This is a genomic window from Cytobacillus solani (genome assembly GCF_006704205.1).
Lineage (GTDB): Bacteria > Bacillota > Bacilli > Bacillales > Cytobacillaceae > Cytobacillus > Cytobacillus solani.
Window position 1 is genome coordinate 4,901,385 of the sequence record NZ_CP041305.1, and the last position, 57,671, is coordinate 4,959,055.

The 57,671-nt window shown below is 37.5% G+C and carries 58 protein-coding genes (2 of these 58 cut by a window edge); all 58 read right to left on the minus strand.

Annotated features, from left to right (window positions below; genetic code table 11):
- On the minus strand, positions 1–169 hold the beginning of the coding sequence (nusA, locus tag FI644_RS24625; protein WP_142108936.1) for a transcription termination factor NusA. The gene continues 959 nt to the left of window position 1, outside the view; the window shows 169 of its 1,128 coding nt (coding positions 1–169); it begins with the start codon at positions 167–169; its stop codon lies off the left edge, out of view.
- A gap of 71 nt (positions 170–240) precedes the next feature.
- Positions 241–714: a ribosome maturation factor RimP gene (gene rimP, locus FI644_RS24630; RefSeq protein ID WP_172797704.1), complete on the minus strand. Its 474-nt coding sequence runs from the start codon at positions 712–714 to the stop codon at positions 241–243.
- Positions 715–947: 233 nt separating this feature from the next.
- The gene (locus tag FI644_RS24635; protein WP_142108937.1) at positions 948–5,270 is read right to left on the minus strand and encodes a PolC-type DNA polymerase III; all 4,323 of its coding nucleotides are present in this window, start codon (positions 5,268–5,270) and stop codon (positions 948–950) included.
- Positions 5,271–5,432: 162 nt separating this feature from the next.
- Positions 5,433–7,136: a proline--tRNA ligase gene (locus FI644_RS24640; RefSeq protein WP_053475698.1), complete on the minus strand. Its 1,704-nt coding sequence runs from the start codon at positions 7,134–7,136 to the stop codon at positions 5,433–5,435.
- Between the two features lie 78 nt (positions 7,137–7,214).
- A complete protein-coding gene (rseP, locus tag FI644_RS24645; protein ID WP_053475697.1) occupies positions 7,215–8,477 on the minus strand; it encodes an RIP metalloprotease RseP in 1,263 nt (420 codons plus the stop codon).
- Positions 8,478–8,588: 111 nt separating this feature from the next.
- Complete coding sequence (locus FI644_RS24650) at positions 8,589–9,731, minus strand: 1-deoxy-D-xylulose-5-phosphate reductoisomerase (RefSeq protein WP_056684186.1); 1,143 nt, start codon at positions 9,729–9,731, stop codon at positions 8,589–8,591.
- A 183-nt stretch (positions 9,732–9,914) separates the two neighbouring features.
- The gene (locus tag FI644_RS24655) at positions 9,915–10,703 is read right to left on the minus strand and encodes a phosphatidate cytidylyltransferase (protein ID WP_142108938.1); all 789 of its coding nucleotides are present in this window, start codon (positions 10,701–10,703) and stop codon (positions 9,915–9,917) included.
- Between the two features lie 19 nt (positions 10,704–10,722).
- The gene (uppS, locus tag FI644_RS24660; RefSeq protein WP_053475694.1) at positions 10,723–11,499 is read right to left on the minus strand and encodes an undecaprenyl pyrophosphate synthase; all 777 of its coding nucleotides are present in this window, start codon (positions 11,497–11,499) and stop codon (positions 10,723–10,725) included.
- A 407-nt stretch (positions 11,500–11,906) separates the two neighbouring features.
- Positions 11,907–12,464, minus strand: coding sequence for a ribosome recycling factor (frr, locus tag FI644_RS24665; RefSeq protein ID WP_053475693.1), 558 nt, complete (start codon positions 12,462–12,464; stop codon positions 11,907–11,909).
- Positions 12,464–13,189 (minus strand): UMP kinase, encoded by a 726-nt coding sequence (gene pyrH / locus FI644_RS24670; protein WP_053475692.1) that lies wholly within the window; start codon positions 13,187–13,189, stop codon positions 12,464–12,466. The genes frr and pyrH overlap by 1 nt, the downstream gene beginning before the upstream one ends.
- A 158-nt stretch (positions 13,190–13,347) precedes the next feature.
- Positions 13,348–14,229: a translation elongation factor Ts gene (tsf, locus tag FI644_RS24675; protein ID WP_053475691.1), complete on the minus strand. Its 882-nt coding sequence runs from the start codon at positions 14,227–14,229 to the stop codon at positions 13,348–13,350.
- A 135-nt stretch (positions 14,230–14,364) separates the two neighbouring features.
- The gene (gene rpsB / locus FI644_RS24680) at positions 14,365–15,066 is read right to left on the minus strand and encodes a 30S ribosomal protein S2 (protein WP_053475690.1); all 702 of its coding nucleotides are present in this window, start codon (positions 15,064–15,066) and stop codon (positions 14,365–14,367) included.
- Positions 15,067–15,216: 150 nt separating this feature from the next.
- Positions 15,217–15,870: a hypothetical protein gene (locus FI644_RS24685; protein WP_053475689.1), complete on the minus strand. Its 654-nt coding sequence runs from the start codon at positions 15,868–15,870 to the stop codon at positions 15,217–15,219.
- Between the two features lie 9 nt (positions 15,871–15,879).
- Positions 15,880–16,197: a hypothetical protein gene (locus FI644_RS24690; protein WP_053475688.1), complete on the minus strand. Its 318-nt coding sequence runs from the start codon at positions 16,195–16,197 to the stop codon at positions 15,880–15,882.
- A 15-nt stretch (positions 16,198–16,212) separates the two neighbouring features.
- Positions 16,213–17,598 (minus strand): flagellar assembly protein A, encoded by a 1,386-nt coding sequence (locus tag FI644_RS24695; RefSeq protein ID WP_053475687.1) that lies wholly within the window; start codon positions 17,596–17,598, stop codon positions 16,213–16,215.
- A gap of 26 nt (positions 17,599–17,624) precedes the next feature.
- Positions 17,625–18,386 carry a FliA/WhiG family RNA polymerase sigma factor gene (locus tag FI644_RS24700; protein ID WP_053475686.1) on the minus strand — a complete coding sequence of 254 codons (762 nt, stop codon included), beginning with the start codon at positions 18,384–18,386 and terminating at the stop codon, positions 17,625–17,627.
- Between the two features lie 154 nt (positions 18,387–18,540).
- Entirely contained in the window at positions 18,541–19,038 is a 498-nt protein-coding gene (locus FI644_RS24705; RefSeq protein WP_053475685.1) for a chemotaxis protein CheD, read from the minus strand.
- On the minus strand, positions 19,031–19,672 hold the full coding sequence (locus tag FI644_RS24710; protein WP_053475684.1) for a chemotaxis protein CheC: 642 nt from the start codon (positions 19,670–19,672) through the stop codon (positions 19,031–19,033). Before FI644_RS24710 ends, FI644_RS24705 begins: the two co-directional genes overlap by 8 nt.
- 4 nt (positions 19,673–19,676) lie before the next feature.
- Positions 19,677–20,144 carry a chemotaxis protein CheW gene (locus FI644_RS24715; protein ID WP_053475683.1) on the minus strand — a complete coding sequence of 156 codons (468 nt, stop codon included), beginning with the start codon at positions 20,142–20,144 and terminating at the stop codon, positions 19,677–19,679.
- A gap of 88 nt (positions 20,145–20,232) precedes the next feature.
- Positions 20,233–22,284: a chemotaxis protein CheA gene (locus FI644_RS24720; protein WP_053475682.1), complete on the minus strand. Its 2,052-nt coding sequence runs from the start codon at positions 22,282–22,284 to the stop codon at positions 20,233–20,235.
- Positions 22,285–22,305: 21 nt separating this feature from the next.
- The gene (locus tag FI644_RS24725; protein WP_053475681.1) at positions 22,306–23,403 is read right to left on the minus strand and encodes a protein-glutamate methylesterase/protein-glutamine glutaminase; all 1,098 of its coding nucleotides are present in this window, start codon (positions 23,401–23,403) and stop codon (positions 22,306–22,308) included.
- 10 nt (positions 23,404–23,413) lie between these two features.
- Positions 23,414–24,283 (minus strand): MinD/ParA family protein, encoded by an 870-nt coding sequence (locus FI644_RS24730; protein WP_053475680.1) that lies wholly within the window; start codon positions 24,281–24,283, stop codon positions 23,414–23,416.
- A 1-nt stretch (position 24,284) separates the two neighbouring features.
- Positions 24,285–25,448 carry a flagellar biosynthesis GTPase FlhF gene (flhF, locus tag FI644_RS24735; RefSeq protein WP_142108939.1) on the minus strand — a complete coding sequence of 388 codons (1,164 nt, stop codon included), beginning with the start codon at positions 25,446–25,448 and terminating at the stop codon, positions 24,285–24,287.
- The gene (flhA, locus tag FI644_RS24740; protein WP_053475678.1) at positions 25,445–27,481 is read right to left on the minus strand and encodes a flagellar biosynthesis protein FlhA; all 2,037 of its coding nucleotides are present in this window, start codon (positions 27,479–27,481) and stop codon (positions 25,445–25,447) included. Before flhA ends, flhF begins: the two co-directional genes overlap by 4 nt.
- Before the next feature lie 59 nt (positions 27,482–27,540).
- Positions 27,541–28,626, minus strand: a complete 1,086-nt coding sequence (flhB, locus tag FI644_RS24745) for a flagellar biosynthesis protein FlhB (protein ID WP_053475677.1) — start codon at positions 28,624–28,626, stop codon at positions 27,541–27,543.
- Complete coding sequence (gene fliR / locus FI644_RS24750) at positions 28,623–29,405, minus strand: flagellar biosynthetic protein FliR (protein ID WP_053477506.1); 783 nt, start codon at positions 29,403–29,405, stop codon at positions 28,623–28,625. Before fliR ends, flhB begins: the two co-directional genes overlap by 4 nt.
- Before the next feature lie 4 nt (positions 29,406–29,409).
- Entirely contained in the window at positions 29,410–29,679 is a 270-nt protein-coding gene (gene fliQ, locus FI644_RS24755; RefSeq protein ID WP_053475676.1) for a flagellar biosynthesis protein FliQ, read from the minus strand.
- A gap of 17 nt (positions 29,680–29,696) precedes the next feature.
- A complete protein-coding gene (fliP, locus tag FI644_RS24760) occupies positions 29,697–30,362 on the minus strand; it encodes a flagellar type III secretion system pore protein FliP (protein WP_053475675.1) in 666 nt (221 codons plus the stop codon).
- Positions 30,359–31,021 carry a flagellar biosynthetic protein FliO gene (locus FI644_RS24765; protein ID WP_231690051.1) on the minus strand — a complete coding sequence of 221 codons (663 nt, stop codon included), beginning with the start codon at positions 31,019–31,021 and terminating at the stop codon, positions 30,359–30,361. The genes fliP and FI644_RS24765 overlap by 4 nt, the downstream gene beginning before the upstream one ends.
- Before the next feature lie 28 nt (positions 31,022–31,049).
- Complete coding sequence (locus FI644_RS24770) at positions 31,050–31,412, minus strand: response regulator (protein WP_053475674.1); 363 nt, start codon at positions 31,410–31,412, stop codon at positions 31,050–31,052.
- A gap of 19 nt (positions 31,413–31,431) precedes the next feature.
- Positions 31,432–32,730 carry a flagellar motor switch phosphatase FliY gene (gene fliY / locus FI644_RS24775; protein ID WP_142108940.1) on the minus strand — a complete coding sequence of 433 codons (1,299 nt, stop codon included), beginning with the start codon at positions 32,728–32,730 and terminating at the stop codon, positions 31,432–31,434.
- Positions 32,717–33,718, minus strand: a complete 1,002-nt coding sequence (gene fliM / locus FI644_RS24780) for a flagellar motor switch protein FliM (RefSeq protein WP_053475672.1) — start codon at positions 33,716–33,718, stop codon at positions 32,717–32,719. Before fliM ends, fliY begins: the two co-directional genes overlap by 14 nt.
- A 129-nt stretch (positions 33,719–33,847) precedes the next feature.
- On the minus strand, positions 33,848–34,279 hold the full coding sequence (gene fliL / locus FI644_RS24785; protein WP_053475671.1) for a flagellar basal body-associated protein FliL: 432 nt from the start codon (positions 34,277–34,279) through the stop codon (positions 33,848–33,850).
- Entirely contained in the window at positions 34,269–34,490 is a 222-nt protein-coding gene (locus FI644_RS24790) for a flagellar FlbD family protein (protein ID WP_053477504.1), read from the minus strand. The genes fliL and FI644_RS24790 overlap by 11 nt, the downstream gene beginning before the upstream one ends.
- Positions 34,491–34,543: 53 nt before the next feature.
- The gene (locus FI644_RS24795; protein ID WP_053475670.1) at positions 34,544–35,746 is read right to left on the minus strand and encodes a flagellar hook protein FlgE; all 1,203 of its coding nucleotides are present in this window, start codon (positions 35,744–35,746) and stop codon (positions 34,544–34,546) included.
- A gap of 81 nt (positions 35,747–35,827) precedes the next feature.
- Entirely contained in the window at positions 35,828–36,217 is a 390-nt protein-coding gene (locus FI644_RS24800; RefSeq protein WP_053475669.1) for a TIGR02530 family flagellar biosynthesis protein, read from the minus strand.
- 18 nt (positions 36,218–36,235) lie between these two features.
- Complete coding sequence (gene flgD / locus FI644_RS24805) at positions 36,236–36,871, minus strand: flagellar hook assembly protein FlgD (protein ID WP_053475668.1); 636 nt, start codon at positions 36,869–36,871, stop codon at positions 36,236–36,238.
- Between the two features lie 12 nt (positions 36,872–36,883).
- A complete protein-coding gene (locus tag FI644_RS24810) occupies positions 36,884–38,170 on the minus strand; it encodes a flagellar hook-length control protein FliK (RefSeq protein ID WP_053475667.1) in 1,287 nt (428 codons plus the stop codon).
- Between the two features lie 30 nt (positions 38,171–38,200).
- Positions 38,201–38,803: a MotE family protein gene (locus FI644_RS24815; protein WP_053475666.1), complete on the minus strand. Its 603-nt coding sequence runs from the start codon at positions 38,801–38,803 to the stop codon at positions 38,201–38,203.
- A gap of 8 nt (positions 38,804–38,811) precedes the next feature.
- A complete protein-coding gene (fliJ, locus tag FI644_RS24820) occupies positions 38,812–39,255 on the minus strand; it encodes a flagellar export protein FliJ (RefSeq protein WP_053475665.1) in 444 nt (147 codons plus the stop codon).
- Between the two features lie 5 nt (positions 39,256–39,260).
- Positions 39,261–40,577 carry a flagellar protein export ATPase FliI gene (gene fliI, locus FI644_RS24825; protein ID WP_053475664.1) on the minus strand — a complete coding sequence of 439 codons (1,317 nt, stop codon included), beginning with the start codon at positions 40,575–40,577 and terminating at the stop codon, positions 39,261–39,263.
- 3 nt (positions 40,578–40,580) lie between these two features.
- Complete coding sequence (fliH, locus tag FI644_RS24830) at positions 40,581–41,357, minus strand: flagellar assembly protein FliH (protein WP_053475663.1); 777 nt, start codon at positions 41,355–41,357, stop codon at positions 40,581–40,583.
- Positions 41,341–42,357, minus strand: a complete 1,017-nt coding sequence (gene fliG, locus FI644_RS24835) for a flagellar motor switch protein FliG (protein WP_053475662.1) — start codon at positions 42,355–42,357, stop codon at positions 41,341–41,343. The genes fliH and fliG overlap by 17 nt, the downstream gene beginning before the upstream one ends.
- Before the next feature lie 12 nt (positions 42,358–42,369).
- The gene (gene fliF / locus FI644_RS24840) at positions 42,370–43,956 is read right to left on the minus strand and encodes a flagellar basal-body MS-ring/collar protein FliF (protein WP_053475661.1); all 1,587 of its coding nucleotides are present in this window, start codon (positions 43,954–43,956) and stop codon (positions 42,370–42,372) included.
- 147 nt (positions 43,957–44,103) lie between these two features.
- Complete coding sequence (gene fliE / locus FI644_RS24845; protein WP_082446535.1) at positions 44,104–44,415, minus strand: flagellar hook-basal body complex protein FliE; 312 nt, start codon at positions 44,413–44,415, stop codon at positions 44,104–44,106.
- Between the two features lie 13 nt (positions 44,416–44,428).
- Complete coding sequence (gene flgC / locus FI644_RS24850) at positions 44,429–44,887, minus strand: flagellar basal body rod protein FlgC (RefSeq protein ID WP_053475660.1); 459 nt, start codon at positions 44,885–44,887, stop codon at positions 44,429–44,431.
- A 2-nt stretch (positions 44,888–44,889) separates the two neighbouring features.
- Positions 44,890–45,285: a flagellar basal body rod protein FlgB gene (gene flgB / locus FI644_RS24855; RefSeq protein ID WP_142108941.1), complete on the minus strand. Its 396-nt coding sequence runs from the start codon at positions 45,283–45,285 to the stop codon at positions 44,890–44,892.
- A gap of 425 nt (positions 45,286–45,710) precedes the next feature.
- Positions 45,711–46,490, minus strand: a complete 780-nt coding sequence (codY, locus tag FI644_RS24860; RefSeq protein ID WP_053475658.1) for a GTP-sensing pleiotropic transcriptional regulator CodY — start codon at positions 46,488–46,490, stop codon at positions 45,711–45,713.
- Positions 46,491–46,571: 81 nt separating this feature from the next.
- Positions 46,572–47,978, minus strand: coding sequence for an ATP-dependent protease ATPase subunit HslU (hslU, locus tag FI644_RS24865; RefSeq protein ID WP_053475657.1), 1,407 nt, complete (start codon positions 47,976–47,978; stop codon positions 46,572–46,574).
- Positions 47,979–47,997: 19 nt separating this feature from the next.
- On the minus strand, positions 47,998–48,540 hold the full coding sequence (gene hslV / locus FI644_RS24870; RefSeq protein ID WP_053475656.1) for an ATP-dependent protease subunit HslV: 543 nt from the start codon (positions 48,538–48,540) through the stop codon (positions 47,998–48,000).
- A 75-nt stretch (positions 48,541–48,615) separates the two neighbouring features.
- Complete coding sequence (gene xerC / locus FI644_RS24875; RefSeq protein ID WP_053475655.1) at positions 48,616–49,521, minus strand: tyrosine recombinase XerC; 906 nt, start codon at positions 49,519–49,521, stop codon at positions 48,616–48,618.
- A gap of 54 nt (positions 49,522–49,575) precedes the next feature.
- Positions 49,576–50,886: an FADH(2)-oxidizing methylenetetrahydrofolate--tRNA-(uracil(54)-C(5))-methyltransferase TrmFO gene (gene trmFO, locus FI644_RS24880; RefSeq protein ID WP_053475654.1), complete on the minus strand. Its 1,311-nt coding sequence runs from the start codon at positions 50,884–50,886 to the stop codon at positions 49,576–49,578.
- 178 nt (positions 50,887–51,064) lie between these two features.
- Positions 51,065–53,140: a type I DNA topoisomerase gene (gene topA, locus FI644_RS24885; protein ID WP_053475653.1), complete on the minus strand. Its 2,076-nt coding sequence runs from the start codon at positions 53,138–53,140 to the stop codon at positions 51,065–51,067.
- A gap of 350 nt (positions 53,141–53,490) precedes the next feature.
- On the minus strand, positions 53,491–54,354 hold the full coding sequence (gene dprA, locus FI644_RS24890; RefSeq protein ID WP_053475652.1) for a DNA-processing protein DprA: 864 nt from the start codon (positions 54,352–54,354) through the stop codon (positions 53,491–53,493).
- Between the two features lie 111 nt (positions 54,355–54,465).
- Entirely contained in the window at positions 54,466–55,368 is a 903-nt protein-coding gene (sucD, locus tag FI644_RS24895; protein WP_053475651.1) for a succinate--CoA ligase subunit alpha, read from the minus strand.
- A gap of 28 nt (positions 55,369–55,396) precedes the next feature.
- Positions 55,397–56,557, minus strand: coding sequence for an ADP-forming succinate--CoA ligase subunit beta (gene sucC, locus FI644_RS24900; RefSeq protein ID WP_053475650.1), 1,161 nt, complete (start codon positions 56,555–56,557; stop codon positions 55,397–55,399).
- Positions 56,558–56,813: 256 nt separating this feature from the next.
- Positions 56,814–57,098 (minus strand): EscU/YscU/HrcU family type III secretion system export apparatus switch protein, encoded by a 285-nt coding sequence (locus FI644_RS24905; RefSeq protein WP_053475649.1) that lies wholly within the window; start codon positions 57,096–57,098, stop codon positions 56,814–56,816.
- Positions 57,095–57,671 carry the 3' end of a TP0910 N-terminal domain-containing protein gene (locus FI644_RS24910; protein ID WP_056684161.1) on the minus strand. 1,343 nt of this gene lie beyond the right edge of the window, so the window shows 577 of its 1,920 coding nt (coding positions 1,344–1,920); the start codon falls outside the window, past its right edge; its stop codon occupies positions 57,095–57,097. Before FI644_RS24910 ends, FI644_RS24905 begins: the two co-directional genes overlap by 4 nt.

The following is a 57,671-nucleotide window of genomic DNA, read 5'->3' on the forward strand; positions in this document are numbered from 1 at the left end:
TCATCATACCACTGCCAAGATTTAAATCTATTCGAACGTTCTGAGCTTGATTAAAATTTCTTCTGTATGCAGAAACAAGTGCTGCCTCAATTGCCTCAATAATCACTTCTCGTGAAATCCCTTTTTCTTTCTCAAGCAAGGTCAGAGCATCCAACAATTCACTGCTCATGAAACATTTATCCCCCTTATTAGAAAAGCGTAAGCGCTAGACATTATTTTTCTTCCAGATTTAATAGCTGATTATGAAAAAACCACTGCTAAACGAGCATTGGCTACTTTTTCATATGGAATATCCACAGTTTTTTTTCTCGTTTTAATTTTGATTTCTACCGATACGGTTTGACCATCAAACTGTGTAAGAATTCCTTCAAATGTTTTTTCCCCATCGATGGGCTCATACGTCTTAATAAAAACATTTTTGCCAATTGCTTTTGTAAAATCCTTTTCGTTTTTAAGAGGGCGTTCAGCTCCCGGTGATGAAACCTCTAAGAAATAGTTGTAAGGAATGGGGTCAACTTCATCAAGCTTGGCACTTAATTGTTCACTGACGAGTCCGCATTCTTCAATGTCGACACCTGTTTCCTTATCGATAAATATCCGAAGAAACCAATCTCTTCCTTCTTTTACGTATTCAATATCAACTAATTCTAAATTGAGTTCATCTAAAATAGGAGTGACTAATTCTTCAACCGTTTCAGTCACTTTGCTCATAATATCCCTCCTTTATCAACAATCTTAACCTCGCGTTGTTTTCTTATTAGTAGAGATTCAAACGGTCTAGACCAAAAAAAAGCGTACACAACACGAAAGAGTGGGTTGCCCCACTCTTCTTTTACGAGAGTTATAAATAGTATTTCCATTAAAACTATACCATAACCAATTTTTTTATGCAAATGGAATTGCTGTCATTTCAAGGTTTTCAAACGATTTCTTGTGCTTCTTTTTAATTAAAATAAGGAAAGCTGGTTTTGTTCTGGCAATGATTCTAAGCATCCATGGTTATCCAGATACTCAATGATTGTTTTTGACAACTTTCCACGTTGCTGAAGGTCCTCCTTCGAAAGGAATTCGCCTTCTTCCCTTGCTTTCACTATGTTGATTGCCGCATTTGTGCCAAGTCCAGGAATCGCATTAAATGGTGGGATTAGCGACCCGTCATCAATAATAAATTCATTTGCACTCGATCGATAGAGATCTACCTTCTTAAATTTAAATCCACGCTCACTCATTTCAAGCGCAAGCTCCATCACGGTTAGTAGGTTCTTTTCCTTATTAGAAGCATCCAGCCCTTTTGCATTAATATCGTCAATTAATGAGCGAATGGCTTGAGATCCTTTTGCCATTGCATCGACATCAAAATCCTCTGCACGAACAGTAAAATATGCAGCATAATATAGAAGCGGGTGATGAACCTTAAAATAAGCAATCCGAACGGCCATTAACACATATGCAGCGGCATGCGCCTTAGGGAACATATATTTGATTTTTTTACATGAATCAATATACCATTCCGGCACTTCATTCTTTCTCATTTCTTCTTCCATCTCATCACTTAAACCTTTACCTTTACGGACAGATTCCATAATTTTAAATGCAAAGGCAGGCTCCAATCCTTGATAGATTAAATACACCATTATATCATCACGGCAGCCAATTACTTCACTCAAAGTACATATTCTATTATGAATGAGCTCCTGTGCATTCCCTAGCCAAACATCCGTACCGTGTGAGAGACCAGAGATTTGCACAAGCTCTGAAAAAGTAGTAGGCTTCGTATCCTCTAACATTTGCCGTACGAATCTCGTGCCAAATTCCGGAATGCCAAGCGTTCCTGTTTTACACATGATTTGCTCTTCTGTTACACCTAAGGACTCAGTCCCACTAAATATTTTCATTACTTCTGGATCATCCGTAGGGATTGTTTTCGGATCTATTCCACTTAAATCTTGAAGCATCCGGATCACTGTTGGATCATCATGCCCGAGTATATCAAGCTTTAGCAGATTGTCATGAATGGAATGGAAATCGAAATGTGTGGTCTTCCATTCTGAATTTTTATCATCAGCAGGGAATTGTATCGGCGAGAAATCAAAAATATCCATGTAATCAGGAACAACAATGATTCCCCCAGGGTGCTGCCCCGTCGTCCTTTTGACACCTGTACAGCCAGACGCGAGTCTGTCAATTTCTGCTCCCCTTAATTGAAGATTGTTATCTTGCTGATACGCTTTTACATAGCCAAATGCCGTTTTATCGGCAACAGTTCCTATCGTTCCTGCACGATAAACGTAATCTTCACCGAAAAGTTGCTTCGTGTAATTATGTGCACGCGGCTGATATTCACCCGAGAAGTTCAAGTCGATATCAGGTACTTTATCCCCTTTAAACCCAAGGAAAGTTTCAAATGGAATGTCATGCCCATCCTTCTTATAAGTCGCACCACATTCTGGACAATCCTTATCAGGGAGATCATAACCAGATCCGACTGAACCATCATTGAAGAATTCCGAATGCTTACACTCAGGGCAGACATAGTGTGGTGGGAGCGGATTCACCTCTGTTATTTCTGTCATTGTTGCAACAAGTGATGAACCGACAGATCCACGTGAACCAACCAGATAGCCATCATCTAATGATTTTTTTACTAACTTATGTGAGATCAAATAGATAACGGCAAATCCATGCCCAATGATACTTTTTAATTCCTTTTCCAAACGAGCTTCGACAATTTCAGGCAAATTTTCTCCATAAATGCTTCTAGCCATGTTATAGCTCATATTGCGCATTTCATCATCTGCGCCTTCAATTTTTGGCGTATATAAATCATCTTTAATCGGTTTAATCTCATCGATCATATCTGCAATTTTATTTGTATTCTCAACAACTATTTCACGTGCTTTCTCCGCTCCTAAAAATTTGAAAGCATCGAGCATTTCATTTGTTGTTCGAAAATGGACATCCGGGAGCTTATGGCGATTTAATGGATTCGCTCCACCCTGTGAATTAATAAGAATTTTTCTGTAAATTTTGTCATTAGGATTTAGGTAATGGACATTCCCTGTCGCCACAACAGGGAGACCTAACTTTTCACCAAGCTGGACAACTTTTCCAATAATATCCTCCAACGCTTTTTCATTTCGAACTAATTCAAGTTCCAACAAATGTGCGTATACTTCCTTCGGATGAACCTCAATATAATCATAGAATTGTGCCGTCTCTTCCACCTCTTCAGGTGACTTCTGCATCATTCCCTCAAACACTTCACCCTTATCGCACCCAGATCCTACTAAAAGACCTTCACGGTATTTTTGAAGCTGGGACCTCGGAATTCTTGGTACACGATAGAAGTAATTAAGGTGAGAAATAGATACAAGCTTAAATAGATTTTTCAAGCCTGCCTCTGTTTGTGCTAGCAATGTACAATGATAAGGTCTTGCACGTTGATACGCATTTCCCTGACCCATATTATCATTAAATTGATCGTGATACTCAATTCCCTTTTCAGCTGCATCCTTTAACATTTTCAATAGCAGATAACCAGTTGCTTCTGCATCATAGATCGCTCGGTGATGCTGTGTTAATTCAATATCAAATTTCTTTGCGAGCGTATTCAATCGGTGGTTCTTCATATCTGAATAAAGAAAACGCGCAAGTTCAAGAGTATCAATGACTGGATTAGGAGCTTTGCCTAGATTGATTTTCTTATAGCCGACATTGAGAAAACCCATGTCAAAAGATGCATTATGTGCTACTAATATCGCGTCACCAGTCCATTCATGGAAATCCTTTAGTACTTCCTTAACCTCTGGAGCATTTTCAACTAGATCATCTGTAATACCAGTTAAGTTAATCGTTGTTGCAGAGAGTGGGTGGTGTGGATTTGCAAACGATTCAAAACGGTCAATTATTTCTCCATCGCGGATTTTTACGGCTGCAAGTTCGATGATCGTATCATATACTGCTGATAAACCTGTTGTTTCAACGTCAAAGACAACATACGTATCCTCACTTAATAACCGATGTGTGCTGTTATATGCGATCGGTACTCCATCATCTACTAGATTTACTTCAACTCCATATAAGATCTTGATATCATTTTTCTTTCCAGCACCAAATGCTTCTGGAAATGATTGAACGACAGCATGGTCTGTTATTGCAATAGCCTTATGGCCCCATTTTTTTGCTTGTCCAACGAGTGTGCTAACCGATGAAACTGCATCCATTTGACTCATCGGCGTATGCAGATGCAACTCCACACGCTTTTCATTTTCAGGGGCTGTGTCTTTTCTTTGAAATGGCTTGATTTCGTTAATATCATTCCCGATCATGACAAGATCGCGAACAAAGGTGTCATTTTGGACGCTGCCACGCACTTTTAGCCACATTCCTTTTTGAACATGCTGATATAATGCCGCGTCTTCCTTGTCGCGGGAAAACATTTTAACTAGAATGGAGCTCGTATAATCTGTTATTTTAAAGGTTAGCAATGTTCTTCCACTACGAAGCTCTCTCGTTTCAGCTGCAAAAACATATCCTTCAATCGCAACACGGCGTTCTTCATCAACAATATCAATGAGTTTCCGAAAATCCGCATCATCTTTGATTGTTAAACCAATCATCAGCGGACCTTGGAGAACTGCAGCATCTTGTGAGTCAGCTTCGGCTTCTTTCTTCTGCATATCAATTAACGCCTGAAGTCCTCGCTCCTGATCCTCTTTTTCCTTCGCCTCAATAAACTTTTGATATTCTTCATTCGCCGCTTCATTTGAAATTTCCGTATCAATCACTAAAGAAGGAAATCCGAAGGTTTCAAATACATGACTAATTTGTCCCGCATATTTCCTTTTAATGGATAAACCTTCCATTTCATTTCTCACACTGATAATGATTTTATTTCCATGTACGGATGGAATTTGTTCATTTAAAAGCTTAATAAGCGGAGGAGCCATTCCCTCCATCTCTTGAATAGAATATTGCCAGTAATCTAAAACTAATTGATCAGTAAACTGCTGATTATTTACGTGAATTGTAAAAGAAACATTCGCTATGTGTGAAAAGGTCTTTTCCAATTGTGTTGAAAAAAGGCTAAAATAACGAAATGGTAAAATTGCCTCAAAGTTAAAATAGAAGTGCCATTTTTTCGCCTTTTTTTCTATCACTACTTTATTAATTTCAGCCTGTTGAAATTGCTGTACAATCACATCATCTGTTAAATTCAGCTGTTGGAGCAAGAGTTGGAAACGCTCTTTGTTGCCTAGGGCATTCTCCATCTTTCTCTCTCCCATCTATATATATTTCTATCTATCTTTTTCCTTAAAGACTTCTTTAGACTTTGATAATTATAACATAACCTTGCAGGTGTTATAACCACTTCAAGTAAGGAATATTTCTCTAACAAAAAAGGATTCCCATAATAGGAATCCGATAATTGATTAAAGTGTTTCTAAAAGTTGCGTAATGGTTTCCATAAGCTGATCTCTGTGAACCTCTTGCATTTCACCTGACTTACGAACCTTTACTTCTACTATTCCTTCAGCTGCTTTTTTTCCAATTGTAATACGTATCGGCAAACCAATTAAATCTGAGTCAGCAAATTTCACTCCGGGTCTTTCTTGGCGGTCATCCATTAATACATCTCTGCCGCCCTTCTTTAACTGAACATATAGTTCTTCTGCAAGAACTGCTTGTGATTCGTCTTTTATATTAATAGGAATAAGGTGGATATCATACGGAGAAATATCAGTTGGCCAAACAAGTCCATTCTCATCATTATACTGTTCAACAATCGCTGCCATAACACGTGAAACACCGATACCGTAGCAGCCCATAATCATCGGTTGGTTTCTTCCGTTTTCATCCAAGTAAGTTGCACCCATCGCTTCACTATAGCGGGTACCTAATTTAAAGATATGTCCGACTTCAATCCCCTTGGCAAAGAGTATCGTTCCCTCTCCATCTGGTGAAAGATCTCCTTCTTGAATAAAACGAAGATCTTCATATTTTGTTACTTTGAAATCACGTTCTGGATTGACATTTATATAGTGGATATCCTCTTCATTTGCTCCACATACTGCATTTACTAATCCTACGATTGCATGGTCAGCAATTATTTCAACTGAATCCACACCAACCGGTCCGAGTGAGCCAAATGAGCAGCCAAGTATATTTTTTGTTTCCTCAGCACCCGCAAGTTCAACCTCTGCTGCTTCAAACAAATTTTTCAGCTTGATATCATTTACCTCATGGTCCCCACGTACTAATACTAAAACATGCTTGTCATCCACTTTAAATAGCAATGATTTAATACATTGTTTTTTCGTTACATTAAGAAAAGCAGATACTTCATCAATCGTTTTTTTATTTTCTGTTTTCACCTTTTGTAATTCTTGTTGTACCTCGTTGCTTTTTTCATATGTATTAATAACCGGTGCCATTTCAATATTCGCTGCATAATTAGATGTATCAGAATAAGCAATCGTATCTTCACCGATTTCAGATAATACCATGAATTCATGTGTATCCTTCCCGCCCATTGCACCAGAATCTGCAATAACAGCACGGAAATTTAGTCCACAGCGAGTAAAAATATTTGTATACGCCTGATAAAGCTTATCATACATCTCATCGAGACTAGTCTGAGAAGAATGGAAGGAGTATGCATCCTTCATAATAAACTCCCTGCCGCGCAAAATTCCAAAACGAGGGCGTTTTTCATCTCTGAACTTTGTTTGAATTTGATATAAGGCAAGAGGTAATTTTTTATATGACTTGATTTCATCACGAATGAGGCTTGTTATAACTTCCTCATGAGTGGCTCCTAAAGCAAAATCACGCTCATGACGATCCTTCAATCTCATAAGCTCAGGTCCATATGTATACCATCGGCCTGATTCCTGCCACAGTTCAGCCGCTTGCATAGCTGGCATTAATAACTCAACCGCACCTGCTTGATCCATTTCTTCTCGTACAATCGTTTCAATTTTTCTTAATACTTTCTGAGCTAATGGCAAATAGCTATAGATCCCACTTGCATTTTGACGGATAAAACCTGCTCTCAATAATAATTGGTGGCTTTTTATCTCTGCATCTGCTGGCACTTCTCTTAATGTAGGAATAAGCGTCATACTTTGTTTCATCAAATAACACCTCTATTATTAATTAATAAAAAATATAGGGTCAAATCCTTAATGGAGTAAGACCCTAAAGGGAAATTATTATAGGAAAAATCTTTGGATATCGTTCCATGTAACTACAAGCATTAACAGCATTAAAAGGGCAAATCCAATAAAATGAACCATTCCCTCTTTATGGCGATCGATCGGCTTTCCTCTTACTGCTTCAACTGCAAAGAACATGAGTCTTCCTCCGTCCAATGCGGGAATTGGCAATAAGTTCATGATTCCAAGGTTAATGCTCAAAATTGCTGCCCATTTCATTAAATAGAATATTCCAGACTTTGCCACAGTATCAGTAGAAACATAAATGCCTACTGGACCTGAAAGAGCATCGATAGAAAACTGTCCAGTCACTAGCTTACCTAACATGACAAAAATTTCTTTTGTCCAAAGGTATGTTTCTTTGGCACCATGAGAAATGGCTTTTATAGGTGATTTCTCCATGGGCTGGAATACGCCTATTATACCAATCTTTTCCCCATCGGCTTCTTGAACCTTTGGTGTTACAGGCAACTGCAGTTCTTTGCCATCTCGTTCAAGTGAGAATTGCAATTCTTTATTAGGATTTTTACGGATGATTTCCACTACATCTGACCAGCTTGATATTTCAGCACCATTGACACTTTGAATATTGTCTCCCTCTTTCAAACCTGCTTCCATTGCCGCGCCATCATCCGTTAGCTTTCCAAGAACAGGATTATCAGTTGGGATCCCTTGCAATATGCCAATCAAAATAAATATGACGAAGGCAAGAATAAAGTTCATCATCGGACCTGCAAAAATAGCCATCGTTCTTTGCAAAAGAGTTTTTGAGGCAAATTGTCTATCATAAGGAGCAATCAGTGTTTCCGTTCCATTCTCTACTAAAACGGCATTTGCACTAATAGGAAAAGATTGCAGCTTCTCCTCTTCATCCCCTTCAACATATCCCTTTATAACTAATTCATGCTCAATATCTGCATGCTCAACCTCGACAACTCTTGCATTCGGATATTTCTCTTTGTTTGTTAAAATTATTTTATTCGCTTCATCTTTCTCATTAAATAATAAGCCAATGCGATAGCCTGGTTTAATCTCTATCATTTCTGGATCTTCCCCAGCCATACGAACAAAGCCGCCTATAGGAAGCAGTCGAATGGTATAAGTTGTTTCTCCCTTTTTATGAGAAAAGATTTTAGGACCGAAGCCAATGGCAAATTCTCTACATAGAATTCCAGCACGTTTTGCAAACACAAAATGGCCTAATTCATGAAAAAATACTAGGGCCCCAAATATAACAATAAAAGCTATAACTGTACTCAATTTATTACCACCTTTTTAAAAGATAAGAAAATTATCTTTTCTGAGTTAGAGAGCTATCTAGCTTCAACAGCTAAAGAGATATTTTTCCCCCTTAGTTGATGAAACTTATCTTTATAAAAGTGAGTTTACATATTTTCTCGTTTCTTCGTCTACTTCCTGAATTTCAATGAGTCCAGGATTTGAGATGTTATTATGCTTGTTCAAAGCTTTTTCTATTAGATCTTCAATTTGCAGGAAAGAGACTTTTCCATCTAGAAATGCGGCAACTGCTGCTTCATTAGCCGCATTTAGTACAGTAGGCATTGTTCCGCCCGCCTTACCAGCTTCAAAGCTAAAACGTAAGCAGCGGAAACGTTCCAAATCCATCTTTCTAAAATGCAGCTTTCCGATCTCTGCTAAATTAAGACGTTTAGCAGTCTGAAGGATCAATCTATCAGGATATGTAAGTGCATACTGAATAGGAACTCTCATATCCGGTGTTCCTAGTTGAGCGATTATGCTGCTATCATGAAACTCTACCATTGAATGTATAATACTTTCCTTATGCAATAATACATCAATTTTGTCATAGGGAATTGAAAATAACCAGTGTGCTTCAATTACTTCTAATCCTTTATTCATCATTGTTGCCGAATCAATAGTAATTTTTGCTCCCATCGACCAGTTTGGATGATTTAAAGCATCCTCAAGCGTAACATTTCGCAATTCTTCCCGTGTGCGATCTCTGAAGCTGCCACCTGATGCAGTTATAATTAATTTTTCAATGTTTTTTTCTTTCTCGCCTTGTAATGCTTGAAAAATAGCAGAATGCTCACTATCTACAGGAAGCAAGGAAACATTATTGCGCTTAGCCTCTTCCATGACAAGATGACCAGCTGTTACAAGTGTCTCCTTATTCGCTATGGCAATTGTTTTTTTCTCCTTAATAGCTTCTAATGTCGGAGTAAGCCCAACACTCCCAGAAACTGCATTAACAAGAACATCAGCTTTATGATAAACAGCCACTTCAATAAGTCCATCTCTTCCATAAGTAAAGTGGGTCCCTGGAAATTCCGCTTTTAGGTTAGTTACTAAAGATTCTTCCGCAACCGAAACAAGCTCCGGCTTGAATTCCTTAATAATTTTTCTCGTTAGCTCAATATTTCTTCCCACCGAAATAGCAGTAAGCTTAAATTCAGATGGATGTTCTTTAATGACGTCCAAAGTTTGGGTGCCGACTGATCCGGTTGCCCCCATTAAACTAATATACTTCAATTCAATTCATCTCCTGTTGGAAAAAGAAAGACATTTCATTTTTTTATGAGTAAAGGTACAACTTTAAAGTTAGCGAATGTCTAACTCCAGCGCCTATCACCTATCAAACTTCAGGTCCCCTCCCTCTGATAAGTCGCGGTCCTTCCAGTTTGTACAGCGATGATCAAGGCACTTCCGCTTTTCTTAAAATAAATAAATAAAATGAATGAGCGGCCATACAAATAATAAACTGTCAAATCGATCTAATATACCGCCATGACCTGGCATAATTTTCCCAGAATCCTTTACATCATAATGCCGCTTTAATGCCGATTCAACTAGATCACCAATTTGTCCAAAAACAGATAAGACGACAGTGATGATTAGCAGTTGAAATAGTGATGCTGGAATATTTGTGAATAGGAGAAATAGAACGGCTACGATAAGCGCACAGAAAACTCCTCCTATAGATCCCTCTATTGTTTTGTTCGGGCTGATCTCAGGCCATAGCTTCTTTTTCCCTATAGCTCGGCCAATAAAATAGGCTCCTGAATCTGTTGCCCAAATGATAAACAGCGAGAAGAAAATAAAGATTAATCCTTCTTCCCTTGTTTCAATGAAATAATAAAAACCGATTCCAACGTATAATGTAGCTAAAATAGAAAATGCTACATCATCAAAAGTAAACCTATTTTTCGTTACTACTGTATAAGTTAAGAATAATAATACAGCAAGCAAAGCAAACTCAATTTTTGTAAAATGGATGATATTCAGCAGAGCCTGAAATTGATTTGGAAGAAGAAATATCCATAACAACAATAATGATATGATCCCTGGCACAGAGATAATATTTAGTTTGCGCATTTTTAATAGTTCATAAAGTGCAATCGATGCCAACAAGTAGGCTAGTATGACAACTGGCATTCCTCCAATAATAACAACTGGGAGGAAAATTGCACCAAATACAATCGCTGAAATAATTCTTTGCTTCATCTAATTTTCAACACCTTTGTTAAACTCCTCCAAAACGCCTTTGCCTGTTTTGAAAAACCTCAATTGCTTCAATAAAATGGTCTTCTGCAAAATCAGGCCAAAGCACATCAGTAAACCAAAATTCCGTATAAGCTAGCTGCCAGAGCATAAAGTTGCTTAGGCGGATTTCACCACTCGTACGAATTAAAAGATCTGGATCATTTAATCCTTTAGTCATTAAATAAGAAGAAAAAATATCTTCATTTAACTCATTCTCATCTATTATACCATTTTTGCAATCTTTTAAGACTTCCTTGATCCCTTCAATGATTTCAGAGCGGCTTCCATAGTTTAAAGCAAAATTTAATATTAAACCAGTGTTGTCCTTCGTATCCTCCATTGCTCTCTCAATCGCATTTCTTGTGTGAGAAGGCAGCATTTCTTTGTCACCCATCATGATCACTTTCACATTTTCTTCAACCAGCTCTGGAAGAAAAGATCCTAGAAACTCCTCTGGGAGCTTCATAAGGTACTCCACTTCCAGTTTTGGACGTTTCCAATTTTCTGTAGAGAACGCATAAAGAGTCAACGCCTTCACGCCAACTTGATTTGCTAATCTCGTAATTTTTCGAACTACCTTCATTCCTTCATGGTGCCCAGCTATTCTTGGCAAAGCTCTCTTTTTTGCCCATCTGCCATTGCCATCCATAATAATTGCTATATGCGAAGGAATTTGGAGTTCTTGAATTTTCAACATTCTTTCTCGGAGTTCGGAAGAGCTGCTTTGATTCTTCCATCGTTTTATTTTATTTAACATAAGACTGCTCCTTTAAGATAGGTTAATCTTACCCTCCGATTAAAAAAGCGAAAGCGCCTTCGGAACAATCAAAGTACAGATTGTTCCTTTGATGCTTACTCTAAGGAGCTTTCCTCACACCTGACCTCTAAGTCAGGTATAGGCGCTGTAGCTAGACAAAACACTCTTGAATATAAGAAAAATAAGTACTCGCGCCAATTCAATCTCTTGTAAAAAAATCAACCCTATTTCTGCATGATAATATCATACCAAAAATAAAGAAAGATATCTCTATAAAAAGAATATGTACATTTGTAATAAATAAGAATAATACATCTGATTTTATTACCGATCTCATTATTCAAGGGGTTAGAGTAAAAAAACCCCCTATAGATAGAGGGTCGCTATTTCTATTCACAATTATTTTTTTAAACTTCAAGAATTTCTTTTTCTTTATCTTTTGTGATTGAATCAATTTTATTGATCTGCTCATCAGTTAGCTTTTGGATATCATCTGAGTAACCGCGTAAATCATCTTCCGTGATTTCACCGTTCTTCTCAAGTTTCTTTAAATCATCATTTGCATCGCGTCGCACATTACGAATGGCAACTTTTGCCTCTTCAGATTCTTTTTTCACAAGTTTTACGAGATCTTTTCTTCGCTCCTCTGTTAGTTGAGGAATAGAAAGTCGTATGATACTTCCATCATTTGAAGGAGTTAAACCGATATCAGATTTCAAGATGGCTTTTTCAATTTCACCAAGAATAGATTTATCGTATGGTTGAATAACAAGCAGGCGTGCTTCTGGAACTGAAATCCCTGCTAATTGATTAACCGGTGTAGGAGCACCATAATAATCAACCGTAATTCTATCAAGCAATGATGCATTAGCTCTGCCTGCACGAATACTTGCAAGCTCGCGAGTATATGCTTGGATCGCTTTCGTCATTCTTTCCTTTGCATTGGCAATAACTTGTTTTGGCATTATTTTTTCCCCCTTACAATTGTTCCAATTGGTTCACCCATTACTGCACGATTAATATTTCCTTGCTCCATTATTGAAAACACAATTAATGGAATATCATTATCCATACATAAGGACGATGCTGTAGAATCCATAACAGCTAAACCTTCTTTAATTACATCAAGATAGGAAAGCTGATCATATTTTTTCGCATTTTTATCGATCCGCGGATCTGCTGAATACACGCCGTCGACATTGTTTTTCGCCATTAATATAACTTCTGCTTCAATTTCCGCTGCTCTTAGTGCAGCTGTTGTATCTGTTGAGAAATAAGGATTGCCTGTACCAGCAGCAAAGATAACGACACGTTTTTTCTCAAGATGACGAATCGCCTTTCTGCGAATATAAGGTTCAGCCACTTGTCTCATTTCAATAGATGTTTGCACTCTCGTCTCAACACCTAATTGTTCTAAACTATCCTGTAGTGCTAATGAGTTCATGACTGTTGCAAGCATCCCCATATAGTCTGCATTTGCTCTGTCCATACCCATTTCTTCCCCAATCTTTCCGCGCCAGATATTTCCACCGCCAACAACGACAGCTACTTCTACACCTAATTGGGCTAAATCTTTGACCTGTAATGCTACCGACTTTATAACAGCAGGATTAATTCCAAAACCTTGCTCCCCTGCTAAAGCTTCTCCGCTTAACTTTAAAACAACACGTTTATATTTTGGGCTGCTCATAAGAACCTCCATATGTAATATAGAAAAGCTAAGCACATGCAGCACTGTAGCTAAACATTTATTGAACTTATTTAGTCTTGAAAAACAGGGAACACAAAGTGTTCCCTGAAATAACAATTTCTAGTTGTAATTTATTCTTATAAATGTATGAGCAGAAATTACTTTTTAACTTGGCTCATAACTTCTTCAGCAAAGTTATCTTCACGCTTTTCAATACCTTCTCCTACTTCAAAGCGTACAAACTCACGGATTTTCCCGCCTTTTGATTCAACGAATTTCCCAACCTTTTGATCAGGGTTCTTAACGAAAGCTTGATCGTTTACACAAACATCCTCAAAATATTTGCTTAGACGGCCTTCAACCATTTTCGCAACGATATTTTCAGGTTTTCCTTCGTTAAGAGCTTGTTGAGTTAAAACTTCACGCTCACGCTCAACTTCTTCTTGAGAAACTTCGTCACGAGAAACATATTTAGGATTAAGTGCAGCGATATGCATAGACACGTCTTTCGCAGCATCCTCATCAGTTGTTCCTTCAAGTACTGTTAATACGCCAATACGTCCACCCATGTGTAAGTATGCACCAAAAGCATCATTATCTGCCTTTGTTTTCACTTCAAAACGACGCAAGCTTAGTTTTTCACCAATTTTCGCAATAGCAGCATTAATGTGAGCTTCAACAGTAGCCCCATTTGCCATTGTTTGAGCAGCAGCTTCTTCAACAGATGCTGGTTTATTTGCAAGTAAGTGATCTGCTAATTCCTTAACTAAAGTTTGGAATCCTTCATTTTTTGAAACGAAATCTGTTTCAGAGTTTACTTCAAGAATAACCGCAGAATTCCCTTCAACTTTAACAGAAGTTAGCCCTTCCGCAGCAATACGGTCACCTTTTTTAGCAGCCTTAGCGATTCCTTTTTCACGAAGAAAATCGATTGCTTTTTCCAAATCACCATCAGTTTCTTGAAGCGCTTTTTTACAATCCATCATACCTGCGCCTGTTTTTTCGCGTAGTTCCTTAACCATTTGTGCAGTAATTGCCATTATGAAATCCTCCTTATAATTGAATATGTAGTTATATCATTACCAAATATACATGACCAAAAAACTGTCTTTTGCTTATTCTTTAAAAAAAGGTGATAAAGGGGCTCCCTCTTATCACCTTTTTCAATGTCCAACTTAAGCAGTTGTTACTTCTTCACCTTGTTTTGCTTCAAGAATCGCATCTGCCATTTTACCTGTTAATAGTTTAACAGCACGAATTGCATCATCATTTGCAGGGATAACAACATCGATTTCATCTGGATCACAGTTTGTATCAACGATACCAACGATCGGAATGTTTAATTTATGTGCTTCTGCAACAGCAATGCGCTCTTTACGAGGATCGATGATAAATAAAGCGTCAGGAAGACCCTTCATATCTTTGATTCCGCCTAAGAATTTTTCTAAGCGCTCTTGCTCTTTTTTCAATTGAACAACTTCTTTTTTAGGAAGCACTTCGAAAGTACCATCTTCAGACATTCTTTCGATATCTTTTAGACGTGAAATACGCTTTTGGATTGTTTCAAAGTTTGTTAATGTACCACCTAACCAGCGTTGGTTAACATAGTACTGACCAGAACGGATAGCTTCTTCTTTAACAGAGTCTTGTGCTTGCTTCTTTGTTCCTACGAAAAGGATCGTACCGCCGTTACCAGCAAGTTCCTTAACAAAGTTATAAGCTTCTTCAACCTTTTTAACTGTTTTTTGAAGGTCGATGATGTAGATGCCGTTACGCTCTGTAAAAATATATTTTTTCATTTTAGGGTTCCAACGGCGAGTTTGGTGTCCAAAATGTACACCAGCTTCAAGCAATTGCTTCATTGAAATTACTGACATGTGTGTTTCCTCCTAATGGTTTGATTTCCTCCGCTTAGATCATTTTTAATCAGAAACTGACTTTCCAGCACCATCCGATTAAATCAATAAGCGTGTGTATTAACACCATTTGTTAATATATCATAATAATAATATACATTCAAGTTTTTTCTATTGATTGCTTTGGAATTTTAACAACAGTTCAATCTCTGTTTTACCTTTATTCAGTTTTTGTGCTATTTTATCTTCCGTAAATCCTTGTTCTTTCAAGTCGAGTACTTGCTGTAATAACGAATCCTCTTGTAAATGGTTTGTTGAATTAAAAGTTACTTTCATATTTTTTAGGATTTCATCATCATTTTTCTCAAGTGAGGGCAATTTCACAGAATGATCTTCATTTTTTTTTTGAGCCTTACTATCTATATCCATGGCAGCTGCATGTGCATTTTGTTTATAAACACTTGCTGCTTTAAATGCAGTAACTTTTCCGATTCGGCTTTGGAGATGTATTTTATTAGAATCTTCCTCTTGAATTGCCCTGTTGCCTCTATCTTTTGCCTCGTTATAAGAATTATTTTTTTTCGAATCGATTTCATTTATTGGAGCAGATCCAAGCTCCATATTCTTTACTCTTTCAATAAATGCTTCGTTTTCTTCTTTCATTTGCAGCAAGTAGGTAGATATTACCTCTTCCATATCAGAAATCATTTTCTCTTGCTTTCTTTCCACCTGTAACAGACGATTTTGGCGAAGAAATAAGATGATAATTGCGAAGATAGCTAAAACATTTAAAAACAAACTAAATAATAACAAAAAAGTGGTCATACAATCCCTCTATCCACTAAAATCGATTAATGTCCCTTTATATGGGTGATATTCTTTCTGTTTTTTTTCTTTCTCTTCCTTCTGCTCTTCATTTTCTTGTTGTCCATTTGTACCTTGCTGGTTCTCTTGTTGCTTTTGTGAAAGTTTAACATTGCCTTTTTGCTCTTGCTTGATAACTGTACTTCTTTTTTTCTCTTCTTCCTTTTGCGTTTGTTGTACGCCAATATCATTCATGTTTTGTCCACGCTGCTGCAGCTGCTCTTGTATTTTACCTGCTTCAATTGTTCTAGGCAAAGCTATTTGCATCTCAACAGATTTTAAGCTCATACACTTTCACCCTTGTTATGTACTTTGTAAAAGCAACTTATTTGATATGCATGATTCGGAAACAATTTCACCATTTGAGAAATAATAACGGCAATTTGTATGTTTTTTCTGAATTTGCATAGCATACTTTCCGAAGTGCAAAGTTGTATTTGGAAAAACATTCTCGTATATGTATATCGATGAATCGTGTTTCTCGTTCATTTCAATTGCTAGCCTTTCAATTTCCTCATCAATTTCTTTTAGCCTTTGGTTAATGTGATCTTTAGTAACTCTTTGCTTAAGAATGATTGCCTTATGCTCTTCTGAAAGAGCACCTTTTATTTTTCCTATTTGCAGCAGTTTTTGTTCAATATTAATCAATTTTTTAAGGTTTTCATTTAATTCTTTCTTTTCTTTGTGAAGCTCGTTTTCCTTTTCTACTAACTGTAAATCAGCACCAGCACGAATATCAGTTTTGGTAAATAACCTATTTCCAACTTCCTTTATATGAAGATCCCTGCCTACAGATAAAACACCACCAATGATCAGTGCTTTTCTACAGTATAATGAACCACCTGCTTGAATTTTGCTATGTAGAATGGAATTTTCCACAAAAACATCTTGTTCAGCCTGAACATCGGCTTGATTCAAATAGGCTGCTTGAATATTGCCATTGGCAATTAGAGAACCTTTATGACTACCAGAAACACCACCAGAAATAACGATATTTCCTTCCGCATAAATAGCGGCCGCCTCTACTAATCCAAAAATTTTAATATCTCCTCCAGCCTTCACCTCGTATCCGCTAGGAACATTTCCTCTAATAACAACATTCCCAATAAAATCAATATTTCCTGTTTTTAGGTCTAGATCCCCATTCACTTCATAAACAGGATTTACCGAAATCATTTTATCTGTGAGGCTTAATTGTCCATCAGATGTTGAATAGAATGTTGAACCATTCAATATAACATTTTTTCCAGGTCGGATTTTCAGTGGTTTTCCATTCTTGGCAGGTATCATCCGTCCTGTTACATCCGTACCAGTTGTCCCAGGTGTTGGCGGTATAATAGTCGCTAGTGTTTGCCCAGCCTTCACAGAAGGTATTTGAATTACATTACGAAAATTAAATTTTTCTCTTTTCTCACGCTTTTCACTTTGGACTTCATCCAGCAGGTAAGCATCTACGCCTTCTTTTGGCGGAAATCCCTCAGCAATAATAATTGGATAAGAAATAGATAATGGTTGGGTGCTAATCTCTTTGACTACATCCTCTTTAATACCAAAAATAATTTTCTCTTCATTTAGGAAACGAATAAGCTCTTCATAGGTTAATGATAGATCCTCTTCTGACTTTTCAATTAATTCAATTTTCGCGGATAACCGATTCTTTTCAATCAAAACACGGAATAGCTTTGCCATTCGTCATCGCCACTTTCCCTAAGAATTTAAAAGACCTTTTCCAATGCATGACGTAATTTAAAAATCGCTTTGGAATGAATTTGAGAAATTCTAGATGTTGAAAGATTCATGACTTGTCCTATCTCAGTTAGGGTCAATTCTTCTTTATAAAATAAGCTGACCACTAATTGTTCCTTCTCATTTAATTGCGAAATTAAATTCACCATTTCAGCAATCATTTCATCTTTAATTAATTTCTCTTCAGGCATTTCTGTACTTTCATCTTTAATAATAAAAGACTGTCCGTCTTTGTCATCTTGATCACTTGGTTTTTCATCAATCGAAAGGACATTTGCAAAAAAATGTTCATTCATGACTGAATGGACCTCTTCTTCTGTCATATTTACCTCTAAGGATATTTCTTGGATGGTTACCTTTCGTGCAAGCCGCTGTTCAAGCTTTTCAATTGCTGCCTCAATCTTTTTTGCCTTTTCCCTTGTATTTCGAGGAAGCCAATCTTCTTTTCGTAAACCATCGAGGATGGCGCCGCGAATTCTAAAAGAAGCATACGTATCAAACTTCAAATCACGATTGGGTTCAAATTTTTCCAAAGCATCATATAAACCCATCAAGCCTAGACTTCGCAAATCATCTCTTGAAACATTTCTCGGCAGATTCACGGAAATTCGCTGGACATGATAGCTTACAAGAGGTAAATATTTTTGAACGAGGAAATTTCCCGCTTGAGCATCACGAGAAGTGACCCAACTTTGCCAATACGTTTGTTCTTCCGTCATTTGATGTGCCATATGGTCATCCTCCTCAAACGTTTACATTTTTCGTTACTACATAATAGTATATCAAAAAAAATATGAACAAAATAGACACTGATTCCCTTAATAAAGGTCAAAAAAAGGAAAACAGCCCTTTCATTCAGAAAGAGGCTGAAATCGTTTCTTGTCCTTATAGTTCCTGAATGCCTTTATTCACTGTCCGGATATGTAAGATGCAGTTTTGTGGATTAAATTCAATGGTCCTTCCGCTATTTCCGCCAACATCTGCTGCAACAATTGCAATATTTAAAGCAGCTAGTTCTAATTTAACAGCTTCTACGTTTCTAGGGCCGATACGCATCATATCACTGCCACTCGAAAATTGAAACATTTGTGCTCCACCAGCAATTTTCGCCTTTAAAAAATTGGCTCGTGCTCCATGACGAATTAACTTTGAAACAAGATCTTTTATAGCTGTATCAGCATACTTTGCGATGTTCAAGACACCTGACTTAGCAAGAGAAGAGTCTGGTAGCATCACATGAGCAAGTCCAGCAACTTCTCTTGTTTGATCATATATAACAACACCTACACAGGATCCTAAACCTGATGTGCGAATGATATCTGGCGTTTTAACTATATTCATATCAGCAATTCCGACTTTAATAATGGTTTTACTTTCAATCATTATGCGGAACTCCTAGAGATTTAAAAATAATTTGAAAAGAATCTGGATCCGGCAAAAGGAAAAAATGTCCCTTCACATATTCTGTGTTTTCATCCTCATCTTCATTTAAGGCTGTATCTATGACAATCGCATAGTCACTTACATGTGATAATTCTATTAAGCCGTAGCTAATGATCGCTCCAACCATATCAATACTTAATGCCGGAACAGAAGGATACAAAGATAAATTTGTAAAATCTGATAAAGATGATAAATAGGATCCTGAAAGAATATTCCCTAACTCCTGTAAAGCTGATAACCCAATTTCACTATATGGAGGAGACTCGAGGGAAAAACTTTCATCCCCGATCATTTCCCTAATAAAGCTTGTCGCCTGTTCGACCGGCAAAACAAAAAACATGCTCCCTGGAGCTTCACCCTCGATTCTCAGAAAAACACCAGCGACAACATTTTCAGCTCCTCCTGCCATATTCATCATCTCGTCAAATGAAACAATTTGTACATTAGGAACTTTCATATCAATTTTCTTGTTTAATAATTTTGATAAAGCAGTCGCTGCATGACCTGCACCAATATTGCCAATTTCCTTTAATATATCGAGATGAATGGATGAAATCTTTTCAATAAAACTCATTTGTTTATCCTTCATTTCTAGTAGAGCTAAATTGCTCCGTGCCCAATATCATTTCTAAATCAATAAGTATCAGTAATCTTTTGCCGATCTTCGCAACACCATTAATATATTCAACTTCTTTAACCCCAACCACATCTGGCGGCGGCTCAATTGAAGAAACAGGAATATCAATCACATCATTAGCTAAATCTACAACAAAACCAACTTCTAGATCATTAACAGATACAATAATAACACGAGTACTATCAGTGAAATTCTCTTCTTCAAGACCAAATCTGCTTCGAAGATCAATGATCGGTGTAATCACACCTCGAAGATTAATTACACCTTTAATAAATTTTTCTGTTCGTGGAACCCTAGTAATATGTTCAACCTTTTCAATTCCTTGAACTTGATTAACTGGAATCGCATATTCTTTATCCTTTAATTGAAAGACGATTAATTTAACATCTGCAGCTAACGTATCAGTCATCTTTGACACCTCTTTACTAGACTGTAAAATTTCGAGAAGCCGTTTACCATTATAGCAGCTAACGGCATCATTGTTTTAGAAGCTTCAACTATTTAATTAATGCATTACAGTCAACAATTAAGGCTACTTGTCCATTACCTAAAATTGTAGCACCAGAAATCGCAAATACATTCATTAAATAATTCCCTAACGATTTTAAGACGACTTCTTGCTGCCCAATAAAGGAGTCAACAACAAGTCCTGCCATTTTATCGCCTTTTCTTACTATGACAACAGAATAGAAATCATCCTCTTCTTCAAAGACAGGAACTTCAAACACATCTTTTAGGAATAATAATGGAACCACTTTTCCTCTGAAATCTATTACTCTCTGATTATGAGCATTGAGTATATCTTCTTTTTTTACAATCGCCGTTTCGATAATAGACGATAGAGGGATTGCAAATTTCTCCTGCTGAATCTCAGTAAGCATTACCGAAATAATCGATAAAGTTAAAGGCAGTTGAATTGAGAACACTGATCCATGACCAAGTTTCGATTCAATTGAAATCGTTCCGCCTAAAGATTCAATCGTACTTTTTACAACGTCCAATCCAACGCCACGACCGGAAACATCCGATATTTTTTCTGCAGTAGAAAAGCCTGATGCTAAAATTAACTCGTATACTTGATTATCTGTCATTGATGCAGCGGCTTGCTCAGTAACAATCCCTTTACTTAACGCCTTGGCTAGAACTTTATCTCTGCTAATACCTGCACCATCATCTTCGATTTCAATAAATACATGATTTCCGCTATGATAGGCCTTAAGTACGACCGTTCCTTCTTCATTCTTTCCATTTGCTTTTCTCGTCTCTGGTGTTTCGACACCATGATCAAGAGCATTTCTAATTAAATGTACAAGTGGATCACCAATTTCATCAATAACTGTACGGTCTAGCTCAGTTTCCGCACCGATAATTTCAAGATTGATTTTCTTATTTAAATCACGTGCCAATTGACGAACCATACGTGGGAAGCGATTAAAGACCGTTTCAACTGGAACCATGCGCATATTAAGGATAATATTTTGCAAATCACCCGTTACTCTTGACATACGTTCAACCGTCTCATGTAATTCTTGATTGTTTAAATCTCTTGAAATTTGTTCTAATCGTCCTCTATCAATGACTAATTCTTCGAACAAATTCATTAAAATATCCAATCTTTCAATATTTACACGAATCGTTTTACTGCTTGCTTGCTTTGCAGATGAAGTAGCCTTCTTATCCTCTTGCTTATTTGGAGTATCAGCATTTTTCACCATTTCATTTGCTGGCGCTTCACTTACTGTTGTTTGAATAATTTCCACTTCTTCTTCATATTGTCGGAGTTCATCTAAAGAAATTGGATTTACGTCTACCTTTTCAACCTCAGAAACTTTCATTAATTTCTTTTGAATATCATCTTTCATTTCCTTCGAAACGATTGTTACTGTAAATTCGTGATCAAATTGCTCTTCCTCAAGCTGATCTACTGATGGATTGGATTTAATGACCTCACCGATCTTCTCTAAGATTTCAAAGATCATAAATACTCTTGCTGCTTTTAGAAGACAATCTTCTCTTAAAGCAACAGTAATTTCAAACGTATCGAAGCCTTGTTCTTTTGATTGCTGAAGAACAGTAAATTCAAACTCATCATAATGGCTTTTTGCCGCGTGTAAAGGTTCTGCAGCTGCGGCAGCAACTTCTGATTTTGCTTCAGATTGGACAGGGCTCTCCCCTTTTTCAATTAGCAATAATTTACCGACAACGTCTGAAACATCTCTTTTTCCATCTCCGCCTTCAGCTATCGATTGCACCATTGCTTCAAGATCATCCACAGCCAGAAAAACAACATCCAATATTTCTGGATTGAATTTAAGCTTATGATTACGTATAGCATCCAGGACATTCTCCATTTGATGGGTAAGCTTCGCTAAATCCTCATATCCCATCGTTGCAGACATTCCTTTTAATGTATGGGCAGAACGGAAAATTTCATTTACAATTGTAATATCCTCCGGATTCTTCTCCAATTCAAGAAGCTGTTCATTACATGCTTGCAAATGTTCTTTACTTTCTTCTATAAAAACTTCTAAATATTGATTCATATCCATGTGGCCCACACCCCTTAAGCATTAAACAAATTTCAAAATAGTTTGTGCTATCTTCTCAACATCTTGAACTTCATCAACTAAATTAGTAGCTATTGCAGCTTTAGGCATTCCAAAAACGATAGAGGTTTCCTGAGACTCGGCAATTGCTTTCACTGACCCATTTTTCTTCAAAGCGACCAACCCTTTCGAGCCATCTGAACCCATGCCAGTCATGATCACTGCTACTTTCGTATAGTGATTTATCTCGCTTACTGATTCAAACAATACATCAACTGCTGGTCTATGCCCATTTCTTGCTTCTGATTGGTCAAGGCATATAACTAAATTCGGGCCTACTTGTTTCGTTCTCATATGATAGCCGCCTGGTGCAATGTATGCTGTTCCCTTTTCTACAATATCCCCATCGCATGCTTCTTTTACGGAAATTGCACAAAGTGAATCTAACCTTGTAGCCAAAGATTTTGTAAACCCTGCAGGCATGTGCTGAACGATAAGTACAGCCGAATCAAGGCTAGCTGGCAATCTTGTTAGAACATTTTGAAGAGCCCTTGGCCCACCTGTGGAAGTGCCTATACATATTATCTTCTTAGATAGTCCCAGCCCTTTAGTAACAGGTGTATTTACTCGAGACTCGTCCTTTGGTTCTATTTTACTATAACTTTCGGCCTGAGTAGTAGATAAATATTTGTCTGATGATATTTTTATCAATTGCTTACGGCTTACTTTGCTAGCTGACAGTACCTTCCGGACTAGTTCCTCCTTAATTTTATGTAAATCAAGGGATATCGCACCTGAAGGCTTTGCGATAAAATCAATCGCACCTGATTGAATTGCGGCTATCGTATTTTCCGCTCCCTCTTTCGTTGTACTTGACAGCATAATGACAGGGACAGGAAAATCCTTCATTATTATTTTTAATGCCTCAATACCATTTAAAACAGGCATTTCAACATCCATTGTGATAACATCAGGTTTTAATTCTTTTAACTTTTCAATGCCATCTTTCCCATTTCTAGCTGAACCAACTACCTGGATTCGTGGATCCTCAGATAAAAAATTAGAAATAAGTTTTCTCATAAAGGCCGAATCATCCACTACCAGCACATTAACTTTCGACATGCCTGATCCCCTACCTTTCAAAGAGAAATTGCTTTAGTTTTGATACAAAGTGACGCGAATTATTTGAAGTTGGTTCCTGAGTGAATTGTCCTCGTGTATACTTGTTAGAAATATCCTTTAAAGCTCTTGAAGCTTGTGCCTTTTCATTATAAAGGATAAATGGGATTTGACTTCTTACTGCTTGCTGAATAACACGGTCATCTGGGACTGTGCCAAGACAGATAATCTCTCGATCAAGAAAACTTTTTACAACCTTTGAGAGACGGGTAAATGTCTGCTTGCCTTCCTTTTCAGACTGCACCCGGTTAATAACTACATAAAAAGGAATAGTAGAATCCATTAAATGTATATGTTTCATCATAGCATAAGCATCTGTCATTGCTGTTGGTTCTGGAGTTGTAATTACAACGATTTCTTGAACAGATAGAATAAATTTCAAAGTCCCATCCGTAATCCCAGCCCCCATGTCAAAAATGACATAATCATATTCTTTGAAAATGACTGTTAGTTCTTTTACAAACTTATCAACTAATCCCACATCAAGTCCGACTAAATGTGAAAGACCAGATCCGCCGGCAATATATTTCAGCCCTTTCGGACCATCCATCACCGCATCTTTTAAAGATATTGAGCCTTCAAAAAAATCGACAATCGAAAGTTCAGATGTATTTCCCATTAAGATGTCAAGGTTCCCCATTCCCAAATCCATGTCAAACAATAATACTCTATTCCCTTTTGTGGCCAGTGAAATGGAAAAGCTCAATGAAAGATTGGACTTCCCAACTCCCCCTTTTCCACTAACAACAGCCACTGTTTTGGGAGATTTCCCCTCTGCTGCCACCTTAAGTTTTATTCTTAGTTCTTCAGCTTGATCCTTCATCCTAATTGACCCCAATAATCGATTTCGCAATATTATTTGGACTAACAGCTACCATATCATCTGGAACATTTTGACCGTTTGTCATGTATGCTACACCCTTGTTGTATTTATTAATCATGTTGTACATTGCTCCATAGCTAGACGTTTCATCTGCTTTTGTAAAAATAAATTTATCAAGGTTTATACTTGAAAATTGAGTAAATATATCTTCCATATCTCTTTGCTTTGAAGTTAATGAAAGAACTAAATAAGTTTCCATGTCATTATCAAAATCGATTACTTGTTTTAAATCTTCTACATATTGCTTGTTTCTAAAGTTTCTCCCCGCTGTATCAATAAGTACAAGATCAAAATCATGGAAGGTTTGTACAGCCTTTTTAAAATCATCAATGGAATAGCAAACCTCTAATGGAACATTAAGTATTTTTGCATATGTTTTTAGCTGATCAATTGCTGCAATTCTATATGTGTCTGTCGTAATAAAAGCAACTTTTTTCTTATGTGTGATTACACATTCAGCTGCAATTTTTGCAAGTGTTGTCGTTTTTCCAACACCAGTAGGACCGACAACATTGATATATTTTTTAGAAAAAGAAATTCCTCCAAATGGAATGTTCGAAATACGTTTAACCATTTCTTTTTCAAGCCAAGAATACACCTGTTCAATTGAAGCACTTGCACCTTCCACATACCATTTCTCAAGCAACGAACTTAGAATTGATTCCTGAATGTATGCATCAATTTCTTGTTCCTTTAATAGCTTGTCCATCAATTGAAGATGGGCTGGAAATGAAGGTGTTGCACTAATCGATCCTGAGGGAATACTCTTTAATAATGCTTTTAGCTCATTTAATTCTTTAATTATTTCACCAGAAGGTTTTTGTTCTACAGAACTCATATTCTGTAGAACCTCCTTCCTCGCTTCATCACTTTGTTCTATTTTAGATGAAAACATTTGCTTTTGCTTTACTATTGGCATTTGCTGATATTTTGGCTTCGGATCAGCTGCTGCAATAACCTCAATCGTACGCTTCTTAAACAAACCTAAAAATCCGCCGGTATGAGCAATTTTCGAGTTTAATATGACTGCATCATTTCCTAGCTCAGCTCGGATTTTCTTCATGGCTTCAGTCATATTAGCTGCCACATATTTTTTTACCTTCAATCTACATTCACCACCCCAACACTCTGTACCTCTACGTTTGCCTCAAGCTCGTTATAAGATAAAATAGGTATTTGCGAAAAATAACGCTCTGTTAATTGTCTTACATACATTCTGACAGCAGGAGAACATAAGACAATAGGTGTTTGTTCAATGAGTGATAATTGTTCCACTTGTGATGCGATTGATTCAAGTATACCCTGCGAAATGGTCGGATCAATGGATAAATAATTGCCGTGCTCTGTCTGCTGAATTCCATCTGCAATTAGCTTCTCCACTTTCCCTGAAAGAGTGACAACTTTTAGCGAATCACCTGCATGGGAAAATTGATTCGTAATTTGCCGCGCCAATGCTTGACGAACATATTCCGTAAGCAAATCCGTATCGCTTGTCACTTTGCCAAAATCAGCTAACGTTTCAAAAATAATCGGCAGATTACGAACAGAAACATTTTCTTTTAACAGCTTGGCAAGCACTTTCTGTACTTCTCCTACTGATAAAGGATTTGGTGTAACCTCCTCAACTAAAATTGGATAACTTTCATTTAAATGATCGATCAGCTGTTTTGTTTCTTGTCTTCCAAGAAGCTCGTGAGCATTTCCTTTGATAACCTCAGTAATATGGGTAGACACAACTGACGGTGGATCAACTACCGTATAGCCAAATATTTCTGCCTGTTCCTTCATATCCTCAGTTATCCACTTTGCAGGCAATCCAAAGGATGGTTCAACTGTATCAATACCTTCAATAGAATCATCTTCAATTCCAGGACTCATTGCTAAGTAATGATCAAGCAGAAGCTCTCCACGTGCCATTTCATTCCCTTTAATTTTCAATCGATACTCGTTCGGCTGAAGCTGGATATTATCTCGTATCCTGACAACAGGGATAACAAGACCGAGCTCGATCGCAAGCTGTCTTCTAATCATTACAATCCGATCAAGAAGATCGCCGCCCTGATTTGCATCGGCTAACGGAATAAGTCCATAGCCAAATTCAAACTCAATCGGGTCGACATTTAATAAACTAACAACACTTTCAGGACTTTTCATTTCTCCTGTTTCAATCTCTTCCTCTAGTTCCTGTAACTGTTCTTTATCTGGCTCAGGCGTTCGAGAAATCATATATCCGCCAAATCCTAGCAGTGCGGCAATTGGGAAAGTAAGAAAATTACTTATTGGCGTAAACAAGCCAAGTAAAAAGATAGTAGCTCCGGTAACATAAAGCATCTTTGGAAAGGCAAATAATTGAGCGGTGATATCTGAACCAAGATTTCCCTCAGATGCGGCTCTTGTTACAACGATCCCTGTCGCAGTAGAAATCAAGAGTGCGGGGATTTGGCTGACAAGCCCGTCACCAACAGTTAAAAGCGAAAAATGCGTGGCAGCATCAGCAAATGATAATCCTAGCTGCATCATCCCGATAACAATTCCGAAAATTAAATTGATAAGGACGATAATGATCCCAGCAATCGCATCCCCTTTTACAAATTTACTCGCACCGTCCATCGAACCATAGAAATCAGCTTCTCTGCTAACTTTTTCACGGCGTTCACGTGCTTGCTGCTCTGATATCATGCCAGCATTTAGATCAGCGTCAATACTCATTTGCTTCCCCGGCATCGCATCAAGCGTAAATCTCGCAGCAACTTCTGATACACGCTCAGCCCCTTTTGTAATAACGATAAATTGAATAATAATAAGAATTAAAAACACAACAAGTCCAACAATAATATTTCCGCCAACAACGAAGGTACCAAAGGTATGAACGACACCCCCAGCTTCTCCTGTTGAAAGGATAGAACGCGTTGTGGAAACATTCAAGCCAAGTCGAAATAATGTCAATAATAGTAATAATGATGGAAAAATTGAAAATTCAAGCGGCTCACGCATGTTCATCGTCGTTAATAAAACCAGGAGAGCCAAAGTAATATTAATTAAAATGAGTATACTCAGCAGCCATGTTGGAAATGGAATAATTAACATGGCCACGATTAAGATTACACTTACCAAAACCGATAAGTCTCTTGCTGACATATATTTCCTCTCCTATTAGAAAAGCGTAAGTGCCTAGACACTATTAAACTTCAATATTATTAGATTTTCTTCTTAGTTCTGTATACATAGGCAAGAATTTCAGCAACGGCTTTGAAGAATTCCTCTGGAATCGCGTCTCCGATGTCTGCCTGGCTATATAAAGCTCTCGCAAGAGGCCTATTTTCTACTGTAATAATATCTTTTTCTTTCGCAATTAGTTTTATTTTTTGGGCAACAAAATCTACCCCTTTTGCAACAACATATGGTGCATCCGATTTTGTTTCATCATATTTTAAAGCAACAGCGAAGTGAGTTGGATTCGTGATGACCACATCGGCGTTGGGAACTTCCTGCATCATTCGTCTCATCGCCATTTCCCGTTGCCTTTGCTTTATTTTCGATTTAATGAGGGGATCCCCCTCAATATTTTTATACTCGTCTTTTATATCTTGCTTCGACATTCGGATATTCTTTTCAAAATCATATTTTTGATATAGATAATCTAATAAAGATAGAAACAATAACGCACCTGATGCAAATAATCCCATCTTTATAGTCAAGTTTCCTATTGTCGCTAATGCTGCTCCAACAGGCTTTTGCGACAAAATTAAGATTTCATCAATACTGCCCCATAAAACAAGAAATGTAACAAGACCGACAAATCCTATTTTTAGCATTGATTTTAAAAGCTCAACAAGGGCTCTAAGGGCAAAAATCCGTTTAAAGCCTTTGATCGGATCCAGTTTTTCAAGCTTTGGCTGGATGACTTCCGTCGAAAATAAAATCCCAACTTGCATATAATTCGACGCTACTCCTGCAATTAACGCAACAAACATAATCGGTCCTAAAAGGAATACAAGCTCTTTCAATATGGAAAGAAAAACCGACTGAATATTTGCTTCCGTTAACTCTGTAAGCATAAATTCCTGAAAGCCGTGCCTCATCACATACAAAACAATATCTTTCATATAGGAACCTGCAAATAGGAAAAAGAGAAAGACAGCAAGTAAACTAATTGCCGTATTCACATCTTGGCTTTTGGCAACTTGTCCTTTTTTACGAGAATCCTGTCTCTTCTTTGGGGTTGCTTTTTCTGTCTTTTCACCTGAAAAAAGCTGCAAATCTAACGTTAACAATAATTTCATCTGCTTGTTCCCCCAATAATGTCCATGAGACCGCGCATCGTATTTAACATCGTTTCAAATAAATGTGAAACAGTAAACAGCATCACACTCATCACCGCAATGAGTACGAGGAAACTCACTCCTATTTTCAAAGGAAGTCCGACAACAAAAACATTAAGCTGTGGAACCGTTCTCGCAACAATTCCTAAAGCAATATCGACTAAAAATAGACTTCCAACAACAGGAATCGACATTTGAAAAGCAATAATGAACATCGAATTAAATGCTTTAATTACATATTCAACCATATTTTCATCCCCAAAAGGAATCCATGGCTGATCTAAAGGGATAAACTCATAACTGTAAAACACTCCATCTAGCATAAGATGATGGCCGTTTACTGTCAGTAAAAAAAAGAGTCCAATTGTATATAGATATTGACCCATTAAAGGACTTTGTGCACCCGTCTGCGGATCGATCACATTTGCAATGGCGAATCCCATTTGAAAATCAATAAAGCCACCTGCAATTTGGATAGCAGATAAAATTAAATAAGCGATAAATCCAATGAATAAACCAACTAGTGCTTCTTTAATAATTAATAAAAAATAATTATGATCAATTTCCAGCGTTGGTGCATCAAGAGTAACAACCACGATAACTGCCATAAAAAAGCCTAATCCGATTTTCGCCGCTACTGGAATGGAACGGTATGAAAAAAGGGGCATCATCAGAAAAAAAGATGTTACCCTCACAAACACTAGTAAAAAAGCTGGAAAAGCGGGTATTAAGTCTACCATATCATCAACCCACAAACCTCGTTAAGTTTGAAAAAATTTCACCTGCATAAGAAAGCATATGACTTAGCATCCATGGTCCAAAAAACACAAGTCCCGCAAGAACAGCAACAATCTTGGGTATGAACGCTAATGTTTGCTCTTGAATTTGCGTTGTTGCCTGAAAAATACTGACAATTAATCCGACAACAAGTGCCAGCAGCAATAATGGTCCACAAATCAGTAATACAGTCATAATGCCACGTTCTGCAATTGAAATAACTGTTTCAGGAGTCATTTTATATATTCACCTGCTTAAAAGCTTTGTAAAAGAGATTTTACGACGAGATACCATCCATCAACAAGGACAAATAACAAGATTTTAAAAGGCAATGAAATCATTACTGGAGGAAGCATCATCATCCCCATTGACATGAGGATACTTGCCACTACCATATCAATGACGAGAAAAGGTATAAATATCATAAATCCGATTTGGAATGCGGTTTTAATTTCACTAATAGCAAAGGCCGGTACTAGTGAAGTTAATGGAATGTCTTCGACTGATTTTGGCGGCTCTGCCTTGGAATACTCCAGAAACAAAGCTAAATCCTTTTGTCTCGTATGCGCACTCATAAATTCTTTAAATGGAACGGAAGCTTTCTCATATGCTTGCTCTAAATTGATTTCTTCATTAAACAGCGGTGTTAACGCTTCTTCATTCACTTGTTGCATAGTCGGAGCCATGATAAAAAAGGTTAAAAATAAAGATAATCCGATTATTACTTGATTTGGAGGCATTTGCTGAGTAGCAAGCGCCGTTCTGACAAAGGAGAGAACAATGACAATTCTTGTAAAACAAGTCATTAATATGAGAATACTAGGTGCCAATGACAACACAGTCAGCATTAAAACTAATTTTACAGAAGTCGAAACATTCTCAGGCGAACTATTATTAAAAAACTCCATAAATTCATTCATCGCTCGTCTGATCCTTTCTTCTCCATTTCGTCAAATAATTTCTGCCTGTCTGTCGTTAAGTTATCTAGCTGTTGTTTAAGCAATGATTGAAACTGGTTCCCTTTGTTTTCATTTGATTGACTCTTTTTTCTTCTTTGAAGTACCTTTGTCACAATATCGCTTGGTTGTACAAGCTGTTCCATTTTATCATTGTAGTCTGAGATAATTTGACTGCATTCCTCTGAGTCCGTAAGTTCCTTTAACAGCTGAATATTTTCACCAACACCTACGACCAAGATACGATTACCAACCTTTATTAGCTGTACAGATCGATTCGTACCAAGTGCAGTGCCTCCCAAATTTTCTATGAGCCTGCTGCTTTTATACGTTTTACTTCTCTTATTAATAAACTTAAGTAAGAAATATAGGAGTGCAACAACAAAAGCAGTTGCAAATATCATTTTTATAATATCCCACGCATTGATACCAACTTTTGTAGTCTCAGCATTACCTTGCTCTTCCTGTTTATTTGGCGTTTGTTCATCTCCGCATGTGTCTGGATGTTCTAAACAATCTCTCACACTATTGTTTAATTGCTCTGCATAGGCTGGTGCATCCAAGCCCAGCAGAGCAATACCTATAATAAGTAGCAAAAGAATAGTCCGATTAACATATTGCAATATTCTGCACCCTCTAATCAATAGATTATTATCCTAAAGTTTTCGAGATTGCTTCAATAACACGATCAGCCTGGAAAGGTTTAACAATAAAGTCTTTTGCACCAGCCTGAATAGCATCAATTACCATTGCTTGTTGGCCCATTGCAGAACACATAAGCACTTTTGCATTAGGATTAATTTTCTTTATTTCTTTTAATGCTGTAATTCCATCCATTTCAGGCATCGTAATATCCATTGTCACTAAATCTGGTTGAAATTCTTTATATTTATCCACAGCTTGTACACCATCAGCAGCTTCCCCAACTACTTCATACCCATTTTTTGTAAGAATGTCTTTAATCATCATTCTCATAAATGCTGCATCATCAACAATTAAAATTTTTTGCGCCATTTCTCATTACCCCCATGCATTATCTAAGTTTTTTTAAACGATCACTTTGACTAATAATATCCGTAACCCTTACTCCAAAGTTTTCATCAATAACGACAACCTCACCTTGGGCAATTAGACGGTTATTTACTAGGATATCTACCGGCTCACCTGCGAGTTTATCAAGTTCAATAATGGATCCCGCTGATAGCTCAAGAATTTCCTTCACAGATCGTTTTGTTCTGCCAAGCTCCACTGTAACTTGAAGTGGAATGTCGAGTAGCATATTTAAATTCTTTGATTCAGACTCTTGAAGATGAACTGGCTCAAAATTTGAAAATACTGCAGGCTGCACATTCGCTTTTGGTGCTTCCGGAAAAGCTGAGCCAAAATGCTGTGGTCCACTATGCTGACCAGCTTGCTGATATGACGGTTGATAGCCATAGGGTGCTTGCTGATAAGCAGGCATTGGCTGCTGTTGGTAGCTGCCCTGTTGATACACAGGTTCATTCTGCATATTTTGTGGCTGGTTATACCCGTAATCCTGTCCAGCAGGCTGTTTATCAAAAGAAATATCTGGCTCCGTTGGCTGTGCATATGCAGGTGTGTTAACTTCATCTATTACGTTGGAATCAGTTGATTCTGCACCACCAGGATTTAGTAATTCTTCAACTAGGCCTTTTGCAAAATGAAGCGGCAATAGCTGCATAATATTTGAATCAATTAAGTCACCAATTTTTAATCGGAAAGATATTTTCACCAAAATATCTTCATCAGGTATTTTATCGGTCCCTGCCCCTTGTTGTACATCCAACACATCTATCATTGGTGGAGATATATCTACCTTCTTGCTAAAAATGGTTGACATCGAAGTTGCTGCTGAACCCATCATTTGGTTCATTGCTTCCTGAACAGCACTTAACTGAATTTCCCCCATCAAATCAGATGGATTTTGTCCATCCCCACCCAGCATTAAATCTGCAATAATAGCTGCGTCCTCTTGTTTAATGACTAATAAATTACTTCCATAGAATCCTTCTGTATAACTAACTTGAATCGCAACATATGGATGAGGGAATTCCTCTTGTAATTTTTTTTGTGAGATGACAGTTACTGTCGGCGTTGTAATATCCACTTTTTGATTTAGTAAGGTGGATAAAGCTGTAGCTGAACTGCCAAATGAAATATTTCCGATTTCTCCTAGAGCATCTTCCTCGATACTTGAAAGATAATCTTCAACAACAAAGGAATCATCCATCATTTCTTCAGTGTCCTCATCATCACCACCACGTAATAGAGCATCGATTTCATCTTGTGAAAGCATATCACCGCTCATCATCGTCGTCTCCCCCTTTCACTATATCCAATACTTGAATGGCTAGTTTTTTGTTTACTTTCCCTGGTTGTCCAATAAATTTCGGAATATCTCCTACTTTAATAATGAGCGGTTGTTCAATTTGCTTGTTCAACTCAATTACATCCCCTATATCTAACATTAAGAAATCCTCGATGCTTATTTCTGAATTACCAAGTTCACTGACAACTGAAACTTCTGCATTTTGAATATGTTTTTCTAATCTTTCTATTTCTTCTGGTACGCGATCCTTTTTATCTGTCTGCATATAATAGTGGGCAGATAGCATAGGAATAATTGGTTCTAGAACAACATGCGGTATACAAATATTCATCATTCCGCTTGTTTCGCCAATAGTTGTATTTAACGAGATAACAACAACAGTTTCATTCGGTGAAACCATTGATAAGAATTGAGGATTTACCTCAAAATCCGTCAATAGGGGTTCCATTTCAACGATTGTGCTCCAAGCCTCTAGATAGTTTTCGAATGCACGTTCAAACGTATTAGACATTATTTTCGTTTCAATTTCTGTTAAATTCTCAACATTATTGACGCTTGTCCCTTTTCCACCCATCATTCGATCCATCAATGCATACGCAATGTTCGGGTTAACCTCCATTAGAATTCTACCATCCAAAGGCGGCACTTCGAACACATTTAAAATGGTCATTTTTGGAATGGAACGAATAAATTCTTCGTACGGGATTTGGTCGGCAGATGCAACCGTAATTTGGACGTACGTTCTTAATTGAGCAGAAAAGAATGTCGTCAAAAGACGAGCAAAATTATCATGGATCCTTGTTAAACTTCTAATTTGATCTTTTGAAAATCGCAGTGCTCGTTTGAAATCGTACACTTTTACTTTCTTCTCGGTTTGTTCTTTCTTCAATTCGTCTGCATCCATCTCACCAGTAGATAATGCAGACAATAGGGCATCTATTTCATTTTGTGATAAAACTTCTCCGGACACGTTCCCTCACCTCCAGTAAAAAACTATGGCTCATTTCACGAATGCTGTGCCGTTCATTAACTTGTGCATTTCTTAACGCCATGCAACATCATATCAGAATAAAGCATGCACTCATATCGGTACTATTTGCTATTGGAGGAGAGATTCAGTGATATAGACCTCTTCAACCTTGCCCTTTTGCATGAGGCCGTTTATTTTCCCTTTTAATGCCTCTTTTAACTTCATTTGACCTTCTTTTCCCTGGATATCTTCAGCGGTCATTTCTGAAAGTTCTTGGATAATAATATCCTTTACTTGAAAATCTCTTTTCTCTAATTCTTCTTTTGCTTTTTTGTTATCAGTTTGAATCTTGAAAGAAATACGAATAAAATCATTGCTTGCTAAATTTGTTGTTAGTTGCGGAACATCAACAGATGCTTCCAAAACTTCATCAATCGAAGGTTCTTTTGGACCTGAACCATCATTATTAAGCTGCTTGACAACAATAACTGCAACAGCACCAACTAGGGTAATGGCAACAAGCATAATTATCATAATCATTACAAGCTTATTATTCTTCATCTTCATCTTCCCCCACATGCTGATGCCCTAGAAGGCTTACAGATTGATAGAAATCTTTTACTAGCTTCACGACTGCTTCCTCTGATTCCTTCACGACATATTTCCGCCCATTCGTTAGCGTAATCGTCGTATCAGGAAAAGATTCGACTACTTCAATAAAAACAGCATTTAATACAAACTCTTTCCCATTTAAACGCGTTACCTTTATCAATGTTTTATTCAGGGCCAAAAAGCTTATGCTTCTGACCCTGTCCCTCCCTTAGCCTATCGTTTTAAGTTTACTAACTCTTGCAGGATTTCATCAGATGTTGTGATGATACGTGTGTTCGCTTGGAACCCACGTTGAGTTACGATCATTTCAGTGAATTCTTCGGAAAGATCGACGTTGGACATTTCTAGCGATCCCGCTGCAATTGATCCTCGGCCACTGCCGGGAACATTAATATTTGCAGTTCCTGAGTTAATTGTTTCTTGGAATAAGTTATTCCCCGCCTTTAGAAGTCCTGAAGTATTACTGAATTTTGCGAGTGCAACTGTTCCAAGGCTTCTAATCTGGCCATTTGAATACACACCATTTACTTCACCAGTAGGACCAATATTAAAACTTTCTAATTTTCCGGATAAATTCCCGTTAGGATTAGCCTGTGCTGTGATTGAATCTCCATCTTGTTTAAGTTTATCAACATTAATTTTAGCAGTTCCTGCATCCGTTAACTCGAGTGTTGCTAAATCTATATCAGCAGGTGCAGTATAAGTTTTATTTGTTGCATCATATGCTAATGCAACTGATATACTCGCTTTTGGATCAGTTGTAGATTTTTGATTTGTAATCTTAACTTCCCAGCCAGTCCCAGCAGCATCGACAACATATTGATAATCTAGAGTATGTTCAACACCTTTTTCATCAACAATCTTCATCTGTTGAACATCACTGCCTGCACCAGGTTTTAACGTTGACGGATCTGGCAAACTACCATTTAATTTTATTTCATTAGTTGCTAGTGCAGGTAATGTAGCATTCACATTTACAACAATATCTTCAAGTACCCCCGATTTATATGCTTGTACTTTAAGACCATCTGAATTAACTAGAGTTCCATTATCATCAACATAAAAATTTCCTGCTCTAGTATATAAAATCTGATCACCTTGTTTAACTACAAAATATCCATCTCCATCAATTCCTAAATCAAGTGCACGACCAGTAGATTGTAAACTAGAACCAGTATGAATGGTATCTATCGTTGCTAATGCTGAGCCAAGCCCAATTTGCATTGGATTAGTTCCACCGCGATTGTCTGTTGCCGCACTAGCACCCGCAACCATTTGGTTCATTGTATCTTTAAATGTGACACGACCTTTTTTAAAGCCGTAAGTATTTACGTTAGCAATATTATTACCGATTACGTCTAGCTTTGTTTGGAAGTTTTTCATTCCGCTTATCCCTGAGTACATTGAACGTAGCATGTATTAGTTGCTCCTCTCATATACGGCTTGCTTCAGTCATTCCACAAGCCATGGCTTCCTTTTACAGGTCCAGCCATCGATTTATTGATCTAAAAGTATCGTGCCATTGATATTGGTAAAAATTTGTGTTCGGGCTTCTTCCCGATCCATTGCCGTTATCACCGTATTGTTTTTTGCACTGACAATTAATGCCGCATCCTTAAGCAGTACGAGTGATTCCTTTACACCCTTGTTTTTTGCTTCTTGAACTTTTTCTTCAATCTGATTCCAGCGCGCCTCATTAATATGTATTCCCCTTTGAAGCAGGCGCTCCTTCGCATGCTTGCTTACAGTTAATTTACTGTCCGTTTGTAATGCATGTTGAAAATGAACAGAAAATTTATTGTTCGATTGAAGGATTTGATTAACCGAAGTTGGTTTGGGTTTACTAACGGCCTTTGATTGAATCGGATGAAACATCATTTTATCCATTCAATCACTTCCTAAGTATTATTCAATTTTTGTAATCTGCGATGAAGAGATTGTCGTTCCATCCTCTAATTGAAAAACTGTTTTCCCATCCTTGAATGAAACTGATTTAACAATTGCAGTTTTTTCTTCCTTATCTTCACCTAAGAAAGTAACTTTCTTGCCAATCATCATACTTGCCTGTACCATCGCATTTTCTTTCGATGTTTCATTGATTTGAGAGATATTAGCCGGTTCAAGCTTTGTTCCATCATCAAGTATAAAGATGACACTATTATCTTTGAATTGAACGGAAGCCACTCGACCTGTTCCCTCTTCAATCACAGGTTCCTTACCTTGCTCCTTGGATGGAGTCAGCTTATGCCAAGTAACATCTTTTCCGACAAATTGGTTATATGCAATGATTTGACTTTGTTCTTGAACTTTTACAAAGTTCTCCATCGTCTTGCTCATATTCGTTATTTGCTCTAATGTAGAAAATGTCGCCATTTGGGCAATAAAATCTTTATCCTGCATTGGATTCGTAGGGTCTTGGTTTTGAAGCTGAACCATTAATATTTTAAGAAAATCATCTTTACCTAGAATGTCTGAACCTGTTTTTCGCTGCTTTTTCTGATATTCAGATAGAAGCAACGAAGAATCGATTGTATTTGTCATTTCATATCACACCTAAGCTTCAGTATTAAGAAGTGCTTCTTCAAATGAGTTTGTAAAATCACCATTTGATTGCTGTTCCTTTTGTTCTTCCCTTGGCTGTTGTCTTTCTTGTTGTTGCTGCTGCTCACGGTTAAACGTACGTTCTTGACTCGTAAACTGTTGGGCGATTTCTACTCTTTCAATTTGAATGTTTTGAGAACTAAAGGCATGTTTTAATCCATTTAGCTGTGATTCCATCATATCCTTGGCAACGGAGGTAGAGGTTAGAATTCTTGCAATAATCATCGAATCCTTTTGAATTAATTCAACTCTGAGTGCACCTAAATGCTCAGGATTTAATTTAATAAATAGCTTCTGTGTACCGCCGCTATTTATAAATTTACTTCTAGAGAGAATCGATTCAAACTGTTCAATTAATTGTTCAGCAGATACAGGTCTTTGTGCACTTGTCATCAGCGTCAATTGTTCAGGCTTTGAAAGCTGTTGGAATTGTAAAAATCCTGGATGAACACTATCCGTTTTCGTTAAGACCTTTGTCATATTCTCAGTACTGTATTCAGTACCAGATAATACGGGTTTTTTTGTGTTCATTTCTTGAACAAGATTATTAAATGTTTTTTGTAAATACTCTTCCTTTGCGATTGATGGTTGAGTTGTTATTTTTAATTCTAGCTTTTCTTTTATACTCTTAATTAACTCTCTTAGTCTAGTTTCATTTCCGAATGAATCTTGTTGTGCTGCTAATAGATCAAAAAGCTTTACCGCCTTCATCGCTTGACCAAATTCTTTATCAGGCACGAGCTTTACATTATGGATTTGCAGGGATGAGATTACTTCTAATAGCGATAAAATCGCTTCATTCAAATCTTTGTGTGCAGTTTCTCCCTCCATCTTATTTAATAAATCCTTAGCAGTTAAATCTTCATTTGCAGAAGTTAATTGATTGTAAAGCTTAGTTAACAGCTGCAACAGCTCTTCTGCAGACATATTTAATTGTTCTTGGATAAGAGAAACAGCATCGACATCACTTTGTAGCATTGTTTTCCCTAACAGATCGCTTCCATTTTCGAGTTCTAGAATATCATTCATTTGCAAAAATTGAACGAGTCCAGCAAGTTCTTCAACTGTAAGTTCATTTACTTGCTCATTAACTGGCTGACTATTAGAAGACTGTGAAGCTCCAGCCATCAAATTAGCAAATACGGTTGAAAAACCATTAGTGCCTTTACCTGCATCCGTTGCATTTCCTCCTGCTGTCGACACAAGAGAATGGATTGTCCCTAAACTTGCAATTTCCACTTTTTCACCTCCCTTCAATGAATAGATTCCCTATTCACTGTCTTCAATATCAGCTGTTAAAAGCTCCGTATATCTTGCAGCATCCTCTGGTTCCATTTTTTCCATAATTTCCGCAAGTTTATCTGACTTTAAATTCGTTAATATTTCCAATGCTTCTGTCTCACTCATTTGTGAAAGGATAGGAGCTGCCTTTTTTGCCGAGATCGTTTCGTATGTTTTGACTATATCCTTGAAGGCTCGTTTATTCTCTTCTTTCATTGCGGTCAGCTCTTCAATTTCCGCTTCAAGTTGCTCCTTTTCAAGTTCTGCTCTTGAAATTTCCTGATCCTTGCTCTCTAATTCCGTTTCAAGCTTTGTAATCTTGGCTTCACGGTCTTTAATTTCCGCCTCAAGCTCGATCATTTTTGTCTCAATATCCTTCGCTGAGTCGGAATCATCATCTGAAATTGCGGATGAAATAAATGGGATTTTTTGTCCGTATTCCTTTGTTAATTCAAATACATTGTAACCAAGAATAGTCATCACAATGAGGGCGACCGTTATGGTAAATAACAGCGGAATAAGGACAACAAATATGAAGCTTTGGAACCTTGATGTTTTTTTTGATTCTAATTCTTCTGCAACTTTGTCCACGCTACCACCTAACTTCCCCGACTCATATATTGCTGGATCGAGATATCATCCATTTGCTTGCCTTCCAGCAGTTTCATATTTTCAGTGAAATTCGTAAAATCTTTTTCTTTAATCTTTTCATACTTTTTCACTTCTATATTCTTTTCCATCAGCTTTTCTTGATAAAAATTCATATGGTTTCTTGCATTGATAACTATTTGCTGGTAATGATTGATTGTTTTTTCAAGATTATAGATAAAATGCTGATGGTGCCTCATTTCCTGAACATGTATTCCATTTACAAGCCTTTCAGATTGGAAACTTTCGAGATCTTCTTTTTTCTTTAGTAGACCATATAACTTTTCAGCTGCCTCTTCGAATTTTTTCACTGCCTGATTATAGACATTAAAGGCTTCATCTTTTTCTCTTTCTTTAATAGAAAGAATTTTTGCGAATTTATACTGATAATGCACGAAAGTTACTCTCCTTTCCCTACTAGGCTAAATAATTGCTGAATACTTTCCTGAAATGAGATCTTTTCATGTGTCGCCTGTTTTAAGAACGAAATGATCGTTGGATAAAGTCTGATTGCTTCATCAATATCCATTGAGGAGCCTTTCTTGTATGCCCCAATATTAATTAAATCCTCAGAATTTATATAAGTACTTAATACTTCCCGCAGTTTTTCCGCAGATTTCACATGATTCGTATCTACAATATTATTCATAACCCTGCTGACACTTTTAAGGACATTGACAGCTGGGTACTGACCTTTATTTGCTAAAGCACGATCAAGAACAAAGTGACCGTCTAAAATACCACGGACTGTGTCCGCAATTGGCTCATTCATATCATCACCATCAACCAAAACTGTATAAATAGCCGTAATTGAGCCTTTTTCATTTGTACCTGTTCTTTCCAATAGCTTCGGCAGAATGGCAAATACAGAAGGTGTATACCCCTTTGTTGTTGGCGGCTCACCGATTGCCAATCCAATTTCTCTTTGTGCCATTGCTACCCTTGTCACAGAGTCCATCATCATCATGACATTCAAGCCTTTATCTCGAAAATACTCAGCGATTGCTGTAGCAGTAAATGCACCTTTTATTCGCATCAATGCAGGCTGGTCTGATGTGGCAACAATAACTATTGATCGGCTTAAGCCCTCTGGTCCAAGATCCTTCTCAATAAATTCTCGTACTTCTCTTCCACGTTCCCCTATTAGCGCGATTACATTTAAATCTGCCGTCGTATTCCTCGCTACCATTCCAAGCAACGTACTTTTCCCCACGCCACTGCCGGCAAATATCCCAACACGCTGTCCAATTCCAATTGTAAGCAGACTATCAATCATGCGAACACCAACTTCAATTGGTGAAGAAATCGGCGGTCTTTGAAGCGGGTTTGGCGGATCCTGGTCTGTTGGAACGGACGAAAGTCCTTTCGGCAACGCTGATCCATCTAAAGGCTGACCAACTGAATCAAGAACCGAGCCAATTAATTGAGCTCCAACTTTTATTTCTAATGGTTTAGAAGTAGCTTCAACTAAACTGCCAGGAGAAATATCATTGATCGATGTATAAGGCATTAAAATGACATCTTCATCCTTGAACCCTACAACTTCAGCCTTTATGATTCTTTTTCGTTTATGTCCAACATGAATATAACAAACATCCCCAATTGAACTTTCTGGCCCCTGGGATTCAATCATCAATCCGACAACCCTTTTCACTCGCCCATAACGTTTAAATGTATCCAATTGGTCAATCTCTTCAATTAAATCAGCGAGTTCCATTCCTTATTCACCCTCTAGCAATTCGATAAGCTTCTGCTTTATTTCTTCTAGCTGACTATCAATGCTCGCGTCAATTCTTCCATTTTCCGATTCTATTAAACAGCTTGTTTCGGATAAATCATCGTTCGGATAAATATAAAAATCGATGTCTTTCGGAAACAATGCTATGATCTCTTCTTTATTTGCCAAAAGAAAATCATATTGAACTGGGTGAACATGTAGCTGAACTTCCTTATTATCTCTTGCTTCTTTTAAAGCACGTTTTACAACAGATAAAAATTCCTCTTCCTTATCTTTCAATGTTTTCCCAAGAATTTTACCGGCAACTTTTAATCCAAGCTCAAGGATTGTTTTCTCTGATGAATCTACATGCATACGGTAATCCCTTTTTGCCGATTCCACAACGTCCTTAGCAGATTGAATGATTTCATGAAATTCATGATAACCTTGCCGGCGTCCTTCCTCTAAACCCTGTGTAAACCCCGTATTGCGTGCCAGCTCAGCTATTTCTGCTTTTTCAATTTCAAAGGCTATTCTCTCGTCTTCTATTTGTTTACGAAGATTTTCCGCTTCATGTTGAGCGTGACTTACAATCGATTCAGCCTGCATTTCTGCCTCATGTAACATCGTCTGTATCAGTTTTTCTGTATCGGTAGAAGTAAATTCTGGTTCTTCTCTTTGATTTAGTGGGTCAAACACTTTAATTGAAATTATTTTCTTTTCACTCTGTACGGGAGGAGCCCATCCAGTTCCTTTGATGAGCCTAGACAATAATATCATCTCCTCCGCCACGAGCAACAACGATTTCTCCAGCTTCCTCTAGACGGCGGATAATCGCAACGATTCGAGATTGCGCCTCTTCAACATCGCGAAGTCTGACAGGACCCATAAACTCCATTTCCTCTTTAAACGTTTCTGCCATCCGTGAAGACATATTTTTGAAAATGATATCCTTCACTTCATCACTAGAAACCTTAAGTGAAAGCATTAAATCTTCGCTCTCACAATCACGAATAACTCTTTGAATTGCACGATTATCAAGCGTAACAATATCTTCAAATACAAACATTCTCTTCTTAATTTCTTCAGCAAGTTCAGGATCCTGGATCTCTAATGCATCCAAAATTGTCCGTTCTGTTGAACGGTCAACCCCATTAAGGACATCCACAACCGCCTCAATTCCACCTGTTTGTGTGTAATCCTGTGTAACTGTTGCTGAAAGCTTTCTTTCAAGTATTTGTTCAACTTCATTAATAATTTCTGGAGAGGTACTATCCATCACAGCAATCCTGCGAGCGATATCTGCCTGCATTTCCTGTGGAAGTTCTGATAAAATTTGCCCCGCCTGTGCCGCATCTAAATAAGATAGGATTAATGCTATCGTTTGCGGATGCTCATTCTGAATAAAGTTTAATATTTGTCCTGGATCCGCTTTTCTAGCAAAATCAAAAGGTCTAACTTGTAATGATGAGGTCAATCGATTAATTATTATTGCTGCTTGTTCATTTCCTAATGCTTTTTCAAGAACTGTTTTCGCATAACCAATCCCGCCTTGAGAAATATAATCCTGTGCTAAAGCAATATTGTGGAACTCCTCAAGAATTTCTTCCTTCGCCTGTGATTCAACTTTACGCACGCCAGAAATCTCTAAAGTTAGTTTTTCAATCTCTTCCTCACTTAAATGTTTATAAACAGAAGAGGCTACCTCAGGACCAAGGGAAATTAAAAGGATGGCTGCTTTTTGCTTACCAGTTAATTCTTTTTGATCTCTTTTTGCCACTATTCATTCCCCCTAATCTTCAGCAATCCATGTACGTAACAGTTTTGCAAAGTCTTCCGGTTTTTCTTTAGCCATTTTCTCCAACTGTTTCTTTCTCATTGTGCTTTCTGTTTCATGTTCTTCATTCACATCAGGTACATGTAACAGTTCTTCTTGTAGTGCATTTTCTTCTTCCTCTTGGGCACGTTTCTTTTTCGCTCTAATAAATAGGAAGATAAGCAGTGCAATAATCACTAATAGAATTCCACCTACAATGTATGCCCATAGTGGCAGAAGCGGTTTTGATTCATCTGGGAACTCAACTTTTCCATTGAAAGGCTGAACTGAAACAACCACTTTTTCATTGATTTCTTCGTCCGTTAGTTCTCCATCATTGGCTTGCTTATCAATCGTTGTCCGTACAATGGTTCCGAGGATTTTCGTAATATCATCAATTCTTTCCTGTGGAAGCTCCCCATCTTTTGGAGGATTAACCATCACTTGAATCCCTAAATCTCTAACCTTATATGGACTTTCAACAATTTCTTTGCGAATTTTATTTACTTCATTATTAATCGTTTCTTCAATTCTTTCGTAATCCCCATTTGCTCCATTTCCTTCAAGATAACTAGAACCAAGCGCATCACCTGGATCTTCGCCCTGTGGAATACCTCCTGCAGCATCCCCATTTCCCGTAAAGGTTTCAGTGATTTTATGTGCACTGATCGCAATACCTTCCATATCTTCTTCATTCACAGGAGTTACAAGATTCTCTTCTCTGTTTTCCTGCGTAAAGTCAATATCTGTTGAAACAGAAACAACTACATTACCAGGACCCATTAACGTACCAAGCATATTTTGGACTTGACGCTGAACATCCTTCTCGATTTGCTTCTTAATTTCATGCTGTGAAGCAAATTGAGAACCCGGTGTTGAATTTTCAGTATTTTTTAAATCAAAGTACTCAAAATTCTGATTTGTTATGACGATATTATCAGTGGGTAAATTTGGAATGCTCTTTGATACTAAATGATATAAGGCTTGAATTTGAGATTCTTCAAATTGATAGCCTGGCTTTGTGTTTAATACGATTGAAGCAGAAGCTGCTTCAGAAGGGTCACTGACAAAAATACCTTTTTCTGGTAAATTAATCATCACCTTCGCATCCTGAACGCCATCAATTCCTTTCATAAGATTAGCTAATTCTGATTGCATGGCGTCTAGCTTTAATACGTTAAATTCATTTTCTGTCATTCCGATTCCAGCATTTTGGCTAAAAAACGAATAATCAATGCTGCCTGATTTCGGAATCCCTTCGGCAGCTAATTCAACTTTAAGTGTATCCACAACTTCTTCCGGGACTTTTATTGTTGATCCGCCATCAGCGATTTCAGATTGTATCCCCCTGCCGTCCAGGTTTTCTTTAATTGTGCCTGTTTCGGATGGAGACAGATTGCTATAAAGTGGAACTAGCGTTGTTCTTGTAGAAAAAAAGGATATTAATGCGATTAATACAATGAATAAAAGAGCGGAACCAAAAAGCAATATCTTTTGCTTTTTGGTTCGGCTGCTAAAATATTCTTTCACTTTATCAAAATATCTTCGAAACGATTCTTTCATTTTAATCCTCCGGTTATCTGTCTCATATTAGGCTTTCTAATAACCGCAAATTATTAGTTTTCAGCTTTAATCAAGAAACCTATAATTGCTCTCTTACCTTCAGCTAGTTTCGGTCATTTAGCAAAGAACAAGACTAGAGCTTTCCTATTAAACTTGCATTCTCATTGTCTCTTGGTAAGCTTCAATCACTTTATTACGAATCTCTAACGTTGCTGACATTGCTACACTTGCCTTTTGAGAGGCAATCATTACTTGATGTAAATCTATATTCTCACCATTAACAAGCTTTTCTGTCGCTTTGTCAGATTGAACCTGTAGTTCATTCACCTTATCAATAGATTCCTTCAATACAGACGCAAAGCTTTTTTGTGCTTCAGATGGTGAATTTGTATGAATCTTATTTTCAGTTTGAGGTTTTAATACGTGAGCTGCCGATGTAACTGAGTCGATATTAATCATTTATTCTTCTCCTTTACTTGCCGATTTCAAGAGCCTTCATCATCATGCCCTTAGATGCATTAAAGACGGTTACGTTTGCTTCATAGGATCTTGTAGCACTAATTAAATCTACCATTTCCCGTAAAGGGTCAACATTTGGCAGTTCGACATAGCCTTCAGCATTAGCATCAGGGTGTTCTGGATTGTAAACAAGCTTAAATGGAGTTTCATCTTCAACGATCTTTGTTGCTTTCACACCATTACCAACCGAACCATCATTGCTTCTATTCATAGCAATATGTAAGAAATTAGAAAATTGCCCTTCCTTCGGCTGAAGCACAACTGATTTACGTTTGTACGGCTGCCATTCTCCATTCACATATTTCGCTCTTGTTGAATCTACATTAGCCATATTTGAGGAGATGACATCCATGCGTAATCGTTGAGCAGATAACGCTGATGCAGTATTATTCATACTATGAAAAATCGTCATTTTTATTTGCCTCCCCTTATGACATTTTGTAAGCTGGAGAACTTCCCGCTAATTCTTTCAGTTAATGCGTTGTAATAGATTTGATTTGTAGCTAAATCAGCCATTTCATTATCAATATCTACACTGTTCCCATTTTCATTAAAAGAAACATTTTTCCTTGTAACGACCCCCTTATTGGATGGTTCGCTAATATTAAATTCATAATGCCTGCTATCTGTACGATATGCGGGTATTCCTTGATTAACAGCCGTTTGCAATGTTTCTTTGAAACTAACATCCTTCGCTTTATATCCCGGAGTAGCTTCATTGGCAATGTTTTGCGAGATTACTTTTTGTTTAAGTGAAGAATAATTTAACCCTTTTTCAAGGGTTGTTATCGTATTAGAAAACAACTTCATATACGCACCTCATTTTTATTCAGTTCATTGTAAGTATATTAATTGTAAATGTATTATTTTGATGATTATTCGCATAATTTGTCGACCTATAGTACATTGTAAAGAAAATGAAATAATATGTCTATGCACAATAGAATACTTTTAACAGGACATTCGACCCATTTTCATTATAATTTGATTGTTTGAATTCTTGTACAGGAAATCATTGTAAATAATTACGATTTTCCGAACAATTTAAACCGTACAAACAGACTTTACATATGTATACACTCTTTTCTTTAATTACCTTAGTTCTTTTGTAGCGAGCATTACTTACTATAAATCACCTTGCAATATTGTAATGGTCTTGTAATAAAAAAACACCAACTTGTCGAAAGTTGGTGTTGTTCAATGTATTTTTATTTATTGCACAATTGCATGTTAAATTAGTTTGATTTTAATTTTTCTAGTTCAAATAAAAACTTGTCATTAAGTACCTTAATGTAAGTACCCTTCATACCTAGAGAGCGTGATTCAATCACACCAGCGCTTTCTAATTTTCTAAGGGCATTTACTATAACAGATCTTGTAATTCCTACGCGATCAGCGATCTTCGAGGCAACTAGTAAACCTTCTTTGCCGTTTAATTCTTCAAAGATATGTTCAATCGCTTCAAGTTCGCTGTATGAAAGTGAACTAATAGCCATTTGAACAACCGCTTTACTTCTTGCTTCTTCCTCGATTTCTTCTGCCTTTTCACGAAGAATTTCCATTCCTACTACAGTTGCTCCATACTCAGCCAGGATTAGATCATCATCATGGAACTGCTCCTTCAATCTTGCAAGAATTAGCGTACCAAGACGGTCTCCTCCGCCAATAATTGGAACAATTGTTGTTAAACCATTGCTGAATAGCTCTTTATTTTCGATCGGGAATGCAGTGTATTCACTATTTACATCAATATTTGAAGATGTTTCCTGAATGTTGAAAAGGCTATTTGTATATTCTTCAGGAAATTGACGATCTTCAAGCATTTTTTTCATTCGCTCATTCTCGATTTGTTGATTTGCAGCATAACCTAGAAGTTTTCCTCTTCTGCTAACAACATAAATATTCGCTTCAATTACATCACTTAAAATTTCAGCCATTTCCTTAAAATTTACCGGTTTACCTGCTGCTCTTTGTAACATTGCATTAATTTTTCTTGTTCTCGTTAATAAATCCATTCTTTCTTCCTCCTAAATGCTAAACACAAGTCCTATTTTTATTTATTTGTCTACCCTTTCACAAACAATTTAAAACAAAACCTACAAAATGAATTGGCTTAAATCTTTGTTTCTTGAGATAGCTCCTAATTTCTCCTCCACGTATTGTGGAGTAATTGTAATTTTATCTAACGTAATTTCTGGTGCTTCAAAAGATAAATCTTCAAGCAGCTTTTCCATTATCGTATGGAGACGTCTTGCTCCAATATTATCTGTGTTTTGATTCACTTCAAAGGCAAATTCAGCGATCCTACGTATAGCATCGTCAGAAAATTCAATTTGTATACCTTCCGTTTCCAATAATGCTTCATATTGTTTAATTAACGCATTATCAGGCTCAACGAGTATATTGAAGAAATCATCAACAGTGAGCTTTGTCAGCTCCACTCGAATTGGAAAACGCCCTTGTAATTCAGGGATTAAATCAGATGGTTTTGCCATATGGAAGGCACCTGCTGCCATAAACAGGACATGATCCGTTTTCACAGATCCGTATTTCGTTACAACTGTAGAGCCTTCAACAACAGGTAATATATCTCTCTGTACACCCTCTCGAGATACATCAGCAGTCGATCCACCACTATTTTTGCTAGCGATCTTGTCAATTTCATCGATAAAGATAATACCAGATTGTTCTGCGCGGAAAACTGCCTCTTGTGTTACTTCATCCATGTCAATGAGTTTTTGCGCTTCTTCATTCGTTAAGACCTTTCGCGCTTCACTTACAGTTAGCTTTCTTTTTTTCCTGCGTTTAGGCATCATACTGCCAAGTGCATCCTGCATGTTCATTCCCATTTGTTCCATTCCAGAACCTTGAAGCATGTCGAACATAGAAGGCTGCTGCTCCTCTAGCTCAACTGTAATAACTTCATTTTCAAGCTCACCTAATACAAGCTTTTCCCTCACAACCTTGCGTTTCCCTTGAAGGTCCAAATCATCCGTTGTGTGATTGTCTTGCTCAGATTGAACGTTTCCACCGCCAAATAACATTTCAAGCGGATTCTTGTAATTTACGGACTTTTTACTTGAAGGTACGAGCAATTCAACGATAATGCGATTTGCACTTTCTTCTGCACGTTCCTTTACACTTGCCATTTTTTCCTCTTTGACAAGACGTACCGATGTTTCAACCAGGTCTCTTACCATTGATTCAACATCTCTGCCTACGTAGCCTACTTCGGTAAATTTAGTTGCTTCAACCTTAACAAATGGTGCTCCAACTAACTTGGCCATCCGGCGGGCAATTTCAGTTTTACCGACACCTGTAGGTCCGATCATTAAAATGTTTTTTGGACTGATTTCATCCCGCATTTGGTCTTCAAGCAAACCGCGGCGGTATCTGTTCCTTAAAGCAACTGCAACTGCCTTCTTCGCATCTTTTTGGCCAATAATAAATTGATCAAGCTTTTCAACAATTTGGCGGGGTGTTAAGTTCGTTCCTTTAACCATTGATCGCACACACCTTCCCTTAAAGTTCTTCCACAATGATATTGGTATTTGTATATACGCATATTTCAGCTGCCATCTCAAGGGATGCTCTAGCTATTTCTTTAGCCGATAAATGATCCCCAGCATATCTTTTCAGAGATCTTCCTGCAGCTAGTGCATAGTTCCCTCCTGAACCGATTGCTAAAACGCCATCATCTGGTTCAATAACTTCCCCAGTACCTGAAATAAGAAGCAGGTTTTCAGCATTCATCACAATAAGCATTGCTTCTAACTTTCGTAAAACTTTGTCGCTTCTCCATTGTTTTGCAAGCTCAACTGCTGCACGCTGCAAATTCCCATTATATTCCTCTAGTTTCCCTTCAAACATTTCAAATAATGTAAATGCATCTGCAACTGAGCCAGCAAATCCAGCAATTACCTTTCCATTAAACAGCTTTCGAACCTTTCTCGCAGTGTGTTTCATCACAACCGCATTCCCAAAAGTTACTTGACCATCTCCAGCCATTGCACAATCCCCATTGTGCTGCACAGCGAAAATAGTTGTTGCGTGGAATTGAGACATGATTAATCCTCCTTTTACTTATTATCCATCGTCCTCTTACTAGCCAATACCTTGCCTAAACAAAAGAACGTTTGTTTAGGCCCTAGGGTGGTGGGTATTATATGTTTTTCTTAAGTATTCATTCGAAACATGTGTATACACCTGAGTCGATGACAAAAAAGCATGACCTAGTAATTCCTGAACCGTTCTCATATCTGCTCCGTTCGCAAGTAAATGAGTAGCAAACGTATGTCTAAGCATATGTGGATGTATTTTACCCGTTAAGGTAGATTGTTCAATCAGTTTATCAAGGATCAATCTTATTCCGCGAGACGTTAACTGACCTCCCCGAAAATTTAAGAATAAATAATCATTGGGAGTATCTCTTTTTGAAAGCAAGCTCTTACGGCCGTTGTCTATGTAATTCTGGAGCGCATCATGCGCAAAGCTTCCAAACGGAATATAACGCTGCTTATTCCCTTTTCCATGTACTAGCACTGTTGAGAGATACATATCAAGATCCTTCATGCGAATTTGACTGCATTCACTTACACGCATCCCAGTTGCATAGAGCAGTTCAAGTAGCGCTTTATTTCTTTGACCTAAAGAAGTTTCCGTTTCACAAGCATGAAATAAAGCATCCATTTCCTCTTCATAAAAAAATTCCGGTAGCTTTTTTTCTGCCTTTGGAATAAATGCAAGCGCAAATGGATTATCTTGTACGAGTCTTTCTCTAACCAAAAACTTAAAAAAACTGCGAAGACAAGAGATCTTCCTTGCAACGGTCTTTCTGGCAAGTTTCTCATCATATAACTTTGTCAAGTAAATACGAACATCTAAATACTTAACATCATCTATGCTGCTAATTGATTGTTCAGTCATGAACATAAAGAATTCACTGATGTCATGGTGATAATGTTCAATAGTATATTGTGAATAATTTTTCTCAATTTGTAAATATTCAATAAACAAAGTTAACGAATTGTTCACATTTGGATCCATTCTATCACCTCACAAGGGCTTCTAAAGCGTAACATATTTTAGAAACCCTTGCAATTAAATCTCCTTATTTTTCGCAAAGTTCTGAATTGTTTCTAACGCTCGAGCAGCATGCTGTTCATTTCTTTCTTTTTTCCCTTTAATCTTAACCGGAAGATCTGGCAGTAATCCGAAATTTGCATTCATTGGCTGAAAGCTTTTAGCATTCGCAGAGGTAATATATCTAGCCATACTTCCTATCGTCGTTTCATGAGGAAATTCAAGAAGTTCCTTGCCTTTTACTAGACGGGCAGCATTGATGCCAGCAACTAAGCCGCTTGCTGCCGATTCTACATATCCTTCCACCCCCGTCATTTGCCCTGCAAAAAATAAATCATTCCGATTGATAAATTGATAGGTAGGACGCAGCACTTTTGGTGAGTTAATAAATGTGTTACGGTGCATAACCCCATAACGGACAATCTCTGCATTTTCTAGTCCTGGAATTAATTGAATGACTTCTTTTTGTGGACCCCATTTTAAATGAGTTTGAAATCCTACAATATTGAATAACGTTCCAGCAGCATCATCCTGGCGAAGCTGGACGACAGCAAACGGTCTTTTCCCCGTCTTAGGGTCTTCTAAACCAACTGGCTTCATCGGTCCGAAAAGCATGGTTTTCTTTCCTCTACCTGCCATTACTTCAATTGGCATACATCCTTCAAAAAAGATTTCTTTTTCAAATTCTTTTAAAGGAACAGTTTCAGCAGAAATTAACGCTTCGTAAAATGTATTGAATTCTTCTTCTGTCATTGGACAGTTTAAATAAGCTGCTTCCCCTTTATCATAGCGTGACTTCAAATAAACCTTATCCATATTAATGGATTCTTTTTCAATGATTGGCGCAGCCGCATCATAGAAATATAAATATTCTTCACCAGATAATTCTTTAAGTTTGGACGAAAGTGCTTCACTCGTAAGTGGTCCAGTTGCAATAACCGTAGGGCCCTCTGGAATCTCTGCTACTTCTTCTGTAATGACCGTTACATTCGGATGATTCTTGACTTTCTCTGTCACCAATGCCGCAAACTCATGTCTATCGACTGCTAAAGCACCTCCGGCCGGAACAGCACATGCATCAGCGGAAGCGATAATGACGGAGTCCAAATTTCTCATTTCTTCTTTCAACACACCAACTGCATTTGTTAGTGTATTTGCTCTTAATGAATTGCTGCATACAAGCTCAGCAAATTTATCTGTATGGTGGGCCGGAGTTTGTCGTACTGGCCGCATTTCGTATAATCGGACTTGGATTCCGCGATTAGCAATTTGCCAAGCAGCTTCGCTGCCAGCTAAACCAGCACCTATAACATTAACTGTTTCCTTCATTTGATAAGAACCTCCAACTATGTAAATGAAACTCCAATCTTAACTTTCCCAAATTTCAAACCATCTTGCATTATATACTACGTTTGAAAAATAATAAAGTTTTAAATGTTAGGCAAAATAACTGTTTTTTTCTTAAAGATTGGCACAATAGAAAAAAGTGAGCCTTTTGGCCCACCTCTTAACCTTGCTTCTCTTCCTTGTAGTCACATTCAACACATTGTACTTGGACACCTTTTTTCAGCTTCTTTTCCACAAGAAGGTTCTCGCATTTTGGACAGCTACGCGGCAAAGGTTTGTCCCAAGAAATAAAATCACATTCAGGGAATCGATCACACCCATAAAAAATCCGGCGTTTCTTACTTTTTCTCTCTATTATATTTCCTTCTTTACAGCTCGGGCACTTTACTCCAACCTCTTTAACAATGGCTTTCGTATTTCGGCAATCTGGAAAATTACTGCACGCCATAAACTTCCCATATCGGCCCATTTTAAATACCATTGGATTTCCACACTGTTCACAATCTTCGCCAGCTGGCTCATCCTTTATTTCTACTTCCTGCATTTCTTTTTCTGCAATTTTTAAATGCTTTTCGAAATCTCCGTAAAAGTCATCGATAATCTGTACCCAATTGACTTTTCCTTCTTCAATATGGTCAAGATCCTTTTCCATTTTAGCTGTAAACTCGACATCAAGTATATCTGGGAAAAACTCTAGAATTAGTTCTAAAACGATTTCTCCTAGTTCTGTAGGAACGAACCTTTTATTATCCAATCCTACATAACCGCGCTTTTGTATTGTATCCAAAGTTGGAGCAAATGTAGACGGTCGCCCTATTCCAAGCTCTTCTAACGTTTTCACTAGCCTTGCTTCCGTATATCTTGGTGGCGGCTGAGTAAAATGCTGCTTAGGCTCGATATCTTTCTTTAACACAATATCCCCTTCTTGGAGATCAGGGAGCATTTTATCCTTTTCTTCAGATGAATCATCCGTTCCTTCTACATATACCTTCATGAACCCAGGGAACTTTACTTTTGATCCTGTCGCACGGAAAAGAACATCTTCATTTTTCAAATCAACACTCATTGTATCCATAATCGCAGCAGACATTTGGCTTGCAACAAAACGCTCCCATATTAATCGATAAAGCCGCAGTTGATCCCTTGATAAATATTCTTTTAAGCTATTCGGTTCTTTCATTATACTAGTTGGACGGATAGCCTCATGAGCATCCTGAGTATTTGACTTTTTCTTTTCTTTTTTCTTTTCAGTTGATAAGTACTCTTTTCCGTATGAATGTTCAATAAATTGTGTTGCCTCCGCCTGGGCGATTTCTGATACACGGGTAGAATCTGTTCGCATATAAGTGATCAGACCAACCGTTCCTTCCTTGCCAAGGTCAATCCCTTCATAAAGCTGCTGTGCAAGCATCATCGTTTTCTTCGCACGGAAATTTAATTTTCGTGCAGCTTCCTGCTGTAAGGATGAAGTAGTAAACGGTGCGGCAGGGTTTCGCTTTCGCTCTTTTTTAGTGACAGATGAAACTTGGAATTCGTTTCCCTTCATCTTGCTGAGGACACGATCAACTTCTTCCTTCGAATGTAATTCAAGCTTTTCATTCCCGATCCCGTAAAAGTTCGCTTCAAAGCTTTCCTTTCTCTTTAGAAAGTCACCTTCAATGGACCAATATTCTTCAGGAACAAATGCTTTAATTTCCTTCTCCCTGTCAATAATTAATCGAACAGCAACAGACTGAACTCTCCCAGCACTTAAACCTTTCTTGACTTTCTTCCATAGTAAAGGACTAATATTGTAACCAACAAGGCGGTCGAGTAGTCTTCTGGCCTGTTGTGCATCGACAAGATCCATGTTTATCGGCCGAGGATGCTTAAAAGATTCTTTAATGGCATCCTTTGTAATTTCATTAAAAACTACACGGCAATCCGATGTAACATCCATATTTAAGCTATGGGCTAAATGCCATGCAATTGCCTCCCCTTCACGATCAGGGTCGGCTGCAAGATAGATTTTCTTAGCTTTTTTCGCAGCAGTCTTTAATTCTTTTAAAATTGGGCCTTTTCCGCGTATAGTTATATACTTTGGCTCAAATTGTTTTTCTACGTCGACACCCATTTGGCTTTTTGGTAAATCTCTAATATGGCCCATAGATGCTTTTACTTTATATTTTTTCCCAAGATAACGCTCAATCGTTTTTGCCTTTGCTGGCGACTCAACGATTACAAGAAACTCTGACATCAATAGTCCTCCTTAAGAGGGATTTTTAAATTATTTACTTGCGATTCACTTTGTTATTCGATCATTTTTATAAAACTTTAGACCAACATATGGTTTCTATATTAATAAATGACAATGGTAAAATTTTTTCACTTAAAATTGATTGCATCTCATTTTTGTTTAGAAATGTATAATCATTTTACTTCTATCATGAAATTCTCCATTATTATTGTACATATATTACATATTTGTCAAACATAATCGTAATGTTTCGAAAGCGCTTTTATACTTTACCACATATCTAAGTATAAATCTAAAGAATATGTTTTTTAGAAATTATACAGCAATTTATTAAAAATAATACATAAAGATTAATATATTAATTCTTCTAAAATATCTTCCGGTGTATTGACTAATTTCGCCCCTTGCTGAATGAGCTCATTGGTACCGCTTGAATAGGCACTAAATATACTCCCAGGCAGGGCGAATACTTCTCTCCCTTCCTGCACAGCATAGTTTGCAGTGATCAGTGATCCACTTTTGCTCTTAGCTTGAACAATAAATGTTCCTTTGCTGATTCCGCTTATAATTCGATTTCTCATCGGGAATTGCCATCTATCCGGTTTGGTGTGGGGTGGATATTCTGAAATAATCAATTGATTTTTCATCATTTCTGCCGCCAGACTTTCATTTGTATTTGGATAAATATGAAATAGTCCACCAGCGATCACTCCAATCGTTTGCCCATGATTTTGGATGGCTGAATGATGGGCAATCGTATCAATCCCCAAGGCTAACCCGCTAACAATGACAATTCCTTTCTCTATTAATTTCGGCAATATATATTTTATGGCGTTTTCACCGTACTCTGTATATTGTCTTGAACCAACAACAGCTAATAGATTGTCTTTTTTTAATAAGCGTATATCCCCTTTTGCATAAATAACCCATGGCGGCTGATAGGTTTCTTTTAATAATAGTGGATATTCGTCATCAAAAATAGTAATGATTCGAATGCCGTTTAGTGAATATTGTCGGATTTGTTCAAGAATAAGATCAGAATGAAGGTCATTGATAGCTATAATCGAGGAGGATTTTTGCAGATATAAAGGATCAAAGGTATTGTGATAAAGGGATTTGAGCTCAGGGTCAGATTTTAAAATATAATAAATAGTCTTCCAGCCAATACCTCTGCAATGATGCAAATGAACTAGCCTTTTTGTAAATTCATCCATTGGGGACCTCCTATAAAATTAGATTGGAGTTGAGGAAATATACTTGGGGGATAAATGCATAAATAGTCCCCCTATTTAGGGGGACTTATCATTGATATTTAAATTCGCTTATTAATGTGTCTTACATTTGTCATAAAGCCCTTTTTCTTTAAGGACTTTAATTAATGTTTCACCCATTACAGATGGTGTATCGGCAACTTCAATGCCGCATTCGTTCATTACTCGGATTTTCTCATCAGCCGTACCTTTACCGCCTGAGATAATTGCCCCAGCATGCCCCATACGCTTTCCAGGAGGTGCCGTGCGTCCGCCAATAAAGCCTACAACAGGTTTGGTCATATTTGCTTTTACCCATTCAGCTGCTTCTTCTTCAGCCGTTCCGCCAATTTCTCCGATCATGATCACAGCATATGTTTCAGGATCTTCATTGAATGCCTTTAATACATCAATAAAGTTAGTTCCGTTAACAGGGTCGCCACCAATACCAACTGCTGTTGTTTGTCCGATTCCTGCTTCCGTTAATTGATGAACTGCTTCATAAGTTAATGTTCCAGAACGAGAAACTACGCCAACATGTCCCTTTTTATGGATATATCCTGGCATGATCCCAATCTTACATTCATCAGGAGTAATCACACCTGGACAGTTTGGTCCTACTAAGCGAGTTTTCTTGCCTTCCATATAGCGTTTCACTTTAACCATATCTAGAACAGGGATATGTTCAGTTATACAGATTGCTAAATCCAGCTCTGCATCAACAGCTTCTAAAATCGCATCAGCAGCAAAAGGAGCAGGAACATAAATTACAGAAGCGGTAGCGCCAGTAGCTTTTACTGCTTCTTGTACTGTATTGAATACAGGCACTCCTTCTACTTCAGAACCACCTTTACCAGGTGAAGTTCCTCCAACAATTTTTGTACCATATTCAAGCATTTGTTTTGTATGAAAAAGGGCTGTTGAACCCGTAATTCCTTGAACAATAACCTTCGTATCTTTATTAATAAAAACGCTCACGTCAATTCCCCTTTCTTATCTCCAGTGCTTAGCCAACTAAGGAAACGATTTTTTGTGCACCGTCAGCCATAGACTCTGCTGCAACAATCTCAATATCAGATTCGGCAAGAATTTTCTTCCCTAAGTCTACATTCGTACCTTCTAAACGTACAACTAACGGTACTTTCAAACCAACTTGCTTAGCAGCTTCAACAACACCTGTTGCGATAACGTCGCACTTCATGATTCCACCAAAGATATTAACAAAAATACCTTTTACATTTGGATCAGAAAGAATAATTTTGAATGCTTCTGTAACCTTTTCTGCAGTAGCACCGCCCCCAACATCAAGGAAGTTAGCCGGGTCGCCGCCATAATGTTTAATGATATCCATTGTAGACATCGCGAGACCAGCTCCGTTAACCATACAGCCGATATTTCCATCTAATGAAATATAGCTAAGATCATATTTTGATGCTTCGATTTCTTTCGCATCTTCCTCTTCAAGGTCACGATACTCTAGTACGTCTTTTTGACGGTATAATGCATTTGAATCAAAGTTTAATTTTGCATCCAATGCCATAACTTTTCCGTCGCCAGTGACAACTAATGGGTTGATTTCGGCGATTGAGCAATCCTTTTCAATATAAGCAGTATATAAGCTCATCATGAACTTAACCGCTTGGCCCACAAGCTCTTTCGGAATATTGATGTTAAAAGCGATACGGCGTGCTTGGTACGCGCTTAAACCAACAACTGGATCAATTTCTTCCTTGAAAATTTTCTCAGGTGTCTTTTCTGCCACTTCTTCAATTTCTGTTCCGCCTTCTTCAGAAGCCATCAGAACTACACGTGAAGTTGCACGGTCTAGTACTAAACCAATATAGTATTCTTTTTTAATGTCACAGCCCTCTTCAATTAGCAGGCGTTTGACTTCTTTTCCTTCTGGACCTGTTTGGTGCGTTACAAGTGTTTTGCCAAGAATTTCATTAGCATATGTACGAACTTCATCTAAATTTTTCGCAACTTTAACACCGCCAGCCTTCCCACGGCCGCCAGCATGAATTTGTGCTTTTACTACACAAACCTCTGTGCCTAATTCTTTAGCCGCTTCAACAGCTTCTTCAACTGTGAATGCAACTTTTCCGTTTGGTACTGCTACCCCGTATTTTCTGAGGATTTCTTTACCTTGGTACTCATGGATATTCATTTCCCATCCTCCTATAAGCTCTTTACAAAAAATAGACTGCGCTTTCATTTTATAAAACTACACAAACCTTGTCCACCTTTATTAGGGAAATATTATATTTCTTTTAAAATTTATAAAATTCAGAAACCAAATAATCCATTCCCTATTACAATATTTGCTTGCTTTAGTAGAAAAATTACTTTTTTAATATAAAAAAGATGGGGATTTCGTTTAAAACGAATCCCCCAGATTTAACGCGATTGGAAAAAAATTCAAATTATTTATCTGTTTTTTTCGCTGCTTGGTCCGTACGATAAATAAATGCAAAGATCTCAGCAACTGCTTGATATAGTTCGTCAGGGATTTGCTCATTGATTTCTAGCTTGCCAAGAAGCTCGACTAATGATGGATCCTCTTGAATGGGAACATGATGTTCCTTTGCCTGATCTAGGATGTTTTCGGCAACTAAGCCCTTTCCCTTCGCAATCACTCTTGGAATATCATGCCCATATTTATTATATGATAATGCCACTGCCTCTTTCCGAAGATGCTGCTTTTTCATATTCGAAAATCAACCCCATTAACATGACTCATTGCAGAACGTGAAGAAATCGTCTCCTTCAATTTATTCACATTCTCATCTTTCGGTTTCTCAAATGCAATAGATGATAGCTGATAATTGATCTTTATTAAATTTTCCTTTAACTGGGCAATGAAAGGTGCGGCCAGCATTCTCATATCAGTCCGCTCATTAATAATCGATATGTTCATTACCCTGTTCTGCACCTGTAAATCTACAATTGTTTCTTTTAATTGATTCAGATTCAGATAGAAAAGGACACGGCAGAAATTCGGATCAATCTTGCCATTTTCTGTTTTCCGCCCACTCCATTGCATCGTTAAGTCTGATTTTATCTCCCGGAAAGACAATGGAACTTGAAACACATATTGTAGAAGTGGTCCAACCTCCTGTGAGAGCAGCTGGAACCCTGTTATTTTGAATAATAGCTTCTCTGCAGCATCTTTTATTGCAGGTGAGACTTCCTCCGATAACAGCTGCATTAAAAGCGGTTTAACCGTCTCAGCTTTATTAGCCGTATCCCCTTCTGGATTTTTCAGCGCACTTAACAGTTCA

Coding starts and splice junctions, on each gene's coding strand:
- FI644_RS24635 (WP_142108937.1), bottom strand. CDS start 5,270: ATGGAGAATGCCCTAGGCAACAAAGAGCGTTTCCAACTCTTGCTCCAA.
- FI644_RS24640 (WP_053475698.1), bottom strand. CDS start 7,136: ATGAAACAAAGTATGACGCTTATTCCTACATTAAGAGAAGTGCCAGCA.
- FI644_RS24655 (WP_142108938.1), bottom strand. CDS start 10,703: ATGAAGCAAAGAATTATTTCAGCGATTGTATTTGGTGCAATTTTCCTC.
- uppS (WP_053475694.1), bottom strand. CDS start 11,499: ATGTTAAATAAAATAAAACGATGGAAGAATCAAAGCAGCTCTTCCGAA.
- frr (WP_053475693.1), bottom strand. CDS start 12,464: ATGCCAAAACAAGTTATTGCCAATGCAAAGGAAAGAATGACGAAAGCG.
- pyrH (WP_053475692.1), bottom strand. CDS start 13,189: ATGAGCAGCCCAAAATATAAACGTGTTGTTTTAAAGTTAAGCGGAGAA.
- tsf (WP_053475691.1), bottom strand. CDS start 14,229: ATGGCAATTACTGCACAAATGGTTAAGGAACTACGCGAAAAAACAGGC.
- rpsB (WP_053475690.1), bottom strand. CDS start 15,066: ATGTCAGTAATTTCAATGAAGCAATTGCTTGAAGCTGGTGTACATTTT.
- FI644_RS24685 (WP_053475689.1), bottom strand. CDS start 15,870: ATGACCACTTTTTTGTTATTATTTAGTTTGTTTTTAAATGTTTTAGCT.
- FI644_RS24690 (WP_053475688.1), bottom strand. CDS start 16,197: ATGAGCTTAAAATCTGTTGAGATGCAAATAGCTTTGCCTAGAACAATT.
- FI644_RS24695 (WP_053475687.1), bottom strand. CDS start 17,598: ATGGCAAAGCTATTCCGTGTTTTGATTGAAAAGAATCGGTTATCCGCG.
- FI644_RS24700 (WP_053475686.1), bottom strand. CDS start 18,386: ATGGCACATCAAATGACGGAAGAACAAACGTATTGGCAAAGTTGGGTC.
- FI644_RS24705 (WP_053475685.1), bottom strand. CDS start 19,038: ATGATTGAAAGTAAAACCATTATTAAAGTCGGAATTGCTGATATGAAT.
- FI644_RS24710 (WP_053475684.1), bottom strand. CDS start 19,672: ATGAGTTTTATTGAAAAGATTTCATCCATTCATCTCGATATATTAAAG.
- FI644_RS24715 (WP_053475683.1), bottom strand. CDS start 20,144: ATGACTGATACGTTAGCTGCAGATGTTAAATTAATCGTCTTTCAATTA.
- FI644_RS24720 (WP_053475682.1), bottom strand. CDS start 22,284: ATGGATATGAATCAATATTTAGAAGTTTTTATAGAAGAAAGTAAAGAA.
- FI644_RS24725 (WP_053475681.1), bottom strand. CDS start 23,403: ATGTCGAAAGTTAATGTGCTGGTAGTGGATGATTCGGCCTTTATGAGA.
- FI644_RS24730 (WP_053475680.1), bottom strand. CDS start 24,283: ATGAAGGATCAAGCTGAAGAACTAAGAATAAAACTTAAGGTGGCAGCA.
- flhA (WP_053475678.1), bottom strand. CDS start 27,481: ATGTCAGCAAGAGACTTATCGGTTTTGGTAAGTGTAATCTTAATCGTG.
- flhB (WP_053475677.1), bottom strand. CDS start 28,626: ATGAAATTATTGTTAACGTTAGATTTGCAGCTTTTTTCAGGTGAAAAG.
- fliR (WP_053477506.1), bottom strand. CDS start 29,405: ATGGTAGACTTAATACCCGCTTTTCCAGCTTTTTTACTAGTGTTTGTG.
- fliQ (WP_053475676.1), bottom strand. CDS start 29,679: ATGACTCCTGAAACAGTTATTTCAATTGCAGAACGTGGCATTATGACT.
- fliP (WP_053475675.1), bottom strand. CDS start 30,362: ATGAATGAATTTATGGAGTTTTTTAATAATAGTTCGCCTGAGAATGTT.
- FI644_RS24770 (WP_053475674.1), bottom strand. CDS start 31,412: ATGGCGCAAAAAATTTTAATTGTTGATGATGCAGCATTTATGAGAATG.
- fliY (WP_142108940.1), bottom strand. CDS start 32,730: ATGATGAGCGGTGATATGCTTTCACAAGATGAAATCGATGCTCTATTA.
- fliL (WP_053475671.1), bottom strand. CDS start 34,279: ATGAAGAATAATAAGCTTGTAATGATTATGATAATTATGCTTGTTGCC.
- FI644_RS24795 (WP_053475670.1), bottom strand. CDS start 35,746: ATGCTACGTTCAATGTACTCAGGGATAAGCGGAATGAAAAACTTCCAA.
- FI644_RS24800 (WP_053475669.1), bottom strand. CDS start 36,217: ATGGATAAAATGATGTTTCATCCGATTCAATCAAAGGCCGTTAGTAAA.
- flgD (WP_053475668.1), bottom strand. CDS start 36,871: ATGACAAATACAATCGATTCTTCGTTGCTTCTATCTGAATATCAGAAA.
- fliI (WP_053475664.1), bottom strand. CDS start 40,577: ATGGAACTCGCTGATTTAATTGAAGAGATTGACCAATTGGATACATTT.
- fliH (WP_053475663.1), bottom strand. CDS start 41,357: ATGATATTATTGTCTAGGCTCATCAAAGGAACTGGATGGGCTCCTCCC.
- fliF (WP_053475661.1), bottom strand. CDS start 43,956: ATGAAAGAATCGTTTCGAAGATATTTTGATAAAGTGAAAGAATATTTT.
- fliE (WP_082446535.1), bottom strand. CDS start 44,415: ATGATTAATATCGACTCAGTTACATCGGCAGCTCACGTATTAAAACCT.
- flgC (WP_053475660.1), bottom strand. CDS start 44,887: ATGACGATTTTTCATAGTATGAATAATACTGCATCAGCGTTATCTGCT.
- flgB (WP_142108941.1), bottom strand. CDS start 45,285: ATGAAGTTGTTTTCTAATACGATAACAACCCTTGAAAAAGGGTTAAAT.
- codY (WP_053475658.1), bottom strand. CDS start 46,490: ATGGATTTATTAACGAGAACAAGAAAAATTAATGCAATGTTACAAAGA.
- hslU (WP_053475657.1), bottom strand. CDS start 47,978: ATGGTTAAAGGAACGAACTTAACACCCCGCCAAATTGTTGAAAAGCTT.
- hslV (WP_053475656.1), bottom strand. CDS start 48,540: ATGTCTCAATTCCACGCAACAACTATTTTCGCTGTGCAGCACAATGGG.
- xerC (WP_053475655.1), bottom strand. CDS start 49,521: ATGGATCCAAATGTGAACAATTCGTTAACTTTGTTTATTGAATATTTA.
- trmFO (WP_053475654.1), bottom strand. CDS start 50,886: ATGAAGGAAACAGTTAATGTTATAGGTGCTGGTTTAGCTGGCAGCGAA.
- topA (WP_053475653.1), bottom strand. CDS start 53,140: ATGTCAGAGTTTCTTGTAATCGTTGAGTCGCCAGCAAAGGCAAAAACG.
- dprA (WP_053475652.1), bottom strand. CDS start 54,354: ATGGATGAATTTACAAAAAGGCTAGTTCATTTGCATCATTGCAGAGGT.
- sucC (WP_053475650.1), bottom strand. CDS start 56,557: ATGAATATCCATGAGTACCAAGGTAAAGAAATCCTCAGAAAATACGGG.
- FI644_RS24905 (WP_053475649.1), bottom strand. CDS start 57,098: ATGAAAAAGCAGCATCTTCGGAAAGAGGCAGTGGCATTATCATATAAT.